The 57671-nt window shown below is 50.0% G+C and carries 55 protein-coding genes and 1 pseudogene (2 of these 56 cut by a window edge); 28 read left to right on the forward strand and 28 right to left on the reverse strand.

Going from position 1 to position 57671, the window contains the following annotated elements; translation table 11 throughout:
- From Q397_RS0105425 to Q397_RS0105440, 4 genes are all read left to right on the forward strand, one after another.
- Positions 1-98, forward strand: partial view of an acetyl/propionyl/methylcrotonyl-CoA carboxylase subunit alpha gene (locus tag Q397_RS0105425; RefSeq protein WP_028878534.1) — the 3' portion only. 1900 nt of this gene lie to the left of the window's left edge; the window shows 98 of its 1998 coding nt (coding positions 1901-1998); its start codon lies beyond the left edge, outside the window; the stop codon is at positions 96-98.
- Between the two features lie 3 nt (positions 99-101).
- Positions 102-1004 (forward strand): hydroxymethylglutaryl-CoA lyase, encoded by a 903-nt coding sequence (locus Q397_RS0105430; RefSeq protein WP_028878535.1) that lies wholly within the window; start codon positions 102-104, stop codon positions 1002-1004.
- 147 nt (positions 1005-1151) lie between these two features.
- Positions 1152-1835: a DUF445 domain-containing protein gene (locus tag Q397_RS0105435; RefSeq protein WP_028878536.1), complete on the forward strand. Its 684-nt coding sequence runs from the start codon at positions 1152-1154 to the stop codon at positions 1833-1835.
- Positions 1832-2269 (forward strand): DUF1489 family protein, encoded by a 438-nt coding sequence (locus Q397_RS0105440; RefSeq protein WP_028878537.1) that lies wholly within the window; start codon positions 1832-1834, stop codon positions 2267-2269. Before Q397_RS0105435 ends, Q397_RS0105440 begins: the two co-directional genes overlap by 4 nt.
- 68 nt (positions 2270-2337) lie before the next feature.
- Here Q397_RS0105440 and Q397_RS21245 read toward each other — a convergent pair.
- The 9 genes and pseudogenes from Q397_RS21245 to Q397_RS0105485 form a co-directional block, all read right to left on the reverse strand.
- Positions 2338-3737, reverse strand: a pseudogene (locus Q397_RS21245) (TRAP transporter large permease).
- An 11-nt stretch (positions 3738-3748) separates the two neighbouring features.
- Positions 3749-4381 (reverse strand): TRAP transporter small permease subunit, encoded by a 633-nt coding sequence (locus tag Q397_RS0105450; RefSeq protein ID WP_028878538.1) that lies wholly within the window; start codon positions 4379-4381, stop codon positions 3749-3751.
- Positions 4382-4451: 70 nt separating this feature from the next.
- Positions 4452-5453, reverse strand: coding sequence for a C4-dicarboxylate TRAP transporter substrate-binding protein (locus Q397_RS0105455; RefSeq protein ID WP_028878539.1), 1002 nt, complete (start codon positions 5451-5453; stop codon positions 4452-4454).
- Positions 5454-5581: 128 nt separating this feature from the next.
- Positions 5582-6928: a sigma-54-dependent transcriptional regulator gene (locus tag Q397_RS0105460; protein WP_038012906.1), complete on the reverse strand. Its 1347-nt coding sequence runs from the start codon at positions 6926-6928 to the stop codon at positions 5582-5584.
- Positions 6921-8651, reverse strand: a complete 1731-nt coding sequence (locus tag Q397_RS0105465; protein WP_205618797.1) for a sensor histidine kinase — start codon at positions 8649-8651, stop codon at positions 6921-6923. Before Q397_RS0105465 ends, Q397_RS0105460 begins: the two co-directional genes overlap by 8 nt.
- 119 nt (positions 8652-8770) lie before the next feature.
- Positions 8771-10030, reverse strand: a complete 1260-nt coding sequence (locus Q397_RS0105470) for a TRAP transporter large permease (protein WP_028878542.1) — start codon at positions 10028-10030, stop codon at positions 8771-8773.
- Complete coding sequence (locus Q397_RS0105475; RefSeq protein WP_051609742.1) at positions 10027-10575, reverse strand: TRAP transporter small permease; 549 nt, start codon at positions 10573-10575, stop codon at positions 10027-10029. The genes Q397_RS0105470 and Q397_RS0105475 overlap by 4 nt, the downstream gene beginning before the upstream one ends.
- On the reverse strand, positions 10572-11546 hold the full coding sequence (locus Q397_RS0105480) for a TRAP transporter substrate-binding protein (RefSeq protein ID WP_038012907.1): 975 nt from the start codon (positions 11544-11546) through the stop codon (positions 10572-10574). The genes Q397_RS0105475 and Q397_RS0105480 overlap by 4 nt, the downstream gene beginning before the upstream one ends.
- Before the next feature lie 23 nt (positions 11547-11569).
- On the reverse strand, positions 11570-12274 hold the full coding sequence (locus Q397_RS0105485; protein ID WP_038012908.1) for a GntR family transcriptional regulator: 705 nt from the start codon (positions 12272-12274) through the stop codon (positions 11570-11572).
- Positions 12275-12415: 141 nt separating this feature from the next.
- Here Q397_RS0105485 and Q397_RS0105490 point away from each other — a divergent pair, with 141 nt between their 5' ends.
- Positions 12416-13249, forward strand: a complete 834-nt coding sequence (locus tag Q397_RS0105490) for an amidohydrolase family protein (RefSeq protein ID WP_169737976.1) — start codon at positions 12416-12418, stop codon at positions 13247-13249.
- Positions 13250-13251: 2 nt separating this feature from the next.
- On the opposite strand, the gene Q397_RS0105495 is transcribed toward Q397_RS0105490, so the two are convergent.
- From Q397_RS0105495 to Q397_RS0105505, 3 genes are all read right to left on the reverse strand, one after another.
- Entirely contained in the window at positions 13252-14367 is a 1116-nt protein-coding gene (locus tag Q397_RS0105495; protein WP_028878547.1) for a THUMP domain-containing class I SAM-dependent RNA methyltransferase, read from the reverse strand.
- Positions 14368-14411: 44 nt separating this feature from the next.
- Entirely contained in the window at positions 14412-16307 is a 1896-nt protein-coding gene (gene amt / locus Q397_RS0105500) for an ammonium transporter (RefSeq protein WP_028878548.1), read from the reverse strand.
- An 87-nt stretch (positions 16308-16394) separates the two neighbouring features.
- The gene (locus Q397_RS0105505; protein ID WP_028878549.1) at positions 16395-17357 is read right to left on the reverse strand and encodes a hypothetical protein; all 963 of its coding nucleotides are present in this window, start codon (positions 17355-17357) and stop codon (positions 16395-16397) included.
- 90 nt (positions 17358-17447) lie between these two features.
- Here Q397_RS0105505 and Q397_RS0105510 point away from each other — a divergent pair, with 90 nt between their 5' ends.
- Entirely contained in the window at positions 17448-17882 is a 435-nt protein-coding gene (locus Q397_RS0105510) for an Lrp/AsnC family transcriptional regulator (protein WP_028878550.1), read from the forward strand.
- Here the strand turns inward: Q397_RS0105510 and Q397_RS0105515 are convergent.
- The 3 genes from Q397_RS0105515 to Q397_RS21250 form a co-directional block, all read right to left on the reverse strand.
- Entirely contained in the window at positions 17879-18190 is a 312-nt protein-coding gene (locus Q397_RS0105515; RefSeq protein WP_028878551.1) for a PilZ domain-containing protein, read from the reverse strand. The genes Q397_RS0105510 and Q397_RS0105515 overlap by 4 nt on opposite strands.
- A gap of 113 nt (positions 18191-18303) precedes the next feature.
- Positions 18304-19344, reverse strand: coding sequence for a Fe(3+) ABC transporter substrate-binding protein (locus Q397_RS0105520; RefSeq protein WP_028878552.1), 1041 nt, complete (start codon positions 19342-19344; stop codon positions 18304-18306).
- Positions 19345-19532: 188 nt separating this feature from the next.
- Positions 19533-20582, reverse strand: coding sequence for a Leu/Phe/Val dehydrogenase (locus Q397_RS21250; RefSeq protein WP_051609743.1), 1050 nt, complete (start codon positions 20580-20582; stop codon positions 19533-19535).
- A gap of 294 nt (positions 20583-20876) precedes the next feature.
- On the opposite strand from Q397_RS21250, the gene cobD reads away from it, so the two are divergent.
- The 3 genes from cobD to Q397_RS0105540 all read left to right on the forward strand — a co-directional run bounded on the left by cobD (position 20877) and on the right by Q397_RS0105540 (position 22467).
- Positions 20877-21881, forward strand: a complete 1005-nt coding sequence (gene cobD / locus Q397_RS0105530) for a threonine-phosphate decarboxylase CobD (protein ID WP_051609744.1) — start codon at positions 20877-20879, stop codon at positions 21879-21881.
- 63 nt (positions 21882-21944) lie between these two features.
- A complete protein-coding gene (locus Q397_RS0105535) occupies positions 21945-22148 on the forward strand; it encodes a hypothetical protein (RefSeq protein ID WP_028878554.1) in 204 nt (67 codons plus the stop codon).
- Between the two features lie 85 nt (positions 22149-22233).
- On the forward strand, positions 22234-22467 hold the full coding sequence (locus tag Q397_RS0105540; protein ID WP_038012909.1) for a hypothetical protein: 234 nt from the start codon (positions 22234-22236) through the stop codon (positions 22465-22467).
- A 13-nt stretch (positions 22468-22480) separates the two neighbouring features.
- On the opposite strand, the gene Q397_RS0105545 is transcribed toward Q397_RS0105540, so the two are convergent.
- The 4 genes from Q397_RS0105545 to Q397_RS0105560 form a co-directional block, all read right to left on the reverse strand.
- The gene (locus Q397_RS0105545) at positions 22481-24118 is read right to left on the reverse strand and encodes an acyl-CoA synthetase (RefSeq protein WP_028878556.1); all 1638 of its coding nucleotides are present in this window, start codon (positions 24116-24118) and stop codon (positions 22481-22483) included.
- Positions 24119-24193: 75 nt separating this feature from the next.
- Entirely contained in the window at positions 24194-25264 is a 1071-nt protein-coding gene (locus Q397_RS0105550) for a hypothetical protein (protein ID WP_028878557.1), read from the reverse strand.
- Positions 25265-25271: 7 nt separating this feature from the next.
- On the reverse strand, positions 25272-26390 hold the full coding sequence (locus Q397_RS0105555) for an NAD(P)/FAD-dependent oxidoreductase (protein ID WP_028878558.1): 1119 nt from the start codon (positions 26388-26390) through the stop codon (positions 25272-25274).
- Between the two features lie 142 nt (positions 26391-26532).
- Positions 26533-27000 carry a hypothetical protein gene (locus tag Q397_RS0105560; RefSeq protein WP_028878559.1) on the reverse strand — a complete coding sequence of 156 codons (468 nt, stop codon included), beginning with the start codon at positions 26998-27000 and terminating at the stop codon, positions 26533-26535.
- Between the two features lie 112 nt (positions 27001-27112).
- Here Q397_RS0105560 and Q397_RS0105565 point away from each other — a divergent pair, with 112 nt between their 5' ends.
- The 7 genes from Q397_RS0105565 (at position 27113) to pgmG (ending at position 35608) form a co-directional block, all read left to right on the forward strand.
- Positions 27113-29167, forward strand: a complete 2055-nt coding sequence (locus Q397_RS0105565) for a molybdopterin-dependent oxidoreductase (RefSeq protein ID WP_028878560.1) — start codon at positions 27113-27115, stop codon at positions 29165-29167.
- Between the two features lies 1 nt (position 29168).
- A complete protein-coding gene (locus Q397_RS0105570; protein ID WP_038012910.1) occupies positions 29169-29918 on the forward strand; it encodes a division plane positioning ATPase MipZ in 750 nt (249 codons plus the stop codon).
- A gap of 1 nt (position 29919) precedes the next feature.
- Complete coding sequence (locus tag Q397_RS23890) at positions 29920-30399, forward strand: DnaJ domain-containing protein (protein WP_051609745.1); 480 nt, start codon at positions 29920-29922, stop codon at positions 30397-30399.
- A gap of 10 nt (positions 30400-30409) precedes the next feature.
- A complete protein-coding gene (locus tag Q397_RS0105580) occupies positions 30410-31849 on the forward strand; it encodes a hypothetical protein (RefSeq protein ID WP_028878562.1) in 1440 nt (479 codons plus the stop codon).
- Positions 31850-31939: 90 nt separating this feature from the next.
- A complete protein-coding gene (gene galU, locus Q397_RS0105585; protein WP_028878563.1) occupies positions 31940-32815 on the forward strand; it encodes a UTP--glucose-1-phosphate uridylyltransferase GalU in 876 nt (291 codons plus the stop codon).
- 29 nt (positions 32816-32844) lie between these two features.
- Positions 32845-34161 (forward strand): UDP-glucose dehydrogenase family protein, encoded by a 1317-nt coding sequence (locus Q397_RS0105590; RefSeq protein WP_028878564.1) that lies wholly within the window; start codon positions 32845-32847, stop codon positions 34159-34161.
- A gap of 67 nt (positions 34162-34228) precedes the next feature.
- Positions 34229-35608, forward strand: a complete 1380-nt coding sequence (pgmG, locus tag Q397_RS0105595; RefSeq protein WP_028878565.1) for a phosphoglucomutase/phosphomannomutase PgmG — start codon at positions 34229-34231, stop codon at positions 35606-35608.
- Here pgmG and Q397_RS0105600 read toward each other — a convergent pair.
- A complete protein-coding gene (locus Q397_RS0105600) occupies positions 35605-36795 on the reverse strand; it encodes a serine hydrolase (RefSeq protein ID WP_240475031.1) in 1191 nt (396 codons plus the stop codon). The genes pgmG and Q397_RS0105600 overlap by 4 nt on opposite strands.
- Positions 36796-36902: 107 nt before the next feature.
- Here Q397_RS0105600 and Q397_RS0105605 point away from each other — a divergent pair, with 107 nt between their 5' ends.
- The 5 genes from Q397_RS0105605 to Q397_RS0105625 all read left to right on the forward strand — a co-directional run bounded on the left by Q397_RS0105605 (position 36903) and on the right by Q397_RS0105625 (position 42446).
- The gene (locus Q397_RS0105605) at positions 36903-37571 is read left to right on the forward strand and encodes a hypothetical protein (RefSeq protein ID WP_028878567.1); all 669 of its coding nucleotides are present in this window, start codon (positions 36903-36905) and stop codon (positions 37569-37571) included.
- A 135-nt stretch (positions 37572-37706) separates the two neighbouring features.
- Positions 37707-38483, forward strand: coding sequence for a phasin family protein (locus tag Q397_RS23895; RefSeq protein WP_028878568.1), 777 nt, complete (start codon positions 37707-37709; stop codon positions 38481-38483).
- A gap of 138 nt (positions 38484-38621) precedes the next feature.
- Entirely contained in the window at positions 38622-38948 is a 327-nt protein-coding gene (gene clpS, locus Q397_RS0105615; RefSeq protein ID WP_028878569.1) for an ATP-dependent Clp protease adapter ClpS, read from the forward strand.
- Between the two features lie 20 nt (positions 38949-38968).
- Complete coding sequence (gene clpA, locus Q397_RS21265) at positions 38969-41290, forward strand: ATP-dependent Clp protease ATP-binding subunit ClpA (RefSeq protein ID WP_051609746.1); 2322 nt, start codon at positions 38969-38971, stop codon at positions 41288-41290.
- A 64-nt stretch (positions 41291-41354) separates the two neighbouring features.
- Positions 41355-42446: a CaiB/BaiF CoA transferase family protein gene (locus Q397_RS0105625; protein ID WP_028878570.1), complete on the forward strand. Its 1092-nt coding sequence runs from the start codon at positions 41355-41357 to the stop codon at positions 42444-42446.
- Between the two features lies 1 nt (position 42447).
- Here the strand turns inward: Q397_RS0105625 and Q397_RS0105630 are convergent, their stop codons facing one another.
- The 4 genes from Q397_RS0105630 to Q397_RS0105645 form a co-directional block, all read right to left on the reverse strand.
- Positions 42448-42843 (reverse strand): hypothetical protein, encoded by a 396-nt coding sequence (locus tag Q397_RS0105630; protein ID WP_028878571.1) that lies wholly within the window; start codon positions 42841-42843, stop codon positions 42448-42450.
- 83 nt (positions 42844-42926) lie between these two features.
- On the reverse strand, positions 42927-44078 hold the full coding sequence (locus Q397_RS0105635) for a GNAT family N-acetyltransferase (RefSeq protein ID WP_028878572.1): 1152 nt from the start codon (positions 44076-44078) through the stop codon (positions 42927-42929).
- Entirely contained in the window at positions 44056-44523 is a 468-nt protein-coding gene (locus Q397_RS0105640; protein WP_028878573.1) for a RidA family protein, read from the reverse strand. Before Q397_RS0105640 ends, Q397_RS0105635 begins: the two co-directional genes overlap by 23 nt.
- Positions 44524-44666: 143 nt before the next feature.
- Positions 44667-48332 carry a vitamin B12-dependent ribonucleotide reductase gene (locus Q397_RS0105645; protein WP_028878574.1) on the reverse strand — a complete coding sequence of 1222 codons (3666 nt, stop codon included), beginning with the start codon at positions 48330-48332 and terminating at the stop codon, positions 44667-44669.
- 642 nt (positions 48333-48974) lie between these two features.
- Here Q397_RS0105645 and Q397_RS21270 point away from each other — a divergent pair.
- The 5 genes from Q397_RS21270 to Q397_RS0105670 all read left to right on the forward strand — a co-directional run bounded on the left by Q397_RS21270 (position 48975) and on the right by Q397_RS0105670 (position 52935).
- A complete protein-coding gene (locus tag Q397_RS21270) occupies positions 48975-51041 on the forward strand; it encodes a sensor domain-containing protein (protein ID WP_156950639.1) in 2067 nt (688 codons plus the stop codon).
- 74 nt (positions 51042-51115) lie between these two features.
- Entirely contained in the window at positions 51116-51496 is a 381-nt protein-coding gene (locus tag Q397_RS0105655) for an NADH:ubiquinone oxidoreductase subunit NDUFA12 (RefSeq protein WP_028878575.1), read from the forward strand.
- Between the two features lie 84 nt (positions 51497-51580).
- Positions 51581-52048, forward strand: coding sequence for an MlaD family protein (locus tag Q397_RS21275; protein WP_169737977.1), 468 nt, complete (start codon positions 51581-51583; stop codon positions 52046-52048).
- A 15-nt stretch (positions 52049-52063) separates the two neighbouring features.
- Positions 52064-52525 (forward strand): outer membrane lipid asymmetry maintenance protein MlaD, encoded by a 462-nt coding sequence (gene mlaD, locus Q397_RS0105665; RefSeq protein WP_338056275.1) that lies wholly within the window; start codon positions 52064-52066, stop codon positions 52523-52525.
- Entirely contained in the window at positions 52525-52935 is a 411-nt protein-coding gene (locus tag Q397_RS0105670; protein WP_028878577.1) for a DUF2155 domain-containing protein, read from the forward strand. Before mlaD ends, Q397_RS0105670 begins: the two co-directional genes overlap by 1 nt.
- Here Q397_RS0105670 and aat read toward each other — a convergent pair.
- The 4 genes from aat to aroQ all read right to left on the reverse strand — a co-directional run bounded on the left by aat (position 52857) and on the right by aroQ (position 55898).
- Positions 52857-53540: a leucyl/phenylalanyl-tRNA--protein transferase gene (aat, locus tag Q397_RS0105675; protein WP_028878578.1), complete on the reverse strand. Its 684-nt coding sequence runs from the start codon at positions 53538-53540 to the stop codon at positions 52857-52859. The two genes, Q397_RS0105670 and aat, sit on opposite strands and share 79 nt — an antisense overlap.
- Before the next feature lie 75 nt (positions 53541-53615).
- Positions 53616-54959, reverse strand: a complete 1344-nt coding sequence (gene accC / locus Q397_RS0105680; protein ID WP_028878579.1) for an acetyl-CoA carboxylase biotin carboxylase subunit — start codon at positions 54957-54959, stop codon at positions 53616-53618.
- Positions 54960-54970: 11 nt separating this feature from the next.
- Complete coding sequence (gene accB, locus Q397_RS0105685; RefSeq protein WP_028878580.1) at positions 54971-55414, reverse strand: acetyl-CoA carboxylase biotin carboxyl carrier protein; 444 nt, start codon at positions 55412-55414, stop codon at positions 54971-54973.
- A gap of 19 nt (positions 55415-55433) precedes the next feature.
- The gene (gene aroQ, locus Q397_RS0105690; RefSeq protein WP_417782318.1) at positions 55434-55898 is read right to left on the reverse strand and encodes a type II 3-dehydroquinate dehydratase; all 465 of its coding nucleotides are present in this window, start codon (positions 55896-55898) and stop codon (positions 55434-55436) included.
- Positions 55899-56033: 135 nt separating this feature from the next.
- On the opposite strand from aroQ, the gene thiS reads away from it, so the two are divergent.
- Both thiS and Q397_RS0105700 read left to right on the forward strand, forming a co-directional pair.
- Positions 56034-57020: a sulfur carrier protein ThiS gene (thiS, locus tag Q397_RS0105695; RefSeq protein WP_028878582.1), complete on the forward strand. Its 987-nt coding sequence runs from the start codon at positions 56034-56036 to the stop codon at positions 57018-57020.
- A 1-nt stretch (position 57021) separates the two neighbouring features.
- Positions 57022-57671: the 5' portion of a type 1 glutamine amidotransferase gene (locus tag Q397_RS0105700; protein WP_028878583.1), read on the forward strand. 55 nt of this gene lie beyond the right edge of the window; the window shows 650 of its 705 coding nt (coding positions 1-650); the start codon lies at positions 57022-57024; its stop codon lies beyond the right edge, outside the window.

A 57671-nucleotide genomic window follows, 5' to 3' on the forward strand; every position in this document is an offset into this window, starting at 1 on the left:
TTTATGCGCCCATGGATGGTGTGGTTCAGGATATCTTCTTCAATGCAGGTGATCAGCTTGAAGAAGGTGTCGAACTGTTAAAAATTCAGAGTGAGTAAAGAATGTCGATCCCGAAGAAAGTAAAAATCGTTGATGTGGGGCCGCGCGACGGCCTCCAAAACGAAAAGGAAATTGTCCCGACAGAGGCGAAAATTGAACTGATCCATCGTCTGGCAGAGGCAGGTCTGCCAGTGGTGGAAGCTGGCAGTTTTGTATCGCCCAAATGGGTGCCGCAAATGGCGGATAGTGCCGAAATTATGGAAAAAATTACCCGTAAAGACGGCGTGTCCTATCCGGTCCTGACCCCTAACCTGAAAGGGTTTGAAGGGGCGATGGCTGTCGGTGCGAAAGAAGTTGCGATTTTCGGGGCGGCCTCTGAAAGTTTCTCTCAGAAAAACATTAACTGCACCATTGAAGAAAGCCTTGAGCGTTTCCGCCCGGTTGTGGAAGCGGCGAAAGAGCTGGGCGTTTTGGTGCGCGGTTATGTCTCCTGCGTGGTTGGATGCCCCTATGAAGGTGAGATCGCGCCTGAGAAAGTCGCGGACGTTTCGGCAAAGCTCTATGAGATGGGCTGTTATGAAATCTCCCTTGGGGACACGGTCGGTGTCGGTACACCGGGTAAGGTGAAAGACATGTTGGCAGCAGTATCGGCAAAAGTCCCGATGGAGAAGCTGGCGGTGCACTTTCACGACACTTATGGTCAGGCACTTGCCAATATCTATGCTGCCCTTGAAATGGGCGTGGCAACGGTTGACTCGTCTGTTGCAGGTCTTGGTGGCTGTCCCTATGCCAAAGGTGCATCGGGCAACGTGGCAACTGAAGATGTGGTCTATATGCTAAACGGTCTTGGGATTGATACTGGCGTCGATCTGGACAAGCTGTGTGAGGCGGGCCGCTTTATCAGCAACGTCTTGGGGCGTGCGCCCGCGTCTAAAGTTTCCCTTGCGATGGCGGTGGCTTGTTAGTCACACGCTTTTTGACGAACGATGAAAGACGGATCGGCACAGCTTGGCTTGCCGGTCCGTTTTCTTTTGAAAGACTTGCAATATCGGGGCAAGCTATATACCTACACAGGATTGTTTAGCAAAGTTCAGCCCAATTTAGAGGGAAAAATGAATAAGTCGTTTTTGACAAACTTAGTTGCCGCTGTCGTGACGGTGGTTGGTTATGTGCTGCCAGAAAACCATTATGGGGAATTGATCATGATGGTAGGCGTCTTCGCCTTATCCGGTGCCGTGACCAACTGGTTAGCCATCCATATGTTGTTTGAGAAAGTACCGTTTTTATATGGCTCCGGCGTGGTGCCCAATCGTTTTGAAGAATTTAAGGCAGGGATCAAACAGTTGATCGTGCAGGAATTTTTTTCCCGCGAACATATTGAACGCTTCTTCATGGAACAGACCCAAGGCATGGGCGGTAATATTGCCGATAAAGTCGATTTCGACCGTGTCTTTGACGGCTTGCGCGATGCGATTGAAGAGTCCAGTCTGGGCGGTATGTTGTCTATGGTCGGCGGTAAAAAGGTGCTGGAACCTTTGCGCGAACCTGTCACACAAAAACTGCAAGGCATTGTCACCGAACTGGCGGCGGAACAAGTCAAAGAAAAAGGCGAGGCCGATTATACCTCTGTCCTGATTGCCAAAATTGAAGAGATTATTGATCGTCGTCTCGATGAGCTGACCCCGCAAAATGTGAAAGAAATCGTCCAGGATATGATCCGTCAGCATCTGGGCTGGCTGGTTGTCTGGGGCGGTGTCTTTGGCGGTCTGATCGGCCTGCTGGTAGGTCTGGTATGACGGTACATCTAAGAAAACTTTGTGTCGGTATTGAAAGCGTGGAACATCTGGAAGAGGTCCACGCCCATCGTTTGGCCCAAGCCAAAGCCAGTGGTGGCCCGGCGGTGCTTTATGCCTACACCCGCAACACCCCAAAACGAAAAGACGAAGTGCTGGACGGCGGCTGTATGTACTGGGTGATTAAAGGCCAGTTTCGTTGCCGTCAGGAAATTATTGGCTTTGAAAATGGCGTGGATGAGGAAGGGCGTAAGTTTTGCCTGATCCAGTTAAAGCCCGGCTTGATCAAGGTGGAACCTCGTGCACAAAAGCCGTTTCAGGGCTGGCGCTATTTTGAGGAAAAGGATGCCCCGCCTGATCTGGATGAAAATGCCGTAAAGGGGGATGACCTGCCTGAAGAGATGCAATCGGAATTGCGCGATCTCGGGCTTTTATAATCAACATAAAAAAAGGACGGAAAGTTTGAACTCTCCGTCCTTTTTCTTTTTCGTATCCGTTTCTCGGCTTAGGCCAGACTTGGCAGCCAAAGTACGATCCACGGGAAGGCGATTAACAGCGCAATCGTGACCGCATCAGCGATAAAGAAGGGTGTTACGCCGCGGAAAACGTCTTGAACCGTCAGGTCATCACGCACACCGGCAACAACAAAGCAGTTGAGACCAATCGGCGGGGTGATCAGACAGAACTCAGCCATCTTCACAACCAAGATACCAAACCAGACCGCACACATCGGGCCGGACATACCAAAGGCACTGTCGGCGGCAGAAACCGCTTCACCACCGTTAAGGGCCATGACAGCAGGGTAAACCACTGGCAGGGTCAGCAACAGCATGCCGATCGCATCCATGAACATCCCAAGGACGGCATAGGCGAGCAAGATAAAGATGAGGGTCAACATCGGGTCTTGTTCAAGCGACGTTACCCAGTCAGCGAAGAAGCCCGGCAGATCGGCAAACCCAAGGAAGCGAACGTAAATCAAAACCCCCCAGATGATCGTAAAGATCATGACGGATAGTTTCGCTGTTTCCAGAAGGGCATCCTTAAACTCAGCCCAACGCATGCCTTTGTAAGCGGCCATACAGAAGACCACAAAGGCACCCAATGCACCACCTTCTGTCGGTGTCCCCCATGCTTCGCCACCAAACGGGTTGTAGATAAAGACAACGATGATGAAGACAACGAAGAAAATCGGCAGGGCAGGCGGCAAGGCTTTAAAGCGGTCTTTCCAGCTAAAGCCGGAAACCGGAGGGCCGAAGTTTTTAAACGTCAGCGCCATACCAATGATCAGGGCACCATAAACCAATGCAGAGAAAATACCGGGGATAAAGCCAGCAAGCAGCAGTTTACCGACATCTTGTTCAACGATAATGGCGTAAATAACCAAGATCGCAGACGGCGGGATCAGGGACGCCAATGTCCCCCCAGCCGCGACAACACCAGCGGCAAACTGTTTGTTGTAGCCAATCTTTAACATCTCAGGGATCGCAATACGGGCGAAGACAGCCGACGTTGCGATGAGGCACCGGATACAGCAGCAAAACCAGCTGTTGCAAAGACGGTGGAAACGGCAAGACCACCCGGCACCCAGGCAATCCATTTCTTGGCCGCGTCAAACAGGGCTTTGGTAAGGCCTGCGTAATAAGCAAGATAGCCGATCAGGATAAAGGTCGGGATCAGGGATAGAGCCTGACTTGCGACTTTAGAGTGGGGAACTTGCCCCGCAATTTTTGCAGAGATGGTCATTGCCCAGAAAAAGGCTTCAGGGTCGTACCCTTTCTTGGCCCAGAAAATCCAGATCAGGCCAACCATGCCAGCAAGACCGGCTGCAAAGGCGACGCGCATTCCCAAAACGACGAGAAGCAGCATCCCCCCAGAGACGATCATTCCAATATCAATAGGTTCCATTAACTTATTCCTTAACTATCGTGACCGGTGACATGTTCGGCTTCATGGGCCGCTTGTGCGGCAACATCTTCAATCAAGGGCACAGCGATAGGTTGGTCTGTACCGGAGATCAGGGCGGCAATATAGCCCCAGATTTGCACCAACAGTTGCAGACATAAAACAGAGAAAGCAATAGGTGCAAGAAGTTTTGCCGGCCACAAAGGAAGGCTGATATCCATGGAACTGTCACGGCTCCAGAGAGGGGAACCAAAATCGAAGCTGCGCTCAAAGTGTGCCCAACTGCCCCAAACGATGAGAACCATTAAAAAAAGAATAGCGAGCGTGGTGATTAATTCGACAAAATAAAGTGTGCGCCCGCTTAATCTGCCGACAAGCATATCCATACGGATGTGGCCGCCGTTACGCTGGGTGTATGATACCCCCATAAATGCGATGAGCGGCATGGCTTGTTCGATCCAGTCAATATAACCGGGTAGCGGGTGGTCAAAAAAGTTGCGTCCCCCAACTGAGAGGACTGCGAGAATCATAAGGGAAAATACAGCCAATCCGCTAATGAGGGCGAGAAATTGACCGAAGGAATTCAGTTTTTGGTCAATGCGGCTCAAAAGGCTGTCGTCGGTAAGGACGTTTGCTGATCCTGCCATTGTTATACTCCTACTAAAAAGGATGCCTGATGGTTAAGCCAGGCATCCTCTTTTTTGTGACAAGGGCGTGTTACTTGATCATGCCTGTGAAGAAATCATAGAGTTCTTGCGCAGGAAGACCTTTTGCCTTGTTTTCTTCGATCCATTGTTGTGCTGCCGGACCCGCAACTGCTTTTTTCAAATCAGCGATTGCTTCGTCGGAGTATGTGATCGTCTCAATGCCACGGGTTTCAAGTTCCGGGCCCCATTTTTTCATGGTTTTGTTTTCATAGTTGTTGATGTAGTGATCAAGCGATTCTTCAACAGAACCCAACAGGATTTCTTTTTCTTTGTCAGACAGGCTGTTCAGGGCGTCTGTGTTGACAACGATTGGGCAGTTAATGGTGCCCGGGTTCAGGTTGCTTGTCCACCATTTGGCGTTTTCAAGTGTACCGAAAGCCATGTGTGCGTGTTGTGCAAAAGTAACGCCGGTTACAACGCCGCTATCCATCGCTTGACGGACTTCTGTTGCAGACATGGATGTCGGGATGGCGCCAAGAGCTTTCATCGCTTCACCGATGCCACCTGTTGCACGAACAGACATACCTTTAAAGCCAGATAGTTCTTTTGGTGTTTCGCCCACACCCACAACGTTATATTGCGGCATCGGAGACGGCATCAACAACGTTGCGTTCCAGCGTGCAAGGTCTTTTACAACAGCCGGGTGCTTGTAAAGTTCTTGGGACAGTTCACGTTCCTGTTGCAGTGTGGAAACGCCGAGGAACGGCAGTTCAGCCACTGTCAGTGACGGGTTTTTGTCGCGGTGGTAACCCGCGCAGAATTGTGCCATTTCAAACGCGCCAATGGAGATACCGTCAAGGTTCTCTTTGTTTTTGGACAGGCCGCCGTAGGAAATGTTCAGTTTGAAAGAACCGCCGGATTTCTGTTCTACCAGTTCAGCTAGTTTTTCAACGTGTTCTGTAAATGCGCGGCGTTTGCCCCACACGGATACGTTCCAGTCTGTTGCAAGCGCTTCACCCGCAAATGTCAATGCCAGTGCTGTACAAGCAACTTTACCGAAAAGTGATTTCATAATTAAACTCCCTGATTAATTAAAAACATCCTTTAAGATGTCTTCCACGTAAGATACAGAAATACAATTTGCAGCCTATGAAGAAAACCGCGCGCTGTTATCCTTCGTGTGTGCGGAAATCCGCGTGCTTATAGAATAGCACTTTTATCTAAACCTAATTTGACAATTTTGTCATTCAAGGTTCTTCTGCCAATTCCCAGTGTTTTTGCCACGGCATCCATACGGCCTTCATGGTTTTTAATGGCCTTTGCGATGATTTCACGCTCAAAGGCGGCAACGGCTTCGCGCAGAGTATCCGGGACTTCCTGCGGGATGGATTGGGTCGGATAGATGGCTTCCCCAACAGTGCCGCGCCCACATCTGGAGGATAGAATCCGTCTTTCTGCCACATGGCGTAACTCGCGCACGTTGCCGGGCCATTCATGTCCCATTAAGGCGCTCATGTCTTCTGTTGTCAGTTCTGGGGCATCGACTTCATAGACCTGCGCATACTCTTCCATGAAGTGGGAAAACAGCATGACGATATCGTTTTTCCGTTCGCGCAAGGTCGGCAGGTTTACGACCAGCGTATTGAGGCGATAGAGCAAATCTGCGCGGAAACTGTTTTCCTGCACGGCCGTCCTTAAATCTTCGTTGGAGGCCGAAAGGATGCGGATATCCACCGGAATGGTGCGATCAGAGCCGACGGGGGTATATTCCTGGGTTTCTATCATGCGTAATAGTTTGGCTTGGATTTGCAGAGGACAGGTGCCGATTTCATCCAGAAACAGGGTGCCGCCATCGGCTTGATCTAAAAGCCCGCGCTGTTGATTGATCTCGCCAAACATGGTGGTTTCAAAATGATCGGGCGGGATGGTTGCGCAATTGACGGCCTTGAAAGGTCCGTTTGCACGTGCGCTCAGATCATGCAGGGCGTGGGCGACAAGTTCCTTGCCTGTGCCGGTTTCCCCTAAAATCATGACGGGTGCGTTTGTATCAATCAGGTTCAGGATCTCTTCGCGCAAGGCTGTCAGCACCTCACTTTGACCGATCAAGACACGGTCCAGACCGGACAGTCGGGCAAGGCGGGCTTTTAAGCGTTCGGTATCCGCGCTCATGCGGTGCTGGTCGGCAGCGTGTTTTAACACCATTAACAGGCGGCGCGGCTCAAATGGCTTTTCAATAAAGCCGTAAGCCCCTTTCTGGATGGCTTCGACGGCCATAGGGATATCACCGTGGGCGGTGATGAGGACAACGGGTGGGGAAGACGGTTGGGTGACATGGTCCAGCAGTTCCATCCCATCCATGCCGGGCATGCGTACATCGCTCAGGACGACATGAGGTTGCAGGACGTCGAGTTGTTCAAGGGCAGCTTCTGCGCGGGAGAAAAGGTCCACATGCCAGTCTGCGGCTTCCAGCAGGTGAGAGAGGGAGTCGCGCATTTCGCGGTCATCATCGATCACAACGATTTTGTTTTTGGCAAGACTATCAGGCATTTTCAGTTTCTTCCTCTAACGGGATTTCAATGATAAAGATAGCCCCTTTGGGCTCCCTGTTTTCGGCATGGATCATGCCGCCATGTTCTTTGACGATTTCTGTGGAGATGGCAAGCCCCAGTCCCATGCCTTCACCGGACGCGCGCGTGGTATAAAATGGCTCTTCCAGATCACGGATGGTGGATTGACCAATACCGGAGCCGGTATCGGTGATGCGCACGATCCCGTGGGTTTTTGTGTGTGAGATCGTGACTTGTAACAAGCGTTCTTCCTCATCCAGCATGGCATCCACGGCATTGCGCATCAGGTTTGTCAGGACTTGTTCCAGACGTAATTTGTTACCTCGAACGATCACCGGATGATCGGGAAGGTGGAAGCCATATTGAATGCGCCCTGCAGTCAGGTTCGGGATCAGCAGTTCTTCGCTGCCTTTCAAGACATCCTGAAGATTAACGGCTTCAAACTCCTTTGAGCCGGGACGGGAGAAAAAGCGTAGCTGCCTTGTTATATTTTCCATACGCGCCACAAGGCCGGACATCTGGCTGATTAACGTCACTTTTGGCGGTTGCTGGGAGATTTCGGCTGCTGTTAAATAATTTTTCATCGCCGCAATGGGCTGGCCCAGCTCATGGGTGACGGAGACGGAAAGTTGCCCAAGGGCGGCAAGGCGGCTGGTACGTGCCAGTTCATCCTGTGTGCGTTGTAGGCGGCGTTCGGCATGTTTGCGATCTTCAATCTCAATGGCGAGCAAGCGGTTGGCTTCGCGCAGGTCCGCAGAATCTGCTTGCGATTCCCGCAAGGCTGCACCGATGCGCCGGGTCTTCTTGAATTGCCACGCCGCAAATAACAGGCTGATGATCACAATCAATGTAATTAACATGGACCACGTGCGCACCTGAATGGAACGTTCATTGGCAAAGAAGTAGAGGGTCCAGTTGCGCGTCGGCATGTCTTGTGTGACCAGCAGGTAGGGTACATTGTTGACGGTTGCTTGATATTCGTTTGTGTTGGACCAGTTGAGTTTGACCAAGGGGGTCTTGTCAAACTGACGCATGGCCTTGATTTCTGAACGGCGCTCCGCTGAAAGGTCAAACAGCACCTTATATCGCCAGTCGGGGTTGGATGACAGCAGGACAATGCCGTCTTCATTGCTGAGCAAAACACTCTCGCCTGCCTTCATCCAGGCTTCTTCCAATCTACCTAAGTTAAGCTTCATGGCAATGACCCCGGCAATGGTACCGTTGGGGGCATAGACGGGGGCGGAGATGAACAGGCCGGGCAGGGAGGTGGTGACCCCGATGCCATAAAACTCCCCCATTTGTCCTTGCATCGCCTGCTGGTAATAGGGGCGGAAACTGTAATTGCTGCCGACGTAGGAATTTTCCTGATCATAGTTTGAACTGGCGAGCGTGAGGCCTGTCACATCCATGAGATAGATGGCATCCAGTTGGGAACGTTCGGCGAAGTCTTTTAAGCGCAGGTTCAGGGAATGACGGTCTTTACGCAGGGTCCCTGCAATCACATGCGCATCTTTGGACAGCACATAGGGGAAGTAGGAAATCCGTTCGATCTCACTTTCCAGCGTACTTTTATAAAGCGCAAGGCGACCTTTTGCAGCCTGAAGTTCTTCTGCTTTATAGTAGGAGAAGAAGGCAAGGTAAAGTGCCGTACATCCGCCGCAGATGACGAAAATGAGCAGCAAAAAGGTGCGTGAAGGTAACACTTGTTCAAAACCTTGCGTGAGCCAAAAACAGAAAACTGCTTCTTTTTAGCGCAACTGCACAAAGTTTCAAAATAAAACACCCGCTTCTTGTTTGAAGCGGGTGTCTTGGGGGGAGTGGATTATTGCGGCCAAAGGGCAGTTTGGGGGATGAAGGTAACGATCATCAAGGTCACAAACATCGCAAGGATAAACCATTTGCAGTATCGCATAACGTGGTCAATCCGCAGCCCTGTTGTTGAGCAGACGGTCAGCAGAACCGAGGCTACAGGCGGTGTTTGTTGTCCGATCCCAAGGTTCAAACAAACGATGACGCCAAAGTGTATCGGATCAATTCCGATCTGTGTCGCAATCGGCAGCAGGATCGGTACAACCACGATAATGGCGGCTGACGCATGCAAAAACATCCCGAGAAAGAGAAGGAACAGGTTGATCAGCAAGGTCAGGATAATCGGATCATCTGAAATGCTAAGCAGGCCAGTTGCCACTTTTTGTGGGATTTGTTCGTTTGCGAGAAACTGTCCAAGGACGGCAGATCCGGCGATGATCATCATAACAACAGAAGTTTGACGAACCGTTGTGGAAAACAGGCCATAAACTTTCTTTGCGCTGAGGTCTCTTTGTAAGATCACACCAAAGACAAAGGCCGCGAGTGCGCCAACGGCTGCCGCTTCTGTCGGGGTTACCAGACCAGCCAACAAGCCGCCAACAACCACGATCGGGATCAGCAAGGGAATAGCAGCGCCTTTTAGGGCGTGACCAAGACGCGGCACATCAAATTTTTGATCGACCGGATGGCCTTCCTTACGTGCGAATATATAGCTGGTGACCATAAAAGCCCCACCCAGCAAAATGCCCGGTACAATCCCGGCAAGGAACAGGTCTTTAATCGAGGTGTTTGTCGTCACCCCATAAAGTACCATCGGGATGGATGGCGGGATAATGATCCCCAGTGTGGCGCTGGTTGCTGTGATGGCGGCAGCAAAGGTTTTCGGGTAGCCCTTTTTTTCCATGTTAGGGACGAAAATCTTGCTCATCACCGCAGCGTCCGCAACGGCAGAGCCGGACATTTCCGCCATGAACATGGAGGTCACGACGTTGACGTGGCTCAGCCCGCCTCTGATCCAGCCGACAAGGGCGGAGGCCAGGTTGATGATCCTTTCAGAGATGGAGGTTGCCCCCATCAATTCCCCCATCAGGATGAAGAACGGGATCGCCAGAAGAACGACAGAGTTGGTGCCGGAAAACATTTGAATAGGCACCATGATCAGGTCGATCCCCTGAATAGCCATGGCGATAGCCGCAGAGATCATCAGGGCAAAACCAACAGGGAAACCCAAAAAGATCAAGCCGAACAGTAGGCCGAGTACAACCCAGATCATTCTGTTTCCTCCTGTGATGTACGGCCCAAAATGTCGAGGATGAGCGCGAAAATGAGTAGAACGGACGCAATGGGCAGGATCGCCATGAACCAGCCTTGCGCGATTTCTGCTGTTTCAATCTCCGTGCTGCCATCAATGATGATCATGCGAACGGATTGATAAAAGAGGAGCGCCAAAAAGGTGATGATGCTGAGGTCTGTCAGCGCGGTGACGGCTTTGCCAACGTTAGCCGGCAAATGTTCAACAATCAGTTCAAACGCGATATGGCCGCCTTTTCGATAGGCTAGGTAAGCCCCCAAAAAGGAAATCCAGACCAAAAGCAAGCCCGGTACTTCGTCGGCAGTGGCACTAAACGGTGCCAATATGCCATCGGCAAAGTCAAAGATGCTTTGGAAGATGTCTGATGTGGTCCCCGCGTCACGCAGCCAGCCCAGAACAACGTAGCGATTGAACACATTGACGAGGATCATAAGGGTTGAGGCCGCCAATGTCAGGGCGGCCACAGCCTTTACAGTCTGATCTATGAGCCAGATTGCGGTTTTCATTTTACGTCTTCAACCAGCTTCAGCCAGTCGTCGCCCTGACTTTTGATGTAATCATCATAAGAAGAACGTGTCGCTTCTTGGAAAGCGTTCAGGTCTACATCGTTGATTTCAACAAACTGCTTCATGTCCTGAAAGTATTTTGCTTCCAGTTCGGCTGCGCCATCATAGGCTTTCTGGGTGATTTCTTGACCGACTTCAGCAAAAACTTTTTTCTGCTCATCCGTTAAAGAGTTCCAGAAAGCAGTGGAAGAAATCAGGAAGCTAGGTGTGTAAACGTGGCTGGTCAGGCTGAGGAATTTTGCAGCTTCATACTGTTTTTGTTCATAGAAGCCATATGTCGCCGCTTCCGCCCCATCAACTACGCCTGTTTGCAGGGCGGTGAATGTTTCTGTCCACGCGACTTTCTGCGGTGTTGCGCCCATATGTTGGAAGACGTTTTGGCGGAATTTACCGCCGGAAACACGGATTTTCAACCCTTTAAAATCTTCTGGGTTTGAAACTGCGCGGACTTTGTTGAGCACATGGCGGAAGCCGTTTTCGTAGATACCCAAAACAACGACGTTCGCTTTTTCTTCAACGTGGGCTTTTACTTGTTGACCCAACGGGCCGGACATGGCGCGTTGAACATGTTCGCGGTCGGTAAATAGCCACGGCAAGTCAAACAGGCCGAGCTTTTTGTCGAGTTTCATCACGCCGGAGGCGACGTTGATCATTTCGATGGAACCGGCTTTAACGTTTGTGACCAGTGCTTTTTCTTTGCCCAATTGGCCGCCCGGGTAAAGTTTAAATTCAAATTGGCCGGGTAGACGTTTTTCGATTTCTTCAGCAAACATAGTGGATTGTTGGTGCAGCGGCGACAGCGCCGATACATGGCTTGCAATACGCACTTCACGTGGTTCTGCCTCTGCAACCGTTGCGCTGAAGAAAGTAGAAGTCGCAAGTAAGGTTGCGAGGGTGATTTTTTTTAACATAGGTTTTAGGCTCCCTGTGGGTTTTATGTAATATTTACTTGATATTTAAAGCGATCTGCTCGTCCTCTGGAGCGACGCCATTCAATCGGCAGGTCGTCATATCCTAGGGCCACGCGTTCGATCACAATGACGGGCGTGTTGGGGACCACACGCAAGATGCGCTCATAGGCGGCATCGGCTATTTCGACGGATAGTTCTTCGGTTGCGCGCGCAATGACTTGATCATATTCCGTGTCATAGATGGGATAGAGCAAAGGCCCGATCTCACTCTCAGGCTTGGTTTCAAAGCCTTTGAAGCGGGTGGCATCCAAGAAAATTTCTTCTGCCAAGACAGGCTCGTTATCAATGAGACGCAGACGGGACATGGCGATAACGGGCGTGCCTTCGTCGATCTTGAGGGCGTTTGCAACTTCAGTGCAGGCGGGCACGATTTCACGCTTGAGGATACGGCTTTCGGGGATACGCTGCTGGCCCCCTTTGCCTGTAAATCTGAAAAAGCGAAAGAGTGACGAATCAAAGGAGGCTTTGCGCACAAAGGTGCCAGCGCCATGTTTACGTTCCAGCAATCCTTGGTCCACCAGATGGGTGATGGCCTGACGGGTGGTGCCGTGCGCAACATTATACAGCTTCGCTAACTCGCTTTCTGAGGGGATGCGATCGCCGGGGTGCCATTTCTTGTCGATGATTTCAGCCTTCAAGACTTCTGCAAGGCGCAGATATCTTGGCATTCTATCGTCACCGGGAATGTTTATGTTTTTCACATTCAACGTTAAACCTCCTTGATTTGTTAGTCTTATAGTCTTATATAAGAGTATATGAGTCAAGAGCGTTTCTTGGCATTTTTGGTCAGCACAACGTTGGATAGGAAAATGAACGTTAAGATTCAGGATGATAAGAAAGACAAGATTTTAAATTTGGATGCCCATGCGCATGTCTATACCCATGATGTGCCGATGAAGGGGGACCGTTTGTATTCCCCCAAAGAAGAGGCGGTGCCGGAAACCTATTTTTCCTATCTCAAAGACAGCGCATTAGACGGGGCGTTGTTGGTCCAACCAAGTTTCTTTGGAACGGACAATTCCTACATGCTGGATGTGATGACAAAGGCGAAAGAAACGCAAGGTGCACCAACCTTTTATGGGGTGGTTGTCGTTGATCCGGATATCAGCATGGATGAAATGCGCGCTATGAAGGCTCAAGGGGTGATCGGCGTGCGCTTGAACTTGGTAGAACGTCCTTTGCCAGAGTTTTCGCAACCTCTATGGCAGTCGTTTTTGGCGGCCTTTCTGGAGCTGAACTGGCATCTGGAAGTCTATATTGAAGCGGCCCGTCTGCCTGAGTTTGCACAAATGGTCCCCTTTGCCGGTAATCTGGTGGTGGATCATTTCAGTTTGCCAACATCACCAGAACAGTTGTCCGAGAATTTGCAACAGCTTTTGGCGTTGGAGAAGTTCACCGATATTTTTGTCAAACTGTCCGGTGCCTATCGTGTCTTCTCTCAAGATAGCTTTGACGAAAGTGCGGAAAAATGCACCGCTTACGCTGGCCAACTGGTGGAATTGTTGGGCCGCGATAACTTACTTTGGGGCAGTGACTGGCCGTGGACACGCAACGACACAGGGCAATCCTACAGCGACTGTGTGCGTTGGGGCAAAGTATGGTTGGGGGAAGGGTTCGCCCGCTTCCCCCAAAAACTTCTCTGATTTTAGGCTAAGGGGTCGGTCTGATACAGGCTGACCTTGATGCCCCCATGGTCGAAACGCGTCGGATTTTCCACAAAGGGAAGTCCGGTTGCTTTTGCGAGTTTGTCCGTATTGGTGACAATGCCGACCCGCCAACCACTAAATTCACGCATCAAAACCGTCCCGAGGGATTTATAGAGCGCGCTTAGTTTTTTTACATCCCCAAGGCGCACACCATATGGCGGGTTGATGATGACAAGGCCTGCAGGACCATCGGGTCTTTTGAGGGTACTAATCGGTGCGTGGGTGAAGGTACATTGATCGCCAAGGTTTGCGCGCTGCGCATTTGCTTGGCTGCGTTCAATCGCGCCTTTATCACGATCAAATCCGTAGAAGTGTGCAGCCGGCGATATACGGGTGTCCTTAGACTTCATTTTTTCCCAGAGTTCGGGATCAAAATTCATGAGCTTTTCAAAGGCAAAGCTGCGGCTGCGCCCCGGCTTTTGGCAGGTGGCGATGTCGGCGGCTTCCAAAACAAATGTGCCGGACCCGCACATGGGGTCAAGGACAGGTTCTGTGCCGTCATAGCCACATTGGCGCAGGATCAGGGCGGCGAGGGTTTCGCGTAGGGGGGCTTTGTTCAACGCTTCTTTATGCCCGCGTTTGTGAAGGCCATCGCCCGATATATCAATGCTGATGGTGCAACGGTCTTCAAACAGACGGGCTTTGATGGTGATATCGCCCTCGTCATCCAGACGACAGCCCGCGGCACGAGTGATTGCCCTGCCGATCCGTTCTGCGGCGGCTTTTTGATGGTAAATTTTGGATTTTGTGCAGCTTGCCTCTAGGCGCACAGATACCTGATCATTCAGCAACTCTGACCATGGGAGTTCGCTTGCGCGTTTTTCCAGTTGGGACAAATGGGTGACTTTGAAGATGCCTAAGCGCACGAGCACTTTACTGGCCCCGCGCAGGTCAAGGTTGGCACGCCACGCAACGGACCAGCCGCCCCATATGGTGACGCCGCCGTGGCTGGCTTTGGGCTTTTTAAAGCCTTTCTCGATTGTCTCCGCACGCAAGACCTGTTCAAAGCCGGGGGCGCAGACGAGGAAAATTTCTAGATCAGTTTCAGGTTTCATGGGGCATATGTATCCCGATTGCATGGAAAGGTCGATAGCAATAATCAGGCAACGGGGGCTTCGTTTAAGCGCCATGTCCCTTTGCCAGCCAGTTTGGCTTTATACATGGCTTCATCGGCGCGGTGGATGACCTCTTCGGGTTGTTCTTTCATGGCTTTTGTGCCTCCGAAGACGGCAATCCCGATGGAGGCACCGATGTCTGCATTGCCCTGCGGTAACTCAAAGCGGTCGCAGAGAGTTTCGATTAGTCGGTTCGCCAATATTTTTAAACCTTCAAGACTTTCGAGTTCGTTTACCAGCAAGGCAAACTCGTCACCGCCAAGGCGGGCGGGCAGGTCATTGTCGCGCACCACATCACTTAGGCGATGGGCAACCATTTTGAGCAAGGCATCACCTGCTTCATGACCCATACGGTCATTGACGGCTTTAAACCCGTCCAAATCCATAAACAGAATCGCTCCTTGGCGCAGGTTACGTTGGGAAGCCGAAAGCGCGCGATGCACATTGTCAAAAAAGCTGCGGCGATTGGGCAGGCCGGTCAAAGCATCGGTGCTGGCAAGCTTGGTGAGCTGGTTCATCGCTTCTTGTCGGCGATGGGTTTCCGTGCGGACCTTGTGGAGAACGGCATTGTAGAAGGTCGCAATCTCAGAGGCTTCGGTTTCCGGTTCCACCTCAACATTGCGATCAAACTTGCCTGTCCGTGCCTGAAAGTCCATTTGGGAGATGAGATCCAAGAGGGAAGAGGACGCGTTATGTTCCGCAATGTTGAGTCCGAGGCGTTCTGCTTCTGGTGTGACCCGGAACGGGATAAATTTATCGGCAAGTCGAAAGATCAAATAACTGCTTGGCATGGAGAAAAGACCGATTACGCCGACCCCAAGAAGCTGCACGCCCAATTGTGACCATGTGTTTCCGGTCGGTAGTTGGTCTGGTGCGACAAACAGGGCAACGGCGACAGTTCCCCACGCACCTGCAAATAGGTGGGCAGGGACGGCACCGATGACATCATCGATTTCCCATTTCTCCAGTCCCATCATCCCCCAAAGGGCGAGGACACCTGCGATAAAGCCGATGATCATGGCGTCAATGGACCCGATTAAGTGGGCGCCTGCACAGCTTGCAACAAGGCCGGATACGGTACCGTTGACAATACCTTCAACGGTTGGATGCTTGTTGACAAGCCAGCTGAACGAAATACCACCCAAGCCGCCAAGGGCGCCAGCAAGGGCAGTATTGGCGATAATGAGCGGCACATGGTTGTTGATGGCAAGTGTGGACCCGCCGTTGAACCCGAAAAAACCGAACAGAAGAAGAAATACGCCAAGGACGGCCATGGGCAGATTATGCCCTTCAATACGGTGTCCATGTTCCCCAAATCGGCCAATACGTGGCCCGATTACAAGGATTGCGGATAGGGCGATCCATCCGCCGACACCATGCACGACCGTAGACCCTGCAAAATCGACAAATCCAAGTTTGCCCAGCCAGCCGTTGGCCTGTCCGATGTGTGCGCCGTTCCAGACCCAATGCCCGACGATCGGGTAGATGAGGCCTGCAATGACAACTGTAACAAAGATATAGCCGACAAAGCGCATCCGTTCAGAGACGGCCCCTGAAATGATGGTCGCAGCCGTCCCGCAGAACATAATTTGAAAGATGAAAAAGCTAATGTCGTGGGGGGAGAGGTTTTCGTAAGTTGCAAGTGTGGGGAGGCCAATGATCCCACCGTAGGACGGGCCGAACATGATGCCGAAGCCGAACAAGGTAAAGAGGAGGCTGGAAATGCAAAAATCCATGAGGTTTTTGACCGCCACATGGATTGAATTTTTTGCCCGTACAAAACCGCTTTCAAGACAGGTGAACCCCGCCTGCATGACCGCCACCAAAAAGGCGGCGATCAAGACCCAGGCCACATGGGGGGAGAGCAGTTCCGTATCCATTCTAATCCTCTTACTTAAGAACTTTAAATTATTCTAAGCAGGGATTTCTGGTTGTGTAAAGCTGTTTGTGCGCTGCACAAAAAAGGGTCAAGCCTGCCTAAATAATAGGCGATTAAAGACTTGATCCGGCAAGCGTTTTACCATCTGGCCTAGAACGAACAGAACAGCAAAAGCAAACAGGAAACGCCCCAGTAGAATGCCACTTAAATCAGCACCCAAGGCAAAGATTAAGAGGGTGTCTTCGATCATACTGTGGAACAGGCACATAAAACTGAGAGAGAGGAAAATATCTTGTGGTGACATTTTTCCCTCGCGGGCTTCTCTTAGGATGAGTGCGCCGCCATAGCCCAAGCCCAGCATAACGCCGATCATGGTAACCGGGATCGCTTTGTCTGAAATTCCCATTAAGCCCAGAATCGGGGAGAGGGCCTTTGAGATAAGATCCGTGACTTTCAGTAGCTCCAAAATCTTGAGCGCGAGAATAAGGATCAGGATGATCCAGAAGATAGAGAATAGGGAAATCACGCTATCTTGGGTCCACTGCAACCAGCCGGCATTGGCATCGGTACTGGGCAACCAGTCGATGGTGGCATTTTCCTGTAGCATGTTAAAGGCGGTATAAATCTGATGCAGGATCGCGCCATAGACCAATGCCCCCACTATGCGTAGTAAGGTGGTTGCGATAAGGCCCGGCCCCGCTTTCTGGACGATACGTTGTTCAATGGGCAGGCTATGTGCAATCAGGATCATGGAGCCAAGAACGGTGATTTGCGCAACGTTCATCGGGGCTTCTGGCAGCAAGGCAACCAACGTGACCATGCCGGCGTAGATGTTGACCAGCATGGCGGTGGTCCAGATGATTCCGGCTTCTGGCGGCAGGCCGACCATATCCATAAAAGGCGTGAAGATCAGGCTGACATGTTCGATTAAACCAAACTCGACCCCCAAGCGCACGACGATCATAATCGGCACCATGACTTTCAGCAGTTCCCAATAAAGGGTGATGGTATCGAGGACGGGTTTTTTGATCCAGTTATAGAGTCTGTTCATGGGGGGAATCCTTATTGATGTTGAAAGGACCATAAATCAGATTGAAAAGAATATGTGGTCAAATATTGTTCTTTTATGCAATAATATTGCATGGACAAGATTGATTATAAAATACTGAACTTTCTGAAAGAAGACGCGGATATTACCAATGCGGCGCTGGCGGATAAAGTTTATCTATCGCCGAGCAGCTGCCTGCGTCGTGTCCAGAAATTAAAAAGTCAGGGTGTCATCAAAAAGACTGTGGCGATCATTGATGAGAAGGTGCTGGGCAGGAATTTGCAGGCCATCGTTGAAGTGGATTTTGATCGTCATGGCACAAGTTCATCAGCTCCGTTTAATGAACGGGTGAAGAATGAAATTTCGGTGACAAAAGCTTATGGGATCACGGGGGAAAGTGATGCGCTTTTGTTTCTCAGCTTAGTTGATATGCAAGAGTATGAGCAGGTCTGTGAACGTCTGTTTAATAACGACAAAAATGTGATCCGCTTTCGAACCAGCTTTGTGATGAAACGTATTAAGGATTAATCTGTGCCGTAGGTCGCAAGATTATAGAGAAACTCGTTTACGCGATTTTGTTCGTCTTTAAATTTAATGCCGCAGTGTTTGCCATTGACCCATACAACAGTGGCAGGCAGCTGATTTAAAAAGGGGAGGTCGATGGTGATAGCGCAGTGTTCGGGCAAGGTTTTGCGTTCAAACACGACCTTGGCCCCGCCCGCGGAAATATCCATCACCTGCGCGGGATAGCGCTTGTTTTCATAGAGAAGGTCAACCGGGACATTGATGGTATGGCGCTTGCTTTTTCGTTGTTCTATTTGTGTGGCGTGAAACATCTGAACCTCCCGACTTTTTTTAATACTAACGTATTATAAAGACAGGGGCGACCAAAAAGAAAACCCCGCATCCTGCGATACGGGGTTTTGTCTTTTAGTAAAGGGCAGGGGGCTTAGCGCCAGCCAGCCTTGTCGAAGATGCGAACAGCTTCTGCCTGATGTTCGGCGATTTTTGCAAGTTCGATATCATCAGCTTTGAATTTACCCCAAGAGGCCACTGTTTCGGAAACTTCGATCCCGTCGCGCAGCGGATATTCGAAAACTTCTTCCGTGTAGACTTTTTGTGCTTCATCAGAAGCGAGGAACTCAATCAACTTAATTGCAGCTTCTTTATGTTTTGCAGATTTGGTGACACCCGCGCCGGAGATGTTGACGTGAGAGCCGCGACCATCCTGGTTCGGCCAGACGACAAATACTTTAGAAGCGGCTTCTTTTTGTTTCTCGTCGCTACCGGCCAGCATTTTGCCGAGGTAGTAGGTGTTACCGATGGCCACATCGCATTGACCGGATGCAACAGCTTTGATCTGGTCGCGGTCGCCGCCCTGTGGTTTACGGGCGAGGTTTGCAACGATGCCTTCTGCCCATTTAGCAGCTTCTTCTGCGCCTTTATGCGCAATCATGGCGCCAAGCAGGGACTGGTTGTACACGTTGGTGGAAGAACGGATGCAGATACGGCCTTTCCATTTCGGATCGGTCAGGTCTTCGTATGTCTTGATCTCGCCTTCTTTAACTCGATCCTTTGCTGCAAAGATAACGCGTGAACGCAGGGACAGGCCAAACCAGTTGCCTTCCGGGTCACGGTATTTTGTCGGGATCAAGGATGACAGAGTGTCAGAAGAAACAGGCTGAAGGACGTCTGCTTTTTGCGCGCGGATCAGACGACCCACATCCGCAGTCAATAGGATGTCGGCAGGGCTGTTCATGCCTTCGCTTTTCAAACGTTCCAGTAGAACATCTGCTTTACCGTTGACGAGGTTTACGTCAATGCCGGTTTGCGCCGTAAAACGATCCAGCAACGGGCGGATCAGAATTTCCTGACGGTAGGAGTAAACATTTACTTCTTCCGCGGACGCAGTGGCAGCAGACAGACCTGTCAGCGCGCAGGCACCTGCGAGAAGGGAAAGGAAGCTTTTACGAAACATTTTTGTATGCATGGATCAGACCTATTTCCAATTTGGCGTTTGTCGATAATCGACGTGTCAAAACTTTGATATCTGAATTGGTACGGAGTTGCAAGTGAAAATAAGAATAGTTATCACCTTTTGAATCGATCTAAAAACGCATAAAAAAACCGCTCCCGAAATGGGAACGGTTTTTCCAGTGGGTAGAATTTGATTTAAGGTTATTCAGCTGCTGCATGGATCGGGTGCATGAAACGTTCTTCGGCCATAACATCGGCGATGATGGATGTTGGCTTGTTTTCTTTTTCTGCGCGCGTAAAAATTTCCAGCAAAGTATCATAGATGCCTTCGACTTTGGCTTTGACCACCGCAGGATCATAGTCATCGGTTTCGCTGGCAACATTAACCAGACCGCCAGCATTGATGACGTAATCAGGAGCATAGAGAATGCCCAGATCTTTCAGAGCCTGTCCGTGACGGGCTTCGGCAAGCTGGTTGTTGGCTGCGCCGGAGACAATCTGGACTTTTAACTGGTCCAGTGTTTTGTCATTGATGGTGGCACCCAAAGCGCAAGGCGCGTAGATATCGACCTCTTGGGCATAAACCTCATCCAGCCCGACGACGGTTGCGCCAAATTCTTCGACGGTGCGCTTGAGACTGTCTTGGTTAATGTCGCTGACAAACAGGTGCGCCCCTGCCTCATGCAGGTCTTTGCAGAGATAGTAGCCAACGTTGCCGACCCCCTGCACCATAACGCGCAGGCCTGTCAGGTCGTCCGTTTTCAGTTTGTGCTTAACGGCGGCTTTTAAACCGAGGAAAGTGCCGTAAGCTGTCACAGGGGACGGGTTGCCGGTTCCGGTGGATTTGCCGCGCACATGTTCGGTGCTTTCGCGGATATAGTCCATATCCTGAACGGTCGTCCCCACGTCTTCGGCGGTGATGTAAGCGCCGTTCAATCGTTCAATGACACGACCAAAGGCGCGCATCAAATCGGGTGTTTTGATTTTTTTGGGATCACCCAAGATGACGGATTTACCGCCACCAAGGTCCAGTCCGGTGATGGCTGCTTTATAAGTCATCCCTTTGGAGAGGCGCAGAACGTCGGTGATGGCTTCCTGCTCGTTGTTGTAGTTCCAGAAACGCGAACCACCAAGCGCAGGGCCACGGTTGGTGTTGTGAATCCCGATAATGCATTTCAAGCCGGTTTGTTCATCATGACCCAAAACCACATTTTCGTGGTTATCAAAATCGGCTGCTTCAAAGACAGACATAATCCTCTCCTGTTATATGGATGTTGTCGTCCTATTTATCTGTGAATTTTCGTGATGATTACAAGCTAAAAAGTGAGCTAATCCCTTGTTTTTAAGGTAATATTTTGCAATGCAATAAACGTTCTGAAAGTTGCTGTAAAGGCGAGTTGTTTTTTTATTTCACTCACAAGAACAGTTTCATTTGTAATTTTATTACGTTTCGTGCCAACTGGGGCTTGAGGCATTTTTTAAGGCGTGTTACCCATTGCTTAAAATGACCTTTATCACGAAATATTATTACACGGAGTTTGGGCCTTGTCGGTCTTTCACGGTGGCAATTTAGCGGGTGCAACAGAGAAATTCGGTCAACCGAAGGACGGGTGGCTGGATTTATCGACGGGCATTAACCCGAATCCTTATCCGGTACCGACTTTGTCTAACGACGTTTGGGGGCGTCTGCCCGATCATGATTTGGTGGTCGCGCTTAAAAAGGCGGCAGCTCACTATTATGGGGTTGGGGATGAAAGCTGTGTCATTCCGGTATCGGGGACACAGACACTCTTGCAGATTTTGCCCCATTTGTTTGTTAAGCCAAGCAAGGTTCGCATCTTGGAGCCAACCTACAAGGAGCATGCCCATTGCTGGGCGCTTGCCGGACATGACGTGGCGGGTGTTAAGACCTTGGAAGAGGCCGAAGCGCAGGCTGACATTATTATTGTGGTTAATCCCAATAACCCAACCGGGGCCATTTATGACGGGGCGGCGCTGGCGGCTTTGGCGGCGCGTATGTTTGCCAAAGGTGGCTTGTTGATTGTCGATGGTGCCTTTAGTGATTGTACGCAACAGGCCGATATTTCTGCCCATGCGGGCAAGCCGGGGCTGTTGATCCTGCGGTCATTTGGTAAGTTTTTTGGGTTGGCGGGGATTCGGTTGGGATTTGTCCTCGCACAGGGGCCTTTGGCGGACCGTCTGAAAGAAGGGATCGGCCCTTGGGCGGTGAATGGTCCTGCCTTGGAAATCGGGCGTCAGGCTTTTTTGGATGATAAATGGATTGGACAGACGCAATCACATTTGTTAGAGCAGGCACAGCGCCTGGACGGAGTATTGAGCGCTGCGGGATTGCACGTCGAAGGGGGAACATCTCTTTTTAGATTTTGTCGATCGATGCAGGCTCAGGAAATCTATCAGGCGCTGGGACGTCACGGGATACTCGTGCGTCCATTTGCAGAGTTGCCCGACCACCTGCGGGTTGGCCTTCCGGGCAATGAGAGTGAATGGATTCGTCTTGAAAATTCGTTAAAAACACTTAGGTGTGATTAAAGTCACTTACAGTTTAGATTGTTTGATTTAGATAATCAGGCGTTAAAATCTTGAGGTACTACAATGGCTCTCTTTGAAGTCGAAATATATAACGAGCTTGTTAAACAAGCGGTTCAAGCTGGTGAATCGACACAGTATAGTGATGAATGGGCGGATACACGGTATGTCGAAGTTTCTGCGCGTGACGAAATGGATGCACGTCGTCGTATTCTGAGCAAATACCCGAAAGACAAAGGGTTTATCATTAAAGGTATTTCACCAGCGTAAGGCGGATGTGTGACAGGCTAAGCCTTTCTTAATGAATTGGTACTACCATCAACCTTTAGTACAACACGACTAGGGAGTGAGCGGTATGTTTGCCGTCGCAACAGGAAATCAGAAAACATTTGAAGTTGGTATTTATAATCAAGAGGTCCGTAGCTGCGTGAAAGAGAACGACAGCCATCTTGATTATGGTGACCAGTGGGCAGATGTACATTATCAGAATATTATCGCAGATACGGAAGAAGAAGCCCGTTCCATGGTTGCCGAACGTTATCCGGCAGAACGGGGCTTCATTCTCGAGTCGATTTCAGAAAAAAGTTGATCGACGTGCTGCGTTAATCCTGCTTCATTTTTTCAATTTCATGATCGCGTAAATTTTTCCGACGGATTTTGCCGGTTGCGGTCAGGGGAAGTTGATCAACAAACTCGATATGCCTTGGATATTCGTGGGGAGAGAGTTTGTTTTTAACGAAATCACGAAGCTGGGTTTTAAGTTCAGGGGTGCCATCAAAGCCATCGCGCAAGGTGATAAAGGCTTTGATGGCTTCTGTACGTATAGGGTCCGGCACGCCGATGACAGCCGCCAGCGCCACGGCTTCGTGTTTGGTCAGGCAATCTTCAATCTCTGACGGGCCGATGCGATATCCGGCGGAGGTGATAAGATCATCATCACGCCCGACAAAGAAGATATAGCCCTCTTCATCCATATAGCCTTGATCGCCCATGATCAGCCAGCCGTCGCGATACTTCTTTTTTGTGGCTTCCGGGTTATCCCAATATTCCAGCAGCTGAACCGGATCACCTTCGCGTACCGCAATGTCACCGATCTCACCCCGTGGGACTTCAGCCGCATTTTCATCAATGATGCGGATGTCATGTCCGGGCACAGGCCGTCCCATAGAACCGGGTTTGACTGGCATGATTTTGGCGCAGTTGGAGACCACGATGTTACATTCGGTTTGACCGTAATATTCATTGAGAGTCAGGCCAAAGGCTTTGCGCCCCCAATCAAGGAGTTCTTCGCCCATAGGTTCGCCCGCAACGGTGACGGTGCGTAAAGACAGGTCAAACCGATCAGCGATATTATCGACCTGTCGCATGATTTTAAGGGCGGTTGGCGGCATAAAGATATTGCGTACTTTGTGGCGCGCCATCAAATCCAGCGCGGCTTCCGGGTCAAACTTACGGGCCCGATAGGCCAGAACGGGGATGCCAAGATACCATGCCCCCATCAAGATGTTCATCAAACCGCCAATCCATGCCCATTCTGCGGGTGTCCAGAACAGGTCATTTTCTTGGGGGGCAAATTCGTGGGACATTTGCACGCAAGGGATATGCCCTAGAATCGTGCGGTGGGCGTGTAAGGCGCCTTTGGGGTTGCCTGTGGTGCCGGAGGTGTAGATGATCAGGGCGCGATCTTCGGCTTTGGTATTGACGGGGGTGAACTCTTCGCTGATCCCGTCCAGTTCCTGATAGAGGCTGATGGCGCCGTCATCGGCACCGTCAACGAGAAAGACAAATTCCAGTGCGGGCAGTTTGTCACGCAGCGGTTTGATTTTTTGATAATTCTCTTTATCGGTGACAAGTACGCGGGCCGCGCTATTTTGTAGGCGGAATTCCAACGCTTCTTCCCGAAAGAGGGTAAAAAGCGGGATGGAGATAAAGCCAGCTTTCCAAGCCGCGACATGAGTTGCGGCGGTTTCCAGCGACTGGGTAAGCAGCACACCGACGCGATCTTCGCGCTGGAGGCCTATGCGGTTAAACAGGTTTGCCAGCTTGTTGGTGAAGCGTTTGACGTCTTCAAAGCTATAGCGCTGGATATCGCCGTGTGCCTGTTCAACGATCAGGGCTGTTTTTGTTGGCGTTTTGTCGGCATGAACATCGCAGACCGATACGCCCATATTAAAATTTTCTGGTACATCCCACGAAAAGGACGTGAAGATGTCGTCGTAGTTATCACTTTGTTTTAGCATTGTTCTGCCTCCCACTTTTTAGTGATTGTAGGGGGAGGGAACAGAATGGCAATCGCAATTACTGCGTAGGGGACATTATTCGGGGTTTAAAAAGGCTTCATAGACATTGACGCCATCAAGGACAATTCCGTCATAGCCTTCGCGAATGATGCCATAGAGATAGGACATGTTGTTGCCATACATGATCTGGTGCCAACCGGGGTTCCAATATTGCACCATATGTTTGTCAGAAGTGGTTTCAGACGGGTTTAGGATAAAAGACGGGTTGCCTTGGCTCCAGTCGTCTTTCCAGTAGTAAGCGCCGCGATAGGCAGCCCCAATATCCATGATTGCTAACACAGGGCGGCGTGAGCCGAGCTTTTTATACTGCATGGTGCGCACATTATCCGGCCCCAAGGTCTGGGAGCGAAGATGGAAAACCGGTGTGGCGATCATATCGTAATTGGTGTTGTGCATTTTCATCGCATATTCTTCACGGCTGCCCATACGTGAAGAATCTTCGATGAGGGCAAAGTTTTTGATCAGATTGATATTGCTGACCGTATGTGAATTTTCGTTGATCGGGCGACGTGGCCAGTTGGGTAGACGGTTGTTAAAAATCCCTTTGTCCGGTGCCACATAGGGGATGAATTTGTTTTTTAAGGAAAAACGGATGGCCGTATCAATATCTTTGGGTTTTTGAGCATAATCCACGGTAAAGATTTTAAGCCCTACATCACGCGCGATCTTTAATTCTTCTAACGTCTTTTTTTGTTCTTTTTCCGTCGTGCGCTGACCAATTTCAACACGGCCATAGGATAAGCCACTTTCTACCAATCCATCTAATGAACGCAAATAGACGGAGCTGGGGGCTGAGACCAACAAATCCACATCAACGATTTGTGTCATCAGCCCCTTGGCATCACGCACCAAGACGAGAAAATCCGGTTTAAACTTGCGTCCATACTTGGCGATGTTCTGCACAAGTGTGCGCATTTCTTCGGCGTAATCTATGAAGGGGGAGACATCTTGATAAAGTTGATTGCCATTCTCGTCAAACATCAGCGGTTTGCCTTGCGAGGTGGTCTGGGCATCCGCAATCGGGCTTGAGACTGACAAGCCGAGAATGAGGGCGCTACAAAATCCAACGAGTTTTCTTTTCAACATCACAAATCTATTTCGCTTCCAGTTGCTCCATGACCTCTTGGGCAATCGCCAGACTAGAGGTTAGTCCCGGCGATTCTATCCCAAACAAGTTTACAAACCCTAAAATACCATGGTCCTTGGGTCCTTGGATCATGAAATCACGCGCTTCTTCACCGGGGGCCTGAATTTTGGGGCGCACACCGGAATAATCCGCATGCAGATCACCGTCTTTCAGGGCAGGCCAATAGCGGCGAATGGCCTCATAAAAGATCTCGCCGCGTTTGGGGTCAACCGCATAGTCAATATCTTTGCCATCGTCCAGCCATTCCACATCAGGGCCAAAGCGGGCCTGCCCGCCCATATCCAAGGTCAGGTGGACGCCAAGCCCGGCTTTTTCCGGCACCGGATAGATCAGGTGAGAAAAGGGGGCTTTGGTCCCAAGGGAGAAGTAGTTCCCCTTACAGAAATAATCATCGGGAATGAGCTTTTGATCAAAGCCATCCAAGGTGCGCGCCAGTTCAATGGCATAAAGACCGGCAGCGTTGACAACGATATCAGCGCTGATCGTCATGGGCATGTCGCCGCCGACTTCTAGGGTAATGCCGCTTTCCTCAATCTTACCCGACAGGACGGGGCTGTTTAAGGCCAGCATGGCGCCTTGTTCTTCCGCGTCGCCTTGCAGGGCAAGCATGAAGGCATGTGTATCAACGATGCCTGTTGACGGCGATAAAAGGGCAGCTTCGCAAGACAGATTAGGTTCGCGACTCCGGGCTTCATCTTTTGATAGCCAGACGAGGTCGTTCACCCCATTTTCAGCGGCTTTTACTTGCACGGCCTTGAGGGCATCGAGTTGATCGGGCGATGTCGCAACGATCAGTTTACCCAGCTTTTTATAAGGCACGCCGTGACTATCGCAGAAGTCATAGAGCATCTCTTTGCCTTGGACGCACAGCTTGGCTTTCAGGCTGTCTTTTGGGTAGTAAATGCCTGCGTGGATGACTTCGCTATTGCGCGAGCTGGTGCCCATGCCGATGGCTTTGTCGGCTTCAATAATGATGACTTCTTTGCCTGATTGGGCAAGGCTTCTGGCGATGGCTAGGCCGACGACACCAGCACCGATTACAATCGCGTCAACGCGTTCGCTCATGTTCTTCTCTGTCCGATAGTCTGCTGATTAGGTGAGTGAAGGCGCACTATGGAGCCTTGGTAAAATTCGCGCAATAAAAAAGGCAAAACCCAATTTTGCGAACGCTTGGGTTTTGCCTTTTGAAAGGAAAGGTCTGTTTAAATTAGTCTTGCGACAAGTTGTTTTCTTTGATCACGCGCATCGCTTTTTCGGTCGCGGTTTCTTTTTTCTTACTGTGCAGGTCATTGAGATATTCAATAACGCTTTTGGTGACCTTGTTATATTCTGCGGGCTTTTCTTCTTTCAGGGCCATGTTATAAATGCCGTCACAATTTCTCTTGGCAACGTCATTTTCTTTTTCCCATTTTCTCTCAACCATTTTGATGAAGCGGGTCAGGTAGCCCGGCTTGATTTCGTCAATGTTCTGTTTCTCACTGAACGAGTGGACGAGGTTGAGGACTGTTTCGGCTTTATCTTGTCTGTCCAGTTTTTTGAAAACGCTAATGCAGCCGATCGTGCTATAGAGGAAGCCTTCTTCTTTATTCACTTCTTCGCTCATGTAAATAATGATGGAAGCGATGGAGGCAAAAACGGCGATAAAGACGATTGTAAACAGAAAGGCTTTTTTCATGATGGAAAGTCCAAGTTGAAAGTTTTCCTGACCCTACTGTCATCCTTGCCAAAAGGCAAGGGATGGCACTACATTGGGAACTTAAAAAAGTCTTAACAAGAGATTCTATTCCATGTGCTCTGAAATCGTAAAGTCCGTCTGCCCCCATGACTGCCCCAGTGTTTGCGCGCTGGAGGTCCAGAAACTATCTACCAGCCAAATCGGTAAAGTGAACGGTAGCCGTGAAAACCCGTTTACCAATGGCTTGGTCTGCGGGAAGGTCGCGCGCTATGCAGAACGTCTGCATCATCCTGATCGCTTGCTTTATCCGATGAAACGGGTTGGCAAAAAGGGTGAAGGCAAGTTTGCGCGGATCACATGGGATGAAGCACTGGATGAAATTGCAGAACGACTGCTGACGGTTGAGAAAGCATTGGGGAGCGAGGCCATCTGGCCGTTCTTTTACGCCGGGACCATGGGGCATGTGATGCGCGATGGAATTAAACGTCTGACCCATGAAAAGCGTTATTCCAAAATGCAGGGGACTTACTGTGTTGCCTTGTCGTCACCGGGATGGAATGCCGGGGTTGGCACGCAACGCGGACCAAACGTGCTGGAAATGGAAAAATCCGATGTGATTGTGATTTGGGGGCTGAATGCGGTTTCCAGCCAGATCCATTTGATGACCCATGCTTTAAAGGGTGTAAAGAACGGCGCGAAACTGATCGTGGTTGATCCGTACAAAAACAAGACAGCAGAAAAAGCTCATCTACATTTGGCACCAAGACCGGGGACCGATGGGGCGTTAGCCTGTGCGGTGATGCATGTGTTGTTTAAAGAAGGTTTTGCTGATCGCGATTATCTGGCGGAATATACCGATGTCCCCACTGAGTTTGAAGAGCATTTAAAAAGCAAGACACCTGAATGGGCAGAAGAAATTACCGGCATACCCGCCCATACGATTGAAGCCTTCGCCCGCCTATACGGCAGCACCAAAAAAAGCTTCCTGCGTATTGGGCATGGCATGACGCGATCACGTAACGGTGCCCATAATATGCATGCGGTGACCTGTCTGCCAGCGGTCACAGGGGCGTGGCGCGTTGAAGGGGGTGGGGCACTTTATAGTCAAGGCAATCTGGCATCGCTGGACAAGACCCTGATTGAAGGGCGCGACGTGATTGATGAAAGCGCGCGCACGCTTGATCAATCCCGCATCGGCGAGATCCTCTGTGGATCAAAAGAAGCGTTGAAAAACGGCCCGCCGGTAAAAGCCCTGTTTATCCAAAACACCAACCCACTAAGCGTTGCCCCAGATTCTGAAGCGGTGCGCAAAGGGTTTGCGCGCGAAGACCTGTTCACCTGTGTGCATGAGCAGTTTATGACAGAAACCGCGCAATATGCAGACATCGTCCTACCTGCAACCATGTTTCTGGAACATGATGATCTGTATACGGCCAGCGGTCACGGGACCTTGCAGGTTGGGAAAAAGGTCATTGAAACCACCGGCGAATGTAAGTCGAACCATGAGGTACTGAGCTTGTTGGCAAAGCGCCTTGGGGCGACGCATGAAGGGTTTGAGAAAACCGCGCTGGAGTTGATTGAAGAAACGCTCAAAGCGTCGGGCTATCCCACAGCAAACGAACTGGTCAACAAAACCGGTGAAGACTTGTATGTTGATTTTGACGAGGCACACTTTATCAACGGGTTCGGAACGGCGGATAAAAAATTCCACTTTAAGCCGGACTGGTCAGCCCTTGGTCCCAACGCGAAAGATATGCCTGCCTTCCCGGATCATTGGGATGTCATTGATGAGAAGACGGTGGAAAGACCGTTCCGTTTAATCACGCCGCCATCACAGAATTTTTTAAACTCGTCCTTTACGGAAACCAGAACGTCGCGTTTGAAAGAACGATGTCCCGAAGTGTTGGTGAACAACCGTATCATGCGAAAGTTAGGCCTGTCGGATGGGGACCTTGTACGTATCGGCAATGACCGCGCAAGTGTTGTCCTGAATGCGGTTGGTGTGAATGGCCAGCATGAAGACACACTGGTTGTTGAAGGCATTTGGCCGAGTTCATCTTTTGTGGAAGGGCGGGGCATTAACAGTCTGACATCTAGTCAGCCGGGGTATCCAAACAACGGAGCGGTTTATCACGATACATCGGTTTGGATGAAGGTTGACCTGTAAGATGGGCGCACACGTTATTGTCCTTGGAAATGAAAAAGGCGGTACAGGAAAGTCTACAGCAGCGATGCACGTCATTGCTGCGCTGTTGGGACAAGGCCTGCGGGTTGGCAGTTTGGATTTGGACTTAAGACAGGGGACCTTGTCACGCTATATTGAAAACCGCAGTAAATCTGATCGTTTACTGCGCGCCCCTGATCATATCCGTATTGTGGAAGACAATGGGCATTTTCAGGACGCTTTTGCGCGCTTAAGTGATGCGGAAGATGTGGTGGTGATTGATACGCCCGGTCATGATACGCCTCTGGGGCAATTGGCTCATAGCTATGCCGATACGTTGATCACGCCTTTAAACGACAGTTTTATTGACTTGGATGTACTGGCGCGGGTGAACGGGGAGAGTTTGACGATTGAACATCCCAGCCACTATGCGGAAACCGTCTGGAAGCAGCGTCAGCAAAAAATGTTGAACCAGAAAGGCGGGCATATTGACTGGATTGTCATGCGCAATCGCTTAAGCCATCTGGATGCCCGCAACAAAAGAGATATGGAAAAGCTGCTGGATGCCATGTCCAAACGATTGGGCTGTCGCATTGTCGCGGGCTTTGGGGAGCGTGTCATCTATCGGGAGCTGTTTTTAAAAGGGCTGACCATGATGGATTTATCGGCAGAAGAACTTTCCATGTCCCACTTGGCAGCACGACAAGAGGTGCGTACCTTAATTGAATCCATAAACTTACCTTGTCTGGATTAGAATGATCTTTTATCTGATCATGATCGCTGTCGGCGTGCTGGCGGCTTACACACTTCTTTATTGGTTCTCGAAAGCGGACCCGAAGGAGATTGTGCGCCTGTTAAAATGGGCCGTGGTGGTGCTTCTGCTGTTGGTTATGATTGGGCTGGCGGTGACGGGGAAGGCGGTTCTCGCTTTTGCGGGCTTCCCTGTTTTACTGGTCTGGTTTCAACGCTACCGCACCATTATGCAGGGCTTGCGGGCTTTTAAGCGTTTTATGAATGGCAAGGCACAAGGCGCAGCAGGGAAAACGGATCCCAACGCCCCCATGACCCGACAAGAGGCGTTGGATATTTTGGGCTTGGAGCCTGATGCGTGCGAGGCGGAAATCAAGGCAGCTTATTATCGCAAGATCAAGGAAGTTCATCCCGACCTTGGCGGAAGCGATGAGCTGGCGGCCCGGATCAATCGGGCGAAAGAAGTACTGTTAAAAGGGCAGTGACGAAGACGTGATGATCAAGGCGCCGATATTATTTTTTCTGTCTGTTTTTGCTGTGTGGATGTTGCCGCAGACCAAAGCCGTCGCAGATGGCTTTTGCGATATGGACACTGCGCTGGCTGGTTATAATTCTGCCCTCAAGCGTAAAAAGCTTGGGGATGAAGAGATTGCGTTTAAACAGTTTATGGCCTTGGCAAAAATGGGGTTGGCGCCAGCCCAACGTCATGTCGCCCAATATTACCTTGAAGAATCCCGCGAAGACATGGCGATTGAAAATGGTATCCTCTGGGCACAGCTTGCCACATGGGGTGGGGATGAAGAAGCATCACGGATTTTAAAAAGCGTTGTGCAGTCCTCACGCTATGCAGTTGTGGATACAGCGATGGCGTGGTCGAAAGACTGGCGCGCGCGTAAACCCGAGTGTGCAGTTTCTCCCCCTTCAAAAGAGGTCAAGGACGGCTTTACAGTTGTCGGGCGTTACCCTGTGGTCCGCGAGGAGGAGGTGGCTGAAGATGATTTTGTAAAGATGGGCCTGCGCCTTGAAGAAGCCTTTTTAATCGCCGAGCAAGTGGCCCCCTATTTTTATCCCCTTGTAGAGCTGATCCCCGCCATTGAAGTGATTAGGGGGGAGGAAACGGACCGTTTGATCCAATGGTCTGACGAACAGGGCTGGCTGCAAGTGTCTTCTGGTTACGTTGGTGACAGAACGGCCAGACAACTGAGTTACGCATTGGTCCTTGCGATGCAACGACACATCTTTGATGAGATTGAGGATGCGAATTTTGTCGACCCGATCGCGGGCAATTATGGGGCGATTAAGATTTTTGGTGCGCTTTACGGGGACGCCAAGAATGATCGATTTATCTCGTTGTTTCAGGAAGCCATCAAGACCGCCCGTGATTTACCTGTGGTGATGCGTGATAAAGTCAATCTGGTGGATGAAATTCACTACATGTTGCCATCGCGTTATCACAGCACCCGTTTGACGCAGAACAAACGTCTTTCGGTATATGATTATCAGCGCAGCAAACCGGATTTGCGCCGGATGATGATCGTCAAAAAGGTATCTTTTGAAGAACCAAACGATCTGTTATTGGAATTGGTGCGCATCGGCACGCAAATTCAACAGCATACGATGATTGAGGGCATGCGCGGGAAAGCGGATAGTAAAAAGCGCGAAGATGCGATCTTGCGTGCCTTGCAAGGCGATCTGTCTGCCGCACAAGATGCATTTGGCAAAACCAGTGAAGATCAACAGGCGTTGGTGCGTGACTGGGACGAAAAAGGACCGGACGGGATTGACGAGTTTTATTGTGAGTCGGTTTTTTGGCAGGCCAAGGCCGCCGTTTTGATGGAAATGTCGCCCATTCGAGTGACGCGAAATGTCAATTTTAACGGTTGTAAAAAAGCGCGTACCCTTTGGAGTGAATATAGAAATAAAATCGGCAAATAAAATTAGTTGACGTTTCACAAACCCTTCACTTGTGCTAAACAATTCTCTATGGCAAAAAGCCGTGTTCTAATTGATGTCTAGGGGATAAAGATGACCAAGCCTGTCAGGAAAGCAGTCTTCCCGGTTGGGGGATTAGGCACGCGTTTCCTACCTGCAACAAAAGCAATGCCTAAAGAGATGCTGCCTGTTGTAGATAAGCCGCTTATCCAGTACGCGGTGGAAGAAGCCATCGAAGCCGGTATCGAACAGTTTATTTTTGTGACCGGTCGTGGCAAGACAGCGCTGGAAGACCATTTTGATCATTCCCATGAACTTGAAGACATGCTGCTGGAAAAAGGTAAAATCGACACCCACAAGATCGTGTTGGACATTTTGCCGGAACCAGGGTCTGTTTTTTATACCCGTCAGATGAAACCCAACGGGCTGGGTCACGCGGTCTGGTGTGCCAAAGAACTCATCGGCGACGAGCCGTTTGCGGTTTTGTTGGCGGATGATCTGGTCATGGCAAAAGGCAAATGCTGCCTTCGCCAGATGATTGATGTTTACAATGAAACCGGCGGCAACGTGGTTGCGATCGAAGAAGTCCCGCGCGAAGAGACGAACAAGTATGGTGTCTTGAGTGTGATGAGTGACGATGGTCGTATTGCCCAAGCGAATGGTCTTGTTGAAAAACCAAATCCCGAAGATGCCCCGAGTAACCTGTCCATCATTGGGCGCTATATTCTTGAGCCTGAAGTGTTTAAGGAACTGGCGAAGCAGGAACGTGGGGCCGGTAATGAAATTCAGTTGACGGATGCGATGGCGAAAACCATGGACCGCGTAGAATTTCGGGGCTTGCGATTTGACGGCCGCCGATATGATTGTGGTTCTAAACTAGGCTTCATTGAAGCAAATCTGGCCTTTGCACTGGAGCGCGATGACTTACGCGACGGTGTGCAGGAGCTTCTCAAGACATTTTCACAATAGTTTTTATTTTAACGCGTTAAGGAAAAACCATGCGTATTGCAATGATCGGTACCGGCTATGTTGGATTAGTTTCCGGTGCATGTTTTTCAGAATTTGGTACGAACGTCGTTTGCGTCGATAAAGATGTAACGAAAATTGAAAAATTGCATGATAATATCATGCCGATTTTTGAACCCGGTCTTGATAAGCTGGTTGAAAATAATGTGTCTGGCGGACGTCTGGAATTTACAACGGACTTGAAGGAAGCGGTAAAAGGCGCGGATGCCGTCTTTATTGCGGTTGGTACACCAACACGTCGCGGTGATGGTCATGCCGACCTGTCCTATGTTTATGCAGCGGCAAAAGAAATTGCGGAAGCGATGGACGGTTACACGGTTGTAGTGACAAAATCCACTGTGCCAGTTGGCACAGGCGATGAAGTTGAAAAGATCATCCGCGAAACCCGCCCCGATGCAGACTTTGATGTGGTGTCCAACCCGGAATTTCTGCGTGAAGGCTCCGCGATTGAAGACTTTATGCGTCCTGATCGTGTGGTCATTGGGACAGAAAGCGCACGCGCACAAGAAGTGATGCGTCAACTCTATCGTCCGTTGTTCTTGATCGAAACGCCGATTTTGTTCACAGAACGCCGCACATCAGAACTGATTAAGTATGCAGCCAACACGTTCTTGGCAGCAAAAATCACCTTCATTAACGAGATCGCTGATCTGTGTGAGAAAGTGGGCGCGGACGTGCAGCAAGTCTCTAAAGGGATTGGCCTTGATGGGCGTATCGGCAAAAAGTTTTTGCATGCAGGTCCGGGGTACGGGGGGTCTTGCTTCCCGAAAGATACGCTGGCCTTGGTCAAGACGGCGCAGCAGTATGGCAGCCCGCTTAAGATTATCGAGACAGTGGTTGACGTAAACGCGAGCCGTAAAAAACAGATGGCACAAAAAGTTATCGAAGCGTGCAATGGTTCTGTTGACGGTAAAAAGATTGCGGTTCTTGGTGTTGCCTTCAAGCCCAACACGGATGATATGCGTGATTCACCAAGTCTTGACATCATCCCTGCTTTGCAGGAAGCGGGTGCGAGTATTGCCGCTTTTGATCCAGAAGCGATGGGTGAAGCCAAGGAGATGCTGCCGGGTGTTGAGTGGAAGAAAAACTCCTACGAAACCATGGAAGGTGCCGATGCCTTGGTCATCATCACCGAATGGAACGAGTTCCGTATGCTGGACAAGGATCGTATGAAGTCCTTGTTGAAGGCGCCGGTGATGGTTGATTTGAGAAACATCTACAACCGTCAGGAAATGAAGGATGCAGGGTTTGATTACACCTGCATCGGTCGCCCGAAACTGGCTGACTAAATAACAAAACAATGACTATCCGGGCTTCTGTTGACGCAGGAGCCCTTTTTTCTGTGAGGACCGATTTATGACAGTTGCAATCAATCCGACCATCCTGCGCGAATATGATATTCGCGGCATTGTAGGTGATACCTTTACTGAAGAAGCCGTGGAAGCCTTGGGGCGCGCCTTTGGGACGCGTATCAAGCGTGCAGGCGGTCAGTCTGTCTGCGTAGGCTATGACGGTCGCCTAAGTTCGCCATCGTTGGCTGCGGCTGCTGTAAAAGGATTGAGCGACTGTGGTTTGACGGTCTTTGAGGTCGGGCGTGGTCCAACTCCGATGTTGTATTATGCCACATATGCCTTGGAAAGTGATGCGGGCCTGATGATTACCGGTTCCCACAACCCGCCAGACTATAACGGCATGAAGATGATGATGTCCGGCCTGTCTTTCTTTGGTGCGGATATTCAGGACTTGGGCAAGCTTGCGGCTGCCGCGGACTATGAAAGCGGTGAGGGGAAGGTTGAACAACATCCCATGCTGGACCGTTATGTGGAACGTATCCTGAGTGATTTTAAACCGGGCAAAGATTTAAAGATTGCCTGGGATGCAGGCAATGGTGTCGCTGGGGAAGCGATGACCATGATGTGTAACAAACTGCCGGGGGAACACACGTTGTTGTTCGCTGACATTGATGGCACTTTCCCGAACCACCATCCTGATCCGACGGTGGAGAAGAACCTTGCGGATTTAAAACAGGCCGTTGTGGACAAAGGCTGTGATCTGGGGATTGCCTTTGATGGCGATGGCGACCGGATCGGTGTTGTGGATAGCCAAGGCCGCGTCCTATGGGGTGATCAGCTGATGGTGATCTGGGCAAAAGAAATTTTGTCGCGCAAGCCTGGTTCTACGATCATTGCGGATGTGAAAGCCTCACAAGTTTTGTTTGACGAAGTTGCACGTATGGGCGGGCAGCCGATGATGTGGAAAACCGGTCACTCCCTGATCAAGTCAAAAATGAAAGAACTGGACTCGCCCTTCGCGGGGGAAATGAGTGGCCATATCTTCTTCAAAGACGGCTACCACGGTTTTGATGATGCCCTTTATGCCGCGATCCGTTTGATCTCTATCCTGACGCAAACAGATGAGAAACTGGACGATATGCTGGATGCCATGCCTAAGATGGTCAACACGCCTGAAATACGCTTTGACTGTGACGAAGAGCGCAAATTTGATGTTGCGGAAGAGGTCAAGGCACGTTTGGCGGGGCGGGACGATGTTGATGTGATCGCCGTGGATGGTGTGCGCGTTGTCAGCACTGATGGCTGGTGGCTGTTACGTGCCTCAAACACGCAGCCCGTACTGGTCGCGCGTTGTGAGGCCAAGGATGAAGAGGGCTTAAAACGACTAAAGGCAAGCCTTGTTGAACAGCTTGCCCTTAGTCAAATCGAAGCACCGGATTTTTAAGAACGGTTCATCGCAACCTGAGTTTTGTCGCGAAAGACCATGCAAGGCTGATGTAAACGTTTTAAAGCCTTGCATGCGCGATAGGCTTCGCGTTTTTCCACACCTACGACACGGGCGCGATAGACTTTTTTGTTGCCGTTTTTAAGCGGTACGACCTTGGTTTGCGCACCGGTCAGATAGCTGGGGGCGCGTTTGATAGCCGCTTTTGCTTGCACACGTGCTGTCTTGATAGAAGCATAAGCCCCGACCTGAACGCCCCAAGCTGTAGAGGTGCGTTTGGAGGCAACGGCTTGGGCCACTTGAGCCTGTTCGCTCGCTTTGTTCTTTTTGTACTCCGCCATCATTTGTGGATCGACTTTGTAGAAGGCTTGATCCAGAATTTTCTCCATTACGCCATTGCGGTGCTTAGAGGTTTTACCGCCAAAGACAACACCGATCAGGCGATGGTCGCCCCGTCGCACGGAGCTCACAAGGTTGAAGCCTGATGCACGGATATAGCCGGTTTTAATCCCGTCCATCCCGTCATAGTCTTTCATCAATTTGTTGTGGTTGCCGTAGGTGCGACCATTATATTGCCATTTCTGTGTTTTGAAATAACCGTAATACTGTGGGAAGCGCTTCCAAAGTTCGTTGCCTAAGTGAGCCATGTCGCGCGCAGTACTAAGCTGGCCGCGGTTTGGCAGGCCAGAGGCATTTTTGAAGGTGGTGTTTTTCATGCCGATCTGTCGGGCGCGGTTGGTCATTTCTTTCGCGAATTCCCACTCGGTTCCGCCCAGTGCTTCGGCAACCACGGTGGCAACATCGTTGGCAGATTTTGTGACCAGAGCATAGATGGCATCTTCTACCGTGATGGTAGAGCCGCGCTTTAACCCAAGACGTGACGGCGGTTGCCATGTGGCGCGTCTGGACACATGCATTCTGGTCTTGAGGCTAACTTTTTTCTGTTCAATTGCTTCAAATAGCATAAACAGAGTCATCATCTTTGTCAGTGACGCTGGATAGTTTTTGGTATCCGCATTGACAGAATGAAGGACTTTCCCCGTTTCCGCATCCATAACAAATGAAGCATATTTTGCAAAAGCCGGCGATGAAACAGCCAGTGTCATAACCAGCAGGAAAGCGGCCCCAAAAGTGGTCAGGGGCAGGCGGGCAGTGCGAAACTTGCTTATGAGTTTTTTATGCATCATGGGTTTGCAGCCTATTTCATCTTGAGCTTTGGGTCGAGTTAAACTTACTATCAGTGTGCCTTGAGTTTGATAATAAAGTGTAAACAAGACGGTGGAGTTTTATAAAAATGTCTTATATTCGTTCAGTTTTTGCCTTGTGTGTGGCCATTTTTGCCGCCTCCTGTACATATCAGGGTGGCTCAACTGACCCGATTCACCGCAAGTTTGCTTGGTTTAGCTATTTGAATGGTGATGACATACGCAAAGTTTGTGCCGATTTAGGGGCAGACCGATACCGGTTTGTCTATAACGGTATTTATCAGGAACAGACCCGCGCGTATGACGTCTTTTTCCATTCTAAAAAAATGACCGTGCAAGTTCGCGGTGATGCGAATTTGCGCGACCTGACATTGGATGACCTTTTGGCCCCTTGGCGAGGGAACGTGCAGCAGGTTGCATTGAGCGATTCCGACCTGTCAGCAATCCGTAATTCTCTTCTAAAGAGCGCTGCAATGCACAATAAGCAGAATGGGTTACGCCTTTCTTCAGATGATTTCTATTGGACGGTTGCGGCTTGTGTTGATGGTCAGTTCCACTATGAAGCCTATAAATGGGATACACCTCATTGGGACGATATGGTATTTGATGAAACACTAATTCTCTTTGATAAATCAGGAGTTGAGGTTGCCCAGCCAAAACGATTGGGGCAGGCGGATCGTTTTAATTTAGCCGAATACTTTAAGCCGTTTATGATTGAGGTCGGCGAAAACGGTCTGGTCGGTCTTGAGGGAAGCTAAATTGTATGACAGTTTTGCTGCGATGCAAAAATAATGTTTGACGATTTTTAAATCCATGGTAAGTTGTGTTCTATGCTGCAGTGCGATAGGCGCTGTGAAGGCATGGATATTTGATATTCGCTGGTGAGGTTGATAATGACTACCCCTGCTAACAAAACCACGGCTACCAACCCAACAAAAGCAGAACCTGCAAAACGCACGCCAGCCCGTCATCGGGCTGCGGCGTCAAAGGCAGCAGCACAGAAAGCACCTGCAAAAACAGAAACAGTTTCCGCTTCTGAAAAAGCTGCGCCGACATCTGAAGCAGCACCAAAGACAGAAGTTAAAGCTCCTGTGGCTAAAGCAGCACCGAAAGCTGCTGCACCAAAGACACCTGCTCAGCCCAAGGCCGAGCCTGCGCCGAAAGAGGAACTTCTTCCGGCATCTGATCTGGAAGTCCAGATCGAACATTTTTCATCTCAACTTCAAGAAGGTTACAACGACATGATGCAATTCGGTAAAGAGCAAATGGAAAAAATCTTTAAATTTGAAGGTATGGACGCTTTCAAAAACATGGATGCATTCAAATCTTACGAAGATATCATGGCTTTCTCTAAAGAAAACGTAGACGCTTTCGTTAAGTCTTCTTCTATCGCTGCTAAAGGCGTTCAGGACGTAACGACTCTGGTTTCTGAGATTGCAAAAGCAAACTTGGAAGGCAACGTTGAAGTTACCAAGAAAATTTTTGAATGCAAAAACCCGCAGGAAATCGCGGCTTTGCAACAAGAATTGCTGAAGACTGGGTACGACAAATTTGTTGCTGATGCGTCACGCATCCAAGAAGCATCTACAAAGATCGCTGAAGAAGCAACAAAGCCGTTGAAAGAACGTTTCGAAGCTGGCGTTGAAAAAGCAAGCGAAAAAGTAGCTTAACGCGAGTTTGAAGTTTTACTTCTTTTAAAAAAGCGTGCAGGGGATGTGACCTTGCACGCTTTTTTTATTTTGCCCCTTACATCACCGTCAAAACAGACTACTATTATAGAAACACATCCACTTAGCGACTTGAGAATAATGAGTAACAAAGACAATCGACATGATGATGACGGCGACATCGGTATTGCGGTAAAGACGCGCAGTAAAACGAAAAAGCCGTCGATGTATAAGGTGTTATTGTTGAACGATGACTACACCCCAATGGAATTTGTCGTTCACATTCTGGAACGTTTCTTTGGTAAAAATCAGGAAGAAGCAACCCAGATCATGTTGCATGTTCATACCAAAGGGGTGGGCCTTTGTGGGGTCTTTACGTACGAGGTGGCGGAAACCAAAGCCTCGCAAGTGATGGACCTTGCCCGCCAGCACCAACACCCGCTTCAGTGTTCGGTGGAGAAAGATTAACGAGAAAGAAGGGACGACCCATGCTGTCACGAAATTTAGAACAAACCCTTCATCGCGCCCTTGCCCTTGCAACGGAACGCCGCCATGAAATGGCAACGCTGGAACATTTGCTGCTGTCATTGGTGGAAGATTCAGATGCGGTTGCTGTATTGCGCGCCTGTGATGTGTCTGTTGACCAATTGCGTCAGGACCTCCGTGAGTTTTTGGAAGAAGAACTGAACGAATTGCGCAGTGAAGTGCCGGTGGAACCAACACCGACAAGTGGCTTTCAGCGTGTTATTCAGCGTGCGGCCATTCACGTGCAATCTTCCGGTCGGGAAGAGGTCACGGGCGCCAACGTCCTTGTTGCCTTGTTCTCTGAGCGGGAATCACATGCAGTCTACTTCCTGCAAATTCAGGAGATGACTCGTCTGGATGCGGTCAATTATATCTCCCACGGGATTGCAAAAGTCCCGGGTCTGTCTGAAGATCGTGCGGTCCATGGCGTTGATGATGATCTGGAAGATGAGGGCGAAGGTGCCTCGGACGGTGCAAAAGCGCTTGAAAATTATTGCGTAAACCTGAATGAAAAAGCGCTTGAAGGTAAGATTGATCCTCTGATCGGTCGTCAGGAAGAATTGGATCGGACCATTCAGGTCTTGTGTCGTCGTAGCAAAAATAACCCGCTGTATGTTGGTGATCCCGGTGTCGGGAAAACCGCAATTGCTGAAGGTCTGGCCCTGCGCATCGTAAAAAAACAGGTGCCGGAAGTACTGGACGAAGCGGTGATTTACGCCTTGGATATGGGCAGCTTATTGGCCGGAACCCGTTATCGTGGCGACTTTGAAGAACGCTTAAAGGCCGTTGTCAAAGAACTGGAAGCCCGCCCCCATGCAGTGCTGTTTATTGATGAAATCCATACGGTGATTGGGGCAGGGGCGACGAGTGGGGGCGCGATGGATGCGTCCAATTTGCTCAAGCCATCCCTTGCCAATGGGTCTTTGCGCTGTATTGGGTCGACGACCTACAAGGAATATCGTAGTCATTTTGAAAAGGATCGTGCCCTTGTACGTCGTTTCCAAAAAATCGATGTGAAGGAGCCTTCCATTGATGATGCCATCAAAATTCTACGTGGCCTGAAACCGTACTACGAAGAACATCACAATGTGCGCTACACAGCGGATGCCATTGTGGCTGCGGTTGAATTATCTTCGCGCTATATTGGTGATCGTAAATTGCCGGATAAGGCAATTGACGTGATCGACGAAGTGGGCGCGTCACGTATGCTGTTGCCGGAAAGCAAGCGCCGTAAGACGGTGACGGTCAAGGATGTGGAAGATACCATTGCGAAAATTGCGCGCATCCCGCCGAAGTCTGTCTCAACAGATGACAAAGAAGCCCTGCGTAGCTTGGAAGGTGATCTGAAACGTATGGTCTTTGGTCAGGACAGCGCGATCGAGAAAATTTCAACCGCGATCAAATTGTCTCGCGCAGGATTGCGTGAGGCGGATAAGCCGATTGGGTCTTATCTCTTCTCTGGTCCAACAGGGGTAGGGAAGACGGAAGTTGCACGTCAATTGTCCATGACCCTTGGGGTGGAGATGCTGCGTTTTGATATGTCGGAATATATGGAACGTCACAGCGTGTCCCGTTTGATCGGTGCCCCCCCGGGATATGTCGGGTTTGATCAGGGCGGTCTGTTGACAGATGGCGTGGATCAGCACCCCCATTGCGTGGTCTTGCTGGATGAGATCGAAAAAGCGCATCCGGATCTGTTTAATATCCTGTTGCAGGTGATGGATCATGGCAAGCTGACGGACAATAACGGCAAGACGATTGATTTCCGCAATGTCATTTTAATCATGACGACAAATGCGGGGGCGGCTGATCTTGCGAAAAACGCCATCGGTTTCGGGCGGGAAAGTCGAGAAGGGGAGGATAAAGAGGCAATCGAAAAACTCTTCTCTCCGGAATTTCGAAACCGTCTGGATGCGATTGTTCCGTTTGCGAATCTGGAACAGGATGTCGTCGGTAAGGTCGTTGATAAATTTATCATGGAACTTGAAGGCCAGCTTGCCGATCGTGGCGTGGAATTCCAGCTCACACCGGCGGCGCGTAAATGGCTCGCCAAGAAAGGCTATGACAAAAATTATGGCGCGCGTCCATTAGGGCGTGTCATTCAGGAATATATCAAGAAGCCGCTGGCAGAAGAACTGCTGTTTGGGAAGTTGATTAGCGGTGGTTTGGTGAAGGTCAAAGTCGACGATGGGAGTTTGGCATTTGAATTTCCTGAAGTTGAGGTTCATGAAAAAGACGGTGAAAAATCGTCGAAAAGTAAGGTGCCGGCGACTGTCGATAAATAATGTTTGCCAAGCGAACAATCATATGAGTAGAGTAGGCCTCATTTAATTTAATGGGGCCTTTTCTATGTTTAATGATTGTTTGGACGGTATTCGCGTTCTCGACCTGTCGCAGTATATTCCGGGACCCTTTGCGACCATGACCTTGGGTGATTTAGGCGCGGAAGTCATTAAGATTGAGCCCCCCTTTGGTGATCCCATGCGCACGGCTTTTTTGACGGGCGAAGACGGAATTTCCCCTTTTTACAAGCAACTGAATGCTGGCAAAACGGTCATCAATCTTGATCTTAAAAGTGAGGAAGGCAAAGCGGCCTTTACTCAGTTGGTTCAGAAATCTGACGTGATTTTAGAATCTTTTCGCCCCGGCGTGATGGGGCGTCTTGGATTTGGCCCGGAGGAGTTGAAGGCGTTAAATCCCAAGCTGGTCCATTGTGCGTTATCCGGCTTTGGTCAAACTGGGCCTTATGCCCAAATCGCAGGTCATGATATGACCTATGTCGCTTTGACTGGCGGCTTGTCCCAGACTGGACATGCAGAGCAAGGGCCTGTGCCGATCTTTCCACCTATGGCGGATCATAGTGGGGCAATGCAGGCGGTCAATTCGATCTTGGCGGCGCTGTTTAGGCGGGAGAGAACGGGCAAGGGCGCGTTTATCGATGTCTCGTTATTTGAAGCTGCCTTAAGCTGGAACTATTTAGGTTTGACTGCCGCCACCCATGGACGTGTGGAAGAATGTGGACGGGGAGAGCTGACCGGGGCTGCGGCGTGGTACAATATTTATAAGACATCCGATGAGCGCTATTTCGCCTTTGCCCCGATCGAGCCGAAATTTTGGCTGAATTTCTGCAAGGCAATTGGGCGGGAAGATTTGATTGCGCGCCAGAATGAGCCTTTGCCACAGGATAAACTGATTGAAGATCTACAGGATCTATTTAAATCCAAGACCTTATCTGAATGGAGCGCCCTTTTATTGGATGCGGAGTGTTGTATGGAGCCAATCCATCGACCGGACGAGGTGTTGGATCATCCACATGTTAAAGAACGTCAAATCGCGTTTGGTGACGAAATCCGTTTTCCGGCATGGGTCGATGGCAATCCACCTGCAGGGCGTAAGCCTATGGTGCAGATGGATGCTATAGCATTATTAGATAAGATTTAACTTATTGTTTGGTGAGGACTTTCGCACAACTTTTGCAAGATGCGTCATCTCTAAAGACATGCAGTGCCGCCCATTGTCTCAATTCAAGGATTGCGACACTGGGGGGCATCGCTGCGCCGAAGCTTTCAAGTGTCTCGCGCAATTCGCGTAAGCGCGAAATGATATCATTGACGTGGATCTGGGCTTCGCACGCATGACGGCTGCGGCACTGTCCTTTTGCGGACAGGTAAGGCTCTATATTTTCGATCAGCCCATCTAGTTGAGCCAATATGTCTTCCAAAGGCTTTTTGCAGGCAAGGTCTTCACAGATGGTGTCTACGGTTTCGGCAATAAGGGGATGCCCTTCATCTATAAAAGGAATGCCGGTGGGTAAAATTTCATCTATTAAAAATGTCATTTATCTACCTCTGTCCGTCTCGAAAGGTCGTAGTATACGACAATGCGCAAAAGTTGCGTCACTCATTTGGGGGAGATAGTATGCTATGATCTTTTATAAGGTGACAAGCTTGAAAGCTCTTTCATTTCAAGTTCATTGACCTTTTGGTCATGTTTAAGGAAATCTTCGACTGCGCGTTGAAAACCGCGATCTGCAATCCAATGGCTACTATAGGTTTTTTGCGGCAGATATCCTCGCTGAATTTTATGTTGCCCCTGCGCGCCGGCTTCCACCCGTGCGAGTCGGTGTGTGATCGCATAGTCGATGGCCTGATAATAACAGGCCTCAAAATGCAGGAAACGAAAGTCTTCGCGGCACCCCCAATAGCGACCGTAAATGGTTTTATCCCCTTTTAAGTTGAGGGCGCCTGCAACGATTGTGTCATCTTGATAGGCGAGGACAAGGACAACATCATCGCCCATGCGTTGCCCGAGCAGGCTGAAAAAATCCGGGTTTAGATAAGGATGCCCCCATTTGCGACCTGATGTGTCCAGATAGAAGCTGTAAAATGCATCCCAGTGGTTTTCTGTAATGTCAGCTCCACTTAGGCAGCGAAGGGCAATTCCACTATCTTTAACGGCTTGGCGTTCTTTACGGATGGATTTCCGCTTGCGCGAGGACAACCGATCTAGAAAATCATCAAAGCTGTTATATCCGTCATTGTCCCAGTGATACTGGTGCCCGATACGACCGAGAAAACCATTATTTTGCGCGACTTTCCATTCCTGTTCAGTTGTAAAGGTTATGTGAAGGGAGGATAGGTGAAGTTCTTTTGCGCGTGCAACCATGGCTTCTAAAAGCAGAGTCTGACAGTCTTGGGGAGCATTGGGTGCAAGTAACAATCTGTGACCGGAAACGGGTGTAAACGGGATTGCGCATTGTAATTTTGGATAATAGCGCCCGCCCGCGCGTTCATAGGCATCGGCCCATGACCAGTCAAAGACATATTCCCCATAGGAATGTCCTTTCAGGTACGCGGGGGAGCATGCAAGCAGGGTGCCTTGTTCATCGTAGAGGACAAAATGTTGGGGCATCCAGCCGGCTTTTGCAGCGGTACAGCCGCTATCTTCCAAAGCACTTAAAAATTCGTGCTTGGCAAAAGGTTCATCAGCCCCGACACAGTTGTTCCAGACGTCAGGGCTGATGCTCTTGATTGATTCTAGTATATCGATGTTAAGCGATTTCGAAGATGCCATCGACTTCTACAGAAATACCAAGGGGGAGGGAGGCAACGCCAACAGCCGAGCGTGTGTGTTTACCTGCATCACCAAAGACTTCGACCATCAGGTCGGAAGCACCGTTCAATACCTTTGGTTGATCGGTAAATTCGGGCGTGCCGTTTACAAAGCCACCCAGTTTAATGACTTGCTTCACACGATCAAGGTCGCCATCAAGGGCTGCTTTGACTTGGGCAATCATATTCAGACCGCATAGGCGCGCTGCGGCCATACCGTCTTCTACGCTCAGGTTTTCGCCAAGACGACCGATATATTTAAGCTCACCGTTTAAGATGGTGATCTGACCGGACAGGTACAGATAGTTGCCGGTGATAAGTGTAGGGACGTAGTTGCCAACAGCGCGGGTTGCTTCTGGCAGTTCGATCCCGAGTTCAGCCAGTCTTTGTTCGATTTTTCCTGACATATCAGGCTCCTGATTGATAATTACTTTTACCAATTTAGGTGACGTGCAGGAAAGAACAAGCCCTAAATGGCTGCAAAACAAAGGGGAAGTCGAAAAAAACGACTTCCCCTTTGTCCGTCTTCGCTTTTAGGCGCGTAAATGGTTTACGAACACCCTGATGTGGACCCACAGGTTACACATTTCAGGCAAGTGCCGTTTCTCACCAGTGTGAAGTTACCGCATTCCGGGCAGGCATCGCCTTCATAACCTTTCATACGGGCTTCACGGATTTGTTCCAGCTTTTGATCTGTTTCCGTGAAGATATCCGGTTCGCCATCAATGGTCGCTGCCGCTGCCAGATCGGTCGTGCCACCGGCAGTTGATCCGCTGACCGCGCCGCCGGAACCGCCCGTGGAACCGCTGCTTTCGCCGCTGTCCCCTTTAAAGACGAGGAAGCGACCGCGCATATAGCCCTGAGAGGCAACGCGTTCAATCATCTGATTAGCTTTCTCTTTATCTTCTTGAGGTAGTTCGGACTGGGCTTCGCCATGACCGACCGCATCATGATGCAGATCTTCCGGCTTGATGTGGGCCAAGTCATTGCGGTCCATGTAAGACACAGCCAATTCACGGAAGATATAATCCAGTACGGAAGAGGCCATCTTGATAGTGTCGTTACCTTCTACCATGCCGCTTGGTTCAAAGCGGGTGAAGGTAAAGGCTTCAACAAATTCATCCAGCGGCACGCCGTATTGCAGGCCAAGGGAAATCGCAATTGCAAAGTTGTTCATCAAGGAACGGAAGGCCGCGCCCTCTTTGTGCATATCGATGAACAGTTCACCCAATTGACCGTCTTCATATTCGCCTGTCCGCAGGTACACTTTGTGACCGCCAACGGACGCTTTTTGCGTGTAGCCTTTACGACGGTTTGGCAGTTTACGACGCTGTGCGACAATGCGTTCGACGATGCGTTCGGCAACGATTTCGGCTTTCTTGGCGGTTGCTTGATCGGCAACGGCATCTGCCAATGACTCTTCAGCTTCGTCATCATCCAGAACTTGCGCCTGCAACGGTTGTGACAGTTTGGAGCCATCACGGTAGAGTGCGTTGGCTTTCAGACCCAATGTCCAAGAGAGGTGGTAGGCCTCCTTACAATTTTTCACCGTGGCATTGTTTGCCATATTGATTGTCTTGGAGATCGCACCGGAGATAAAGGACTGTGCCGCCGCCATCATGCGGATGTGGCTTTCAACGGACAGGAAGCGTTTTCCTTTACGACCACATGGGTTGGCGCAATCAAAGACGGGCAGGTGCTCATCTTTCAGGTGCGGTGCCCCTTCAAGGGTCATGGAGCCACAGACATAGGTGTTGGCACTTTCGATCTGGTCTTTGGTGAAGCCCAGTTCTGCCAGCATGTCGTAGCCCGGTACATCCATTTTTGCGAGATCAAGGCCAAGCTTTTTCTGGCAGAACTCTTCCCCAAGGTTGTACTTGTTGAAGACAAACTTGATGTCAAAAGCGTCTGCCAGTGATTTTTCCAGCTTGTCGATGGTTTCATCATCAAAACCCTTTTGACGCAGGGCATCATGAGTGATGTAAGAGGTCCCTTTAAGGGTGCCGTGACCGACCGCATAACGGATCATGTCGTTGACTTGTTCTTTGTTGTAGCCCAGCTTGGTCAGGGACTGCGGTACAATACGGTTGATGATCTTGAAGTAACCGCCACCCGCAAGTTTCTTGAACTTCACAAGGGCAAAGTCCGGCTCGATCCCGGTGGTGTCACAATCCATGACCAGACCAATGGTACCGGTTGGCGCAATAACAGAGACTTGCGCGTTACGGAACCCGTGTTCTTTCCCTAACTCTAGGGCGCGATCCCAAGATTTGCGCGCAGCTTCGATCAGCTCGCCCTCTGGGCAATTTGCTGCATCTAGCGGTACAGGCAAGACGGACAGGCCTTCGTAATCGTCCTTCAAGCCTTGGGCGGCACGGCGATGGTTGCGGATTACGCGTAGCATATGGTCCGCGTTATTGGCATAGCCGGGGAAAGCGCCCAGTTCGCCAGCCATCTCAGCAGAAGTCGCATACGCTTCCCCTGTCATCAGGGCGGTGATAGAGCCACACAAAGCGCGCCCTTCCGGGCTATCGTAAGGCAGACCCGCTGACATCAATAGGCCACCGATGTTGGCATAGCCAAGGCCGAGTGTACGGTAGTCGTAAGACAGTTGTGCAATTTCCTTGGACGGGAATTGGGCCATCAGAACGGCGATTTCCAGCGTCACGGTCCAGATGCGAACAGCATGAGAGAAAGCCGCAACGTCAAAGGAGCCATCTTCTTTCGTGAACTGAAGCAGGTTCAGGGACGCAAGGTTACAGGCCGTGTCGTCAAGGAACATATATTCAGAACAGGGGTTGGAGGCGTTGATGCGACCATCTGCAGGGCAGGTGTGCCATTCGTTGATGGTGGTATCAAACTGGATACCCGGATCGGCGCAGGCCCATGCTGCATAGCCGATATCTTCCCACAGATCTTTGGCTTTAATGCGCTTGGCAACGCTGCCGTCTTTACGGTTGATCAGTTCCCATTCGCCGTCTGCCAGAACCTTGTTCAGGAAGTCATTGGAGACACGCACGGTGTTGTTGGAGTTTTGACCCGCAACGGTCATATAGGCTTCTGAATCCCAATCTGTATCGTAGGACGGGAATTCAATATCCGTGTAGCCTTGTTTGGCAAATTCGATGACGCGTTGAATGTAGTTTTCAGGGATCAGGACTTTGCGGGCAGCAAGGATCGCTTTTTTGAGGGGCTTATTTTTCTTGGCGTCAAAGGCGTCTTCGCTGTCACCGGCTTCGGTGCAGGCGCGCATGACGTCGCCCAGATGTTTTTTAGCGAGTTTGGAACCGGCAACAAGGGCTGCGACTTTCTGTTCCTCTTTCACCTTCCAGGAGATGAACTCTTCAACATCAGGGTGATCTACGTCTACAACGACCATTTTGGCAGCGCGACGAGTCGTGCCACCAGACTTGATTGCACCGGCTGCACGATCCCCGATTTTCAGGAAGCTCATCAGACCGGAAGATTTACCGCCGCCGGACAATGGCTCGCCCGATGCACGCAGGTTGGAGAAGTTGGACCCGGTACCGGAGCCATATTTAAACAGACGGGCTTCGCGCACCCAAAGGTCCATAATGCCGCCTTCGTTGACCAGGTCATCTTGAATGGACTGAATGAAGCAGGCGTGTGGTTGCGGATGCTCGTAAGAGGATTTGGAGCGAACAAGTTTGCCGGTTTTAAAGTCAACATAGTGGTGGCCTTGGGCCGGTCCATCAATGCCATAGGCCCAGTGCAGGCCTGTGTTAAACCATTGCGGGGAGTTTGGAGCGCCCATCTGGGTACACAATTGGTAACGCATCTCGTCATGATAGGCGCGTGCGTCTTCTTCACTGTCGAAGTAGCCGCCTTTCCAGCCCCAATAGGTCCATGTGCCCGCCAAGCGGTCAAAGACTTGTGTGGCTGACGTTTCACCACCGAAACGCTCCTCTTTTGGGATCTGGCTCATCGCGTCTTCATCGGGGACGCTGCGCCACAACCATTCTGGCACGTCTTTTTCTTTAACGGCCTTCAATTTGGCGGGAACACCAGCTTTGCGGAAATATTTTTGTGCCAAGACATCACATGCGACCTGTGACCAGCTTTCCGGCACGTCAATGTTGTTGGCTTGAAAGACGATAGACCCATCCGGGTTGCGGATTTCACTGATTGCTTTTCTGAATACGATAGTCGCGTATGGAGATTGATCTGCCTGCGTGAAATGACGATGAATACGCATAGTGCCCCTACATGCCTCTTACTTAAATAATTAGAGATACAAACAACGAATAGTTTTTTTTATTATGGCCCTCACCTTTGATCACGCGCACAGCTATATAAAGGGGGCGCAAGAACCTCAAGGGCACAAGATGTAGAGCATTTTCGATCGATCTTTGCAACTACTACCAAAGTATAATTTTGTTTCTTTGGGAAACAGACAGAATGGGAAAGTAAGCGACTCTGCCGATTCCATAACGATGCAGATGCTGAAAAAAATTTATATTAAAAAAACGCTTGAAACGGTCTTTGTTTGCCGATGATGCCGCAACCCTTTGTGTTGCCTTGATCTTGTGCCTACCAAGTTTAGTGTGTCTTTTGTCGATCTTGTTAAGTCTAGGAAAAACCTAAAGAGAATCCGGCTGAGGGCTAAAAAATGCATAAAAATTAGGCAGGACACATATTTTTTTGGGTTAAGAATCGGCAGTGCGTTATATGTCTTTAGGATAGGTGTTAATTAATTTTAAATTGCTCTTGGGATACGGTCACCGGATGGTGTAAAAATAGGTATAAATATAAGCATTTAAGCCGGGAGCCGATTGGACCAGTTTGCTTTAACCTTAAGAAAGGAAGGCGAGCAGGGGTGATCGTGTTATAAAACAAAGTGACAAATAAAACGCATAGCCAAAAAAGTGTGTTTGAGGGAATGGTCTATGGGTTGCACGAAGCGGCAATCCTGACCGATGGGGCACACAAGGTATTGGCGGCTAATCAGCAGGCTTTGGACTTTTTGTCTGTGGCTGACGAACAGGCGCTCAGAGATCAGGATGTCGGACAGTTTCTAAATAAAGCGAGTGCAGGTTGGCCCTGTGCTGCTCAACAGAAACATCTTGTTACCCTTCAAACCAATGATCAGCCTTTGAAAGAGGCCGAGCTGTTTTTGAGCAAGTTTCAAACTCAGCAGGGGGATTTTTATGTTGGCGTCATGCAGGACGTAACGTTGGTGCGTCAGTTGAAAGACCGTCTGGAAAAAGCTGAAAACCGGCTTGATGACATGATGGGGAATTTACCCGTTACACTTTTTCAGATGGAACTTAAGCCAAATGGTATTCTTAAGTTTCCTTACATCAGTAAAGAGATCGCTAACCTGACAGGTGTGGATCGTGATGGCTTTCGGGATAATCCGGATAAGCTGTTTTCTATGATGCGCCCGTCCGATCAGGTGCAGCTTTGGCGGAAGTTGAAAAAGGCGGCCCGAAAAGGCATCTCTCTTGACGAAGAATTGTGTCTGAAACTGTCCGACTCTGTGACGCTTTGGCTGCGACTTTTTGCGAATATTCGAAAAGATACGACGGGTTCGACCATTTGGGATGGCGCGGTCATTGATATTACGGGGCAGCACCTGTTGGATGAACGGTTGCACTATCTTGCCTATCACGATGAAACCACGCAAATGCCAAACCGTTTGGCTTTGGAGGAGCATCTCGCGGCTTTATTTGCCGAGAAGAAGGACTCTACGTTTGCGGTGATGGCATTGGCTGTGGACCGCCTTGAATTGGTAAATGAGACGTTGGGGGGTGAGACCGCCAATCATTTGCTGGAAACCATCGCCAATCACTTAAAAGACGCCTTATCCTGTGAAAATGTATTTCTGGCGCATTTACGTGCCGATGTCTTTTGTATTGTCATGCCACAGGCTGAAGATGACCGCGACGTTGCGGCCCTGGCTGAAGGTTTGTTAAAGACGATGAAAATTCCGTTCGCCGTGGGGACGCGTCGTTTGGATGTGAGCGTTAGTATGGGGATCAGCTTGTCTTACCGGGATGGGGATTGCCCGGAAAGTCTGTTGATGAATGCGGATGCGGCTTTACGGCGGGCGTTGCAGACCACGCCCGGCGGCTATCGCTTTTATGTTGAGGAAATGAATACCCGTGCGTTGCGGGTGTTAGCGTATGAAAATCGCTTGCGCAAAGGCATCAAAAACAAAGAATTTCTGCCCTTTTTTCAACCCCTTATTGATGTCAAATCCGGCAAAATTGCAGGTATGGAAGCTCTTGTTCGTTGGCAGCACCCCAGATTAGGGTTGGTTAGCCCCGCGGAGTTTATTCCCGTTGCGGAAGAGGCTGGCTTGATCGGGGAACTTTGTCATCAGGTGTTGATGGAGACCTGTTTGACTGCGAAAAGGTGGCTTGACGCAGGATTTGATCCGGTGCCTTTGGCGGTCAATATTTCATGGCGGCAGTTTGCCCAACCTGAACGGTTGATGATGCTGATGAGCGAAGTTTTAAAAGAAACGGGGTTACCGCCAGAAATGCTGGAGCTGGAATTGACGGAAAGCTCGGTTATGGAAGAACCCGATTCTGCCATTCGAACGTTGAATGATCTACGTGACTTTGGGGTGATGGCCTCAATTGATGATTTTGGGACGGGGTATTCTTCCCTGTCTTATTTAAAGCGCTTGCCGATTTCCAAGCTCAAGATTGATCGTGCCTTTATCCATGAGGTGAACGAGAATGAGCGTGATGCGGCAATCGTCGATGCTATCATCAGGCTGGCCCGTGCCTTGGGGTTGAAGACGGTTGCGGAAGGGATCGAAACGCCGGAGCAGCTGGCGTATATTCGTGAACAAGGCTGTGATTTGGCGCAAGGTTTTTATTTTAGTAAACCTCTCCCTGCTCATGAAATGGAAAAACTGCTGGAGCAAAACCGTCTTTCGCTGTTGGATGAATGAAGAAATCTTTGTCTTTTTAAAAAGACTTCCTTATAAATGGTCCAGCACATGATCTGTGCATCCATTTTACTGTTATTGCCTTAGGGCTCTGGAGTTTTGTTATGACGATTGGCACGCGCGTTTATACTTGGTTGAACGGCACATTGGTCGGCACCGATGAGTTTGGAAACAAATACTATCGCAACAAGAAAAAACTTCAGGGACGTGAGCGCCGTTGGGTCCTTTACAGAGGGATCGCTGAAGCTTCTAAAGTTCCGGCAGAATGGCACGCTTGGCTGCATCATACGGTTGCTGACCCGTTGACGGAAGAAGCGACCCAAGCGAAAGACTGGCAAAAAGAACATCTGCCTAACCTGACGGGCACGGCTTATGCCTATTACCCCAAAGGGGATGCGCGCCACGGGAACGAGCGTCCGCGCGCAACAGGTGACTATCAGGCGTGGCAGCCTGAATAAGCAATTGAATTTTCAGAGGTTCGCCTCTAAAATCGGTCGGGCGCCCTTTGGCGCCCGTTTCTGTAGATAATGGAGTTGTCAGCCGTGTATTCATCACGCCGGGAAAAGATTGTGGGAGGATTGACCTTTAGTGGTTTAATTCTCGCTATTTTTCTGTCCTATGGACAGCCTGAAACGGACCTGAATGATGATGGCTCTTACAAAATAGAAGCCACATTCAGTCGCGTTGATGGATTGGATGAAGATGCCGAGGTCCGCATGGGGGGGGTTCCCATCGGGCAGGTGATCGGTGCTCGACTGAATGACAATTACCGTGCGGTGGTGACGATGCGCATTTCCCCGGATGTGGGATTGCCGGTGGACACATCTGCAGCGATTCATACAGATGGCCTGTTTGGCACCAAGTTTATTGAACTGGAACCCGGCGGGGATGAAGTGATGATGACGAATGGCAGCGTCATTGATATGACGCAAAGTTCTGTCATTGTTGAAGAGTTGCTGGAATTAATCATTTCACAAGGTAAATCCAAACGTGCCGACGCGGCGCAATAGGTGAGGTAGAGTCGGATGATGGGAAAAAGCTTACTGGAAACCGTGATGGGACTTGTGGTCCTTATTGTAGCGATTGGTTTCTTGTTTACAGCGGTCAACACAGCGCAGATTTCTGCGGTGCAAGGCTATGAAGTCGAAGCGGCCTTTCTCAAGGTCGGCGGGCTGCAAAAAGGCAGTGACGTGCGTATGAACGGTATCAAGATTGGGACAGTTCAGGACAGTCGCCTGGATCCTGTGACTTATGATGCCGTTGTGTCCATGACTATTCGTCCTGACTTGAAATTGCCATCTGACACGGTTGCCTCCATTGTGAGTGGTGGCCTGATCGGTGGCAAATATGTACGACTGGAACCGGGGGCGGATCGTGAAAACTTCCTCGCAGCAGGTGGCCGTATTGAAGTCACCAAAGACTTTAAATCCCTAGAAGATCAAGTCGGTGAAATTATCTTCTTGGCGACAGGCGGGGAAGGGAACTGATGATGCGCACTAAAGCGGCTTTGTTCGTCGGTGCTTTGATGATGCTGCCAACGACTGGTCAGGCTGACCCTTACGACATGGTTGTGTTGCAAGGCTTGGACAAAGTCACGGCGCGGGTGTCTCGTCTGGAAGCGCCGGTTGGTGAGTTTATTCGGTTTGGTACGCTTGAGATTGTGGCGCGGACCTGTGATAAGCGCCCCCCGACCGAAACACCGGAGAGTGCGGCTTTTCTGGATATCACCGAGTCAAAACCCGGTGATCCACCAACTGAAGTTTTTCGCGGCTGGATGTTTGCTTCCAGTCCGGCCCTAAACCCGATGGAACATCCGGTTTACGATGTTTGGGTTCTGGATTGTATAAACATGGCTTCCAACTCTGAAGAAAGTTCTTCTTCGGTTGGGTCTGAATAGAAAGCCGCTGTGACGACCTGCAAGGCTTCGTCCAACAAAAGATGATAGGTCCGTCTGGGGACTTCAATGGCCCCAAGGCTGGCAAGGTGGTCCGTCACAAATTGGGTATCGAGCAAGCAATAGCCAGACAGGCGTAGACGGGCGATCAGATGGGCAAGGGCAACTTTGGACGCATTGGATCGCCGAGAGAACATACTTTCCCCAAAGAAAGCGGCACCTAAAGAAACGCCATATAGGCCACCGACAAGTTCGTCGTTCTGCCAGCATTCAATACAATGGGCGCATCCCATTTCAAACAATTCATTATAGAGGCGAAAGACGTCTTCGTTCATCCATGTATCTGGGCGGTCTTGCGTGCTTTCCGCACATTTTTCCATCACGGCATTGAAGTTTTGATCAACGCGGATTTCAAACTTGTTTTGCCGCACGGTTTTATAGAGGGATTTGGAGAATTTAAATCCGTTTAAAGGAAAAATACCGCGCTCTTCCGGGTCTACCCAGAAAAGGTCGTTCGAGTCACGGGTTTCAGCCATGGGAAACACACCTGCAGCGTAGGCGCGCAGCAGGGTTTCAGCTGTAATGACATATCTTTCGCTTCTATCCATATTTCAAATATAAGGAGAAGAAGATCAGAAGGGAAGGCAGAAAAAAGCCCCCATTTTCATGGAGGCTCTTTTTGTTTAGTTATCTATGCCGACGAATTTTTCCAGCCATTTGATATCGTAATCCCCGTTGATAAAGTCGGGGTTATCCAACAGCTTTTGGTGCAGCGGAATGGAGGTTTTGATGCCGCCGATGACGTATTCGCCAAGGGCGCGTCTGAGACGCATCAAACATTCATTCCGGTTGCTGCCGTGGACGATCAGTTTGGCAATCATGCTGTCGTAATGCGGCGGGACTTTGTAGCCCGCATAGAGCGCAGAATCGACACGAACGCTCAGGCCGCCAGGGGCATGATAATCGGTGATCTGGCCGGGACAAGGCATAAAGTTTTCCGGGTCTTCGGCATTGATACGACATTCGATGGAGTGACCGTTAAACTTGATGTCATCCTGTGTCATGCCAAGCGGCGCACCGGAGGCAACACGGATTTGTTCGCGTGCCAGATCCAGACCGGAAATCATTTCCGTGATCGGGTGTTCCACCTGCAAACGAGTGTTCATTTCAATGAAGAAGAATTCGCCATGTTCGTAGAGGAATTCTACGGTCCCGACACCACGATACTTCATCTTACGCATGGCATCGGCAACAGTTTCACCGATTTGTTTGCGCTGAGAGTCGTTCAGGGCCGGAGATGGAGCTTCTTCAAGGACCTTTTGGTTACGACGCTGTAAGGAGCAATCGCGCTCACCCACATGGACAGCATTGCCGTGGGTATCACACAAAACCTGAATTTCAATGTGGCGCGGGTTGGTCAGGAATTTTTCAATGTAAACATCCGCGTTGCCGAAAGCTGCCAGAGCTTCGGTACGGGCTGTTTTCCAGTTCACTTCCATTTCACCAGCATGGCGGACCAGCTGCATACCGCGACCGCCGCCGCCGGCTGTCGCTTTTACGATAACCGGATAGCCGAACTCTTCGCCGATTTCCAGGGCTTCCGCGACCGAGTCAACCGAACCCTTGGAGCCGGGAACAACAGGCATGCCTGTTTCTTCCGCAATGCGTTTGGCGGTGATTTTATCGCCCATCATGCGGATATGTTCCGGTGTTGGACCGATAAAGGTAAAGCCGTGTTCTTCAACCATTTCGGCGAACTGGGCATTTTCAGACAGGAAGCCGTAGCCGGGGTGGATGGCATCCGCACCGGTGATGGTTGCCGCAGACAGAATGGACTGAATGTTCAGATAGCTGTCTTTGGATGGGGCTGGCCCGATACAAACAGCTTCGTCAGCCAAGCGAACGTGCATCGCATCAGTATCAGCCGTCGAGTGTACTGCCACCGTCGAAATGCCCATTTCCTTACAGGCACGGTGGATGCGAAGGGCAATCTCACCACGGTTGGCAATCAGGACTTTTTCAAACATGGAGTATCCGATTATTCAATGATGAACAGGGGGTCGCCAAATTCAACGGGTGAACCGGAATTGACGAGGATGCGTGTAACCTTACCGGCTTTTGGTGCATGGATCGGGTTGAAGACTTTCATTGCTTCGATCAGGCAGAGTGTTGCACCTTCAGCGACGCTGTCGCCAACATTTACAAACTGTGGAGAGTCCGGATCCGGGGACAGGTAAGCCACACCAACCATCGGGGACGGTACAGCGCCCGGGTGGTTTGCGTCGTCACCAGCGGTCGGTGCAGCAGCAGGGGCGGCTGATACAGCAGCAGGTGCAACTGCGGCCGCGGCGTTTACCGTCACGTTTTTAGCAACACGAACATGCCAGTCGTCCTGACCATATTCGATTTCACTCAGACCTGTGTCGTTCAGTAATTCTGCCAGTTCGCGAACCAGTTCGCTATTGAATTTGTCGTTAGCCATTATAAAGGATTCTCTTATATCAGCGACTTGAGAGGATGCGTGAGATTGCCTGCAACGCCAGTTCGTAGCCTTGGACCCCAAGACCGCAAATCACACCTGTCGCCGTTTTGGAGACATAGGACGTGTGCCGGAATTCTTCACGCTTGTGAATGTTGGATAGATGTACTTCGATAACGGGTTTGTCTGCAGCCTGCAGGGCATCCAGAATTGCAACGGATGTGTGTGTGTAGGCTGCGGGATTGATAATGATTGCGTCAAACAATTCGCGCGCTTCTTGGATCCAGTCCACGAGAGTGCCTTCAGAGTTTGTTTGACGAAAATCAATGTCCACGCCCAATTCCCGTGCAAGGGACGCACAGAGGTCTTCCACATCTTTGAGAGTCTGGGAACCATAGATTTCAGGTTCACGTTTCCCCAGAAGATTTAGGTTGGGACCATTTAGAATGAGAACTTTGTGGGACATATTACTTATCAGTTTCCGCATTTACGTTATCTTGCGAAGCATTAGCATGCTTTATACCATGCCTTTCGCAGCATGCAATCTTTCTTTAATCGCGCTCTTGCACATAAAGTTTGCCTCGTCCATACTCCGCGGCAAATTCCAGCCAGAGAGTAAGAAATGAATGTTATCGTAAATGGTGAAGAGCGCGCTTTGGATCAATCTAAATCCGTTGAGGCGTTTTTATGCGAAATCGGGATTGACCCTAAAAAAGTAGCGGTTGAACGGAACCTTGAAATCGTTCCAAAGTCTCAGTTTGCAGAAATTATGCTTGGCGATGGCGACAAGCTGGAAATCGTACATTTTATTGGTGGAGGGTCTCAGGACGTGAGCGACACATTTGATATTGCCGGACAGAAATTCAATTCCCGTTTGCTGGTCGGCACAGGCAAATATAAGGATTTCGAAGAAACCAAATTGGCGATTGAAGCCAGTGGGGCGGAGATCGTAACCGTTGCTGTGCGTCGCGTAAACGTAACCGATCCAAATCAGCCCATGTTGGTCGATTATGTTGATCCGAAAAAATATACCTACCTGCCAAATACAGCGGGCTGTTTTACGGCTGATGATGCGGTACGCACTTTGCGACTGGCGCGCGAAGCGGGCGGCTGGGATCTTGTTAAGCTGGAAGTTTTGGGCGATCAGGCAACGCTTTATCCCAATATGCCGGAAACGTTCAAGGCAGCAGAACTGCTGATCAAAGAAGGCTTCAAGGTTATGGTTTATTGTTCCGACGACCCGATTGCGGCTAAGACGCTGGAAGATATGGGCTGTGTGGCAATTATGCCGTTGGGGTCTTTGATCGGCTCCGGCCTTGGTATCCTGAATCCGGTGAACATCCAGATCATTAAACATAATGCAAAAGTGCCGGTCCTTGTGGATGCGGGTGTTGGGACTGCGTCTGAAGCATCCTATGCGATGGAATTGGGCTGTGATGGCGTCTTGATGAACTCGGCCATTGCGGGGGCGCAAGACCCGATCATGATGGCAAAAGCAATGAAGCTGGCTGTCGAATCCGGTCGTTTAGCGTTTAAGGCAGGTCGTATGCCTAAACGTCAGTATGCTGACCCGAGTTCCCCCACGTCCGGTTTGATCGGTATTAAATAAAATGACAACGATCGGCTTGCTTGTTTGCGATACGTTTACCGATGACCTCAGAGCAAAATATAAATGTGACTATGAAGACTTATTTATAGACGCTTTGTTGGATGTGGATAAAGATTTATCCTTTGTCGCTTATCATGTGTACCGCGGTATTCTACCCTCCAGTGTGCAGGAATGTGATGGCTGGTTAATTACCGGTTCAAAAGCAGGTGTTTACGAACAGCTTCCTTGGATGCAAACGCTTGAGGCTTTTTTGAAAGAGGCCTATGAAGCAGACGCGCCGATTATCGGTGTCTGCTTTGGCCATCAAATCCTTGCCCATAGCTTGGGTGGCAAGGTCGAGAAGTCTGAGAAGGGGTGGGGGCTTGGTCTGCAGTCCTATGAACTGTTGGAACCCATCGCTGGCCTTGAGGGGGTAATGGATTTATATGCCATTCATCAGGATCAGGTTGTGACGCTCCCGGATGAAGCCCGCGTCTTTGCGAAGACCGATCATTGCCCAAATGCGGGGTTGCGCTATAAAAAACGCGCGGTGTCTTTCCAGCCCCATCCGGAATTTTCCAGGGAGATGGAAACGGACCTGATTATACGAAATAAAGGCGGAATTATTTCTACAGTGCAAGCCGATCAGGCTTTGAAAAGTCTGGAAGTCAA

This window comes from Terasakiella pusilla DSM 6293, assembly GCF_000688235.1.
In the GTDB taxonomy this organism is placed as follows: domain Bacteria; phylum Pseudomonadota; class Alphaproteobacteria; order Rhodospirillales; family Terasakiellaceae; genus Terasakiella; species Terasakiella pusilla.

What these genes read in the sequence shown, in the direction of transcription:
- Q397_RS0105630 (WP_028878571.1), bottom strand. Translation starts at nt 42,843, where the DNA reads ATGACATTTTTAATAGATGAAATTTTACCCACCGGCATTCCTTTTATA.
- Q397_RS0105540 (WP_038012909.1), top strand. Translation starts at nt 22,234, where the DNA reads ATGTTTGCCGTCGCAACAGGAAATCAGAAAACATTTGAAGTTGGTATT.
- thiS (WP_028878582.1), top strand. Translation starts at nt 56,034, where the DNA reads ATGAATGTTATCGTAAATGGTGAAGAGCGCGCTTTGGATCAATCTAAA.
- Q397_RS23890 (WP_051609745.1), top strand. Translation starts at nt 29,920, where the DNA reads ATGATCTTTTATCTGATCATGATCGCTGTCGGCGTGCTGGCGGCTTAC.
- Q397_RS0105460 (WP_038012906.1), bottom strand. Translation starts at nt 6,928, where the DNA reads ATGCCTGATAGTCTTGCCAAAAACAAAATCGTTGTGATCGATGATGAC.
- Q397_RS23895 (WP_028878568.1), top strand. Translation starts at nt 37,707, where the DNA reads ATGACTACCCCTGCTAACAAAACCACGGCTACCAACCCAACAAAAGCA.
- clpA (WP_051609746.1), top strand. Translation starts at nt 38,969, where the DNA reads ATGCTGTCACGAAATTTAGAACAAACCCTTCATCGCGCCCTTGCCCTT.
- Q397_RS0105475 (WP_051609742.1), bottom strand. Translation starts at nt 10,575, where the DNA reads ATGAAAACCGCAATCTGGCTCATAGATCAGACTGTAAAGGCTGTGGCC.
- Q397_RS0105535 (WP_028878554.1), top strand. Translation starts at nt 21,945, where the DNA reads ATGGCTCTCTTTGAAGTCGAAATATATAACGAGCTTGTTAAACAAGCG.
- amt (WP_028878548.1), bottom strand. Translation starts at nt 16,307, where the DNA reads ATGGATACGGAACTGCTCTCCCCCCATGTGGCCTGGGTCTTGATCGCC.
- Q397_RS0105600 (WP_240475031.1), bottom strand. Translation starts at nt 36,795, where the DNA reads ATGATGCATAAAAAACTCATAAGCAAGTTTCGCACTGCCCGCCTGCCC.
- accB (WP_028878580.1), bottom strand. Translation starts at nt 55,414, where the DNA reads ATGGCTAACGACAAATTCAATAGCGAACTGGTTCGCGAACTGGCAGAA.
- pgmG (WP_028878565.1), top strand. Translation starts at nt 34,229, where the DNA reads ATGACAGTTGCAATCAATCCGACCATCCTGCGCGAATATGATATTCGC.
- Q397_RS0105635 (WP_028878572.1), bottom strand. Translation starts at nt 44,078, where the DNA reads ATGGCATCTTCGAAATCGCTTAACATCGATATACTAGAATCAATCAAG.
- Q397_RS0105430 (WP_028878535.1), top strand. Translation starts at nt 102, where the DNA reads ATGTCGATCCCGAAGAAAGTAAAAATCGTTGATGTGGGGCCGCGCGAC.
- Q397_RS0105520 (WP_028878552.1), bottom strand. Translation starts at nt 19,344, where the DNA reads ATGCATACAAAAATGTTTCGTAAAAGCTTCCTTTCCCTTCTCGCAGGT.
- aat (WP_028878578.1), bottom strand. Translation starts at nt 53,540, where the DNA reads ATGGATAGAAGCGAAAGATATGTCATTACAGCTGAAACCCTGCTGCGC.
- Q397_RS0105455 (WP_028878539.1), bottom strand. Translation starts at nt 5,453, where the DNA reads ATGAAATCACTTTTCGGTAAAGTTGCTTGTACAGCACTGGCATTGACA.
- Q397_RS0105490 (WP_169737976.1), top strand. Translation starts at nt 12,416, where the DNA reads ATGAACGTTAAGATTCAGGATGATAAGAAAGACAAGATTTTAAATTTG.
- Q397_RS0105565 (WP_028878560.1), top strand. Translation starts at nt 27,113, where the DNA reads ATGTGCTCTGAAATCGTAAAGTCCGTCTGCCCCCATGACTGCCCCAGT.
- Q397_RS0105515 (WP_028878551.1), bottom strand. Translation starts at nt 18,190, where the DNA reads ATGTTTCACGCCACACAAATAGAACAACGAAAAAGCAAGCGCCATACC.
- Q397_RS0105625 (WP_028878570.1), top strand. Translation starts at nt 41,355, where the DNA reads ATGTTTAATGATTGTTTGGACGGTATTCGCGTTCTCGACCTGTCGCAG.
- Q397_RS0105590 (WP_028878564.1), top strand. Translation starts at nt 32,845, where the DNA reads ATGCGTATTGCAATGATCGGTACCGGCTATGTTGGATTAGTTTCCGGT.
- Q397_RS0105605 (WP_028878567.1), top strand. Translation starts at nt 36,903, where the DNA reads ATGTCTTATATTCGTTCAGTTTTTGCCTTGTGTGTGGCCATTTTTGCC.
- Q397_RS0105470 (WP_028878542.1), bottom strand. Translation starts at nt 10,030, where the DNA reads ATGATCTGGGTTGTACTCGGCCTACTGTTCGGCTTGATCTTTTTGGGT.
- Q397_RS21250 (WP_051609743.1), bottom strand. Translation starts at nt 20,582, where the DNA reads ATGTCTGTCTTTGAAGCAGCCGATTTTGATAACCACGAAAATGTGGTT.
- aroQ (WP_417782318.1), bottom strand. Translation starts at nt 55,898, where the DNA reads ATGCGGAAACTGATAAGTAATATGTCCCACAAAGTTCTCATTCTAAAT.
- Q397_RS0105640 (WP_028878573.1), bottom strand. Translation starts at nt 44,523, where the DNA reads ATGTCAGGAAAAATCGAACAAAGACTGGCTGAACTCGGGATCGAACTG.
- Q397_RS0105435 (WP_028878536.1), top strand. Translation starts at nt 1,152, where the DNA reads ATGAATAAGTCGTTTTTGACAAACTTAGTTGCCGCTGTCGTGACGGTG.
- Q397_RS0105555 (WP_028878558.1), bottom strand. Translation starts at nt 26,390, where the DNA reads ATGAGCGAACGCGTTGACGCGATTGTAATCGGTGCTGGTGTCGTCGGC.
- Q397_RS0105580 (WP_028878562.1), top strand. Translation starts at nt 30,410, where the DNA reads ATGATCAAGGCGCCGATATTATTTTTTCTGTCTGTTTTTGCTGTGTGG.
- Q397_RS0105450 (WP_028878538.1), bottom strand. Translation starts at nt 4,381, where the DNA reads ATGGCAGGATCAGCAAACGTCCTTACCGACGACAGCCTTTTGAGCCGC.
- galU (WP_028878563.1), top strand. Translation starts at nt 31,940, where the DNA reads ATGACCAAGCCTGTCAGGAAAGCAGTCTTCCCGGTTGGGGGATTAGGC.
- Q397_RS0105670 (WP_028878577.1), top strand. Translation starts at nt 52,525, where the DNA reads ATGATGCGCACTAAAGCGGCTTTGTTCGTCGGTGCTTTGATGATGCTG.
- Q397_RS0105510 (WP_028878550.1), top strand. Translation starts at nt 17,448, where the DNA reads ATGGACAAGATTGATTATAAAATACTGAACTTTCTGAAAGAAGACGCG.
- Q397_RS0105550 (WP_028878557.1), bottom strand. Translation starts at nt 25,264, where the DNA reads ATGTTGAAAAGAAAACTCGTTGGATTTTGTAGCGCCCTCATTCTCGGC.
- accC (WP_028878579.1), bottom strand. Translation starts at nt 54,959, where the DNA reads ATGTTTGAAAAAGTCCTGATTGCCAACCGTGGTGAGATTGCCCTTCGC.
- Q397_RS0105480 (WP_038012907.1), bottom strand. Translation starts at nt 11,546, where the DNA reads ATGTTAAAAAAAATCACCCTCGCAACCTTACTTGCGACTTCTACTTTC.
- Q397_RS0105485 (WP_038012908.1), bottom strand. Translation starts at nt 12,274, where the DNA reads ATGCCAAGATATCTGCGCCTTGCAGAAGTCTTGAAGGCTGAAATCATC.
- Q397_RS0105545 (WP_028878556.1), bottom strand. Translation starts at nt 24,118, where the DNA reads ATGCTAAAACAAAGTGATAACTACGACGACATCTTCACGTCCTTTTCG.
- mlaD (WP_338056275.1), top strand. Translation starts at nt 52,064, where the DNA reads ATGATGGGAAAAAGCTTACTGGAAACCGTGATGGGACTTGTGGTCCTT.
- Q397_RS0105645 (WP_028878574.1), bottom strand. Translation starts at nt 48,332, where the DNA reads ATGCGTATTCATCGTCATTTCACGCAGGCAGATCAATCTCCATACGCG.
- Q397_RS0105560 (WP_028878559.1), bottom strand. Translation starts at nt 27,000, where the DNA reads ATGAAAAAAGCCTTTCTGTTTACAATCGTCTTTATCGCCGTTTTTGCC.
- Q397_RS0105495 (WP_028878547.1), bottom strand. Translation starts at nt 14,367, where the DNA reads ATGAAACCTGAAACTGATCTAGAAATTTTCCTCGTCTGCGCCCCCGGC.
- Q397_RS0105440 (WP_028878537.1), top strand. Translation starts at nt 1,832, where the DNA reads ATGACGGTACATCTAAGAAAACTTTGTGTCGGTATTGAAAGCGTGGAA.
- Q397_RS0105570 (WP_038012910.1), top strand. Translation starts at nt 29,169, where the DNA reads ATGGGCGCACACGTTATTGTCCTTGGAAATGAAAAAGGCGGTACAGGA.
- Q397_RS0105505 (WP_028878549.1), bottom strand. Translation starts at nt 17,357, where the DNA reads ATGAACAGACTCTATAACTGGATCAAAAAACCCGTCCTCGATACCATC.
- clpS (WP_028878569.1), top strand. Translation starts at nt 38,622, where the DNA reads ATGAGTAACAAAGACAATCGACATGATGATGACGGCGACATCGGTATT.